At 73.0% G+C, this 56,005-nt stretch carries 53 protein-coding genes and 1 pseudogene (1 of these 54 cut by a window edge); 25 read left to right on the forward strand and 29 right to left on the reverse strand.

Translation table 11 applies throughout. The annotated features are described in order from the left end of the window. Positions 1-319 precede the first annotated feature (319 nt). Positions 320-1,330: an aldo/keto reductase gene (locus ACFYYN_RS05465; protein WP_500544751.1), complete on the forward strand. Its 1,011-nt coding sequence runs from the start codon at positions 320-322 to the stop codon at positions 1,328-1,330. A 24-nt stretch (positions 1,331-1,354) separates the two neighbouring features. On the opposite strand, the gene ACFYYN_RS05470 is transcribed toward ACFYYN_RS05465, so the two are convergent. After that, the gene (locus ACFYYN_RS05470) at positions 1,355-1,858 is read right to left on the reverse strand and encodes a GNAT family N-acetyltransferase (RefSeq protein ID WP_500326717.1); all 504 of its coding nucleotides are present in this window, start codon (positions 1,856-1,858) and stop codon (positions 1,355-1,357) included. Between the two features lie 53 nt (positions 1,859-1,911). Next, complete coding sequence (xylA, locus tag ACFYYN_RS05475) at positions 1,912-3,081, reverse strand: apurinic/apyrimidinic endonuclease family protein (RefSeq protein WP_499513646.1); 1,170 nt, start codon at positions 3,079-3,081, stop codon at positions 1,912-1,914. 73 nt (positions 3,082-3,154) lie between these two features. Here xylA and xylB point away from each other — a divergent pair, with 73 nt between their 5' ends. The 3 genes from xylB to ACFYYN_RS05490 all read left to right on the forward strand — a co-directional run bounded on the left by xylB (position 3,155) and on the right by ACFYYN_RS05490 (position 6,939). Then, positions 3,155-4,567, forward strand: a complete 1,413-nt coding sequence (gene xylB, locus ACFYYN_RS05480; RefSeq protein ID WP_500326714.1) for a xylulokinase — start codon at positions 3,155-3,157, stop codon at positions 4,565-4,567. 165 nt (positions 4,568-4,732) lie between these two features. Continuing rightward, on the forward strand, positions 4,733-5,884 hold the full coding sequence (locus ACFYYN_RS05485; RefSeq protein ID WP_500326837.1) for an ROK family protein: 1,152 nt from the start codon (positions 4,733-4,735) through the stop codon (positions 5,882-5,884). Between the two features lie 167 nt (positions 5,885-6,051). Further along, positions 6,052-6,939, forward strand: a complete 888-nt coding sequence (locus ACFYYN_RS05490) for a prohibitin family protein (protein ID WP_500544752.1) — start codon at positions 6,052-6,054, stop codon at positions 6,937-6,939. A 90-nt stretch (positions 6,940-7,029) separates the two neighbouring features. Here ACFYYN_RS05490 and ACFYYN_RS05495 read toward each other — a convergent pair whose 3' ends face one another. Both ACFYYN_RS05495 and ACFYYN_RS05500 read right to left on the reverse strand, forming a co-directional pair. Beyond that, positions 7,030-8,319 (reverse strand): L,D-transpeptidase, encoded by a 1,290-nt coding sequence (locus ACFYYN_RS05495; protein WP_500544753.1) that lies wholly within the window; start codon positions 8,317-8,319, stop codon positions 7,030-7,032. A 248-nt stretch (positions 8,320-8,567) separates the two neighbouring features. Beyond that, entirely contained in the window at positions 8,568-8,963 is a 396-nt protein-coding gene (locus ACFYYN_RS05500; protein WP_500544754.1) for a hypothetical protein, read from the reverse strand. A 189-nt stretch (positions 8,964-9,152) separates the two neighbouring features. Between ACFYYN_RS05500 and ACFYYN_RS05505 the strand changes: the two genes are divergently transcribed. Then, the gene (locus ACFYYN_RS05505; RefSeq protein ID WP_500544755.1) at positions 9,153-9,440 is read left to right on the forward strand and encodes a hypothetical protein; all 288 of its coding nucleotides are present in this window, start codon (positions 9,153-9,155) and stop codon (positions 9,438-9,440) included. Between the two features lie 67 nt (positions 9,441-9,507). On the opposite strand, the gene hutH is transcribed toward ACFYYN_RS05505, so the two are convergent. The 5 genes from hutH to ACFYYN_RS05530 form a co-directional block, all read right to left on the reverse strand. Then, positions 9,508-11,088 (reverse strand): histidine ammonia-lyase, encoded by a 1,581-nt coding sequence (hutH, locus tag ACFYYN_RS05510; RefSeq protein ID WP_500544864.1) that lies wholly within the window; start codon positions 11,086-11,088, stop codon positions 9,508-9,510. A 126-nt stretch (positions 11,089-11,214) separates the two neighbouring features. After that, positions 11,215-12,366: a GGDEF domain-containing protein gene (locus tag ACFYYN_RS05515; protein WP_500544756.1), complete on the reverse strand. Its 1,152-nt coding sequence runs from the start codon at positions 12,364-12,366 to the stop codon at positions 11,215-11,217. Positions 12,367-12,465: 99 nt separating this feature from the next. Next, positions 12,466-13,269, reverse strand: a complete 804-nt coding sequence (locus tag ACFYYN_RS05520) for an enoyl-CoA hydratase/isomerase family protein (RefSeq protein WP_500326702.1) — start codon at positions 13,267-13,269, stop codon at positions 12,466-12,468. A 69-nt stretch (positions 13,270-13,338) separates the two neighbouring features. After that, entirely contained in the window at positions 13,339-14,361 is a 1,023-nt protein-coding gene (locus ACFYYN_RS05525) for an adenylate/guanylate cyclase domain-containing protein (protein ID WP_500326834.1), read from the reverse strand. A 226-nt stretch (positions 14,362-14,587) separates the two neighbouring features. Then, positions 14,588-15,430 carry a biotin--[acetyl-CoA-carboxylase] ligase gene (locus ACFYYN_RS05530; RefSeq protein ID WP_500356849.1) on the reverse strand — a complete coding sequence of 281 codons (843 nt, stop codon included), beginning with the start codon at positions 15,428-15,430 and terminating at the stop codon, positions 14,588-14,590. 217 nt (positions 15,431-15,647) lie between these two features. On the opposite strand from ACFYYN_RS05530, the gene ACFYYN_RS05535 reads away from it, so the two are divergent. The 4 genes from ACFYYN_RS05535 to ACFYYN_RS05550 all read left to right on the forward strand — a co-directional run bounded on the left by ACFYYN_RS05535 (position 15,648) and on the right by ACFYYN_RS05550 (position 18,309). Next, positions 15,648-17,237 carry an acyl-CoA carboxylase subunit beta gene (locus ACFYYN_RS05535; RefSeq protein ID WP_499513636.1) on the forward strand — a complete coding sequence of 530 codons (1,590 nt, stop codon included), beginning with the start codon at positions 15,648-15,650 and terminating at the stop codon, positions 17,235-17,237. 15 nt (positions 17,238-17,252) lie between these two features. Then, on the forward strand, positions 17,253-17,459 hold the full coding sequence (locus ACFYYN_RS05540) for an acyl-CoA carboxylase subunit epsilon (RefSeq protein ID WP_500326696.1): 207 nt from the start codon (positions 17,253-17,255) through the stop codon (positions 17,457-17,459). Positions 17,460-17,551: 92 nt separating this feature from the next. Then, positions 17,552-17,683: a morphogenic membrane protein MmpB gene (mmpB, locus tag ACFYYN_RS05545; RefSeq protein ID WP_499513634.1), complete on the forward strand. Its 132-nt coding sequence runs from the start codon at positions 17,552-17,554 to the stop codon at positions 17,681-17,683. 14 nt (positions 17,684-17,697) lie between these two features. After that, positions 17,698-18,309 carry a Maf family protein gene (locus tag ACFYYN_RS05550; RefSeq protein WP_500326693.1) on the forward strand — a complete coding sequence of 204 codons (612 nt, stop codon included), beginning with the start codon at positions 17,698-17,700 and terminating at the stop codon, positions 18,307-18,309. Between the two features lie 18 nt (positions 18,310-18,327). Here the strand turns inward: ACFYYN_RS05550 and ACFYYN_RS05555 are convergent, their stop codons facing one another. Beyond that, a complete protein-coding gene (locus ACFYYN_RS05555) occupies positions 18,328-18,798 on the reverse strand; it encodes a hypothetical protein (protein WP_500356844.1) in 471 nt (156 codons plus the stop codon). Positions 18,799-19,192: 394 nt separating this feature from the next. Here ACFYYN_RS05555 and ACFYYN_RS05560 point away from each other — a divergent pair, with 394 nt between their 5' ends. After that, complete coding sequence (locus ACFYYN_RS05560) at positions 19,193-20,965, forward strand: acetyl/propionyl/methylcrotonyl-CoA carboxylase subunit alpha (RefSeq protein WP_499513631.1); 1,773 nt, start codon at positions 19,193-19,195, stop codon at positions 20,963-20,965. 29 nt (positions 20,966-20,994) lie between these two features. On the opposite strand, the pseudogene ACFYYN_RS05565 reads toward ACFYYN_RS05560, so the two are convergent. Further along, a pseudogene (locus ACFYYN_RS05565) lies at positions 20,995-21,975 on the reverse strand (DeoR/GlpR family DNA-binding transcription regulator); the annotation flags it as partial. Between the two features lie 180 nt (positions 21,976-22,155). Beyond that, positions 22,156-23,604 carry an NAD(P)H-quinone dehydrogenase gene (locus ACFYYN_RS05570; protein WP_500544757.1) on the reverse strand — a complete coding sequence of 483 codons (1,449 nt, stop codon included), beginning with the start codon at positions 23,602-23,604 and terminating at the stop codon, positions 22,156-22,158. A gap of 63 nt (positions 23,605-23,667) precedes the next feature. Between ACFYYN_RS05570 and ACFYYN_RS05575 the strand changes: the two genes are divergently transcribed. From ACFYYN_RS05575 to ACFYYN_RS05585, 3 genes are all read left to right on the forward strand, one after another. After that, a complete protein-coding gene (locus ACFYYN_RS05575) occupies positions 23,668-24,105 on the forward strand; it encodes a gamma-glutamylcyclotransferase family protein (protein ID WP_499513629.1) in 438 nt (145 codons plus the stop codon). 134 nt (positions 24,106-24,239) lie between these two features. Beyond that, the gene (locus ACFYYN_RS05580; protein WP_499513628.1) at positions 24,240-25,073 is read left to right on the forward strand and encodes a purine-nucleoside phosphorylase; all 834 of its coding nucleotides are present in this window, start codon (positions 24,240-24,242) and stop codon (positions 25,071-25,073) included. A 278-nt stretch (positions 25,074-25,351) separates the two neighbouring features. Continuing rightward, positions 25,352-27,082, forward strand: a complete 1,731-nt coding sequence (locus ACFYYN_RS05585; RefSeq protein ID WP_500544758.1) for a phospho-sugar mutase — start codon at positions 25,352-25,354, stop codon at positions 27,080-27,082. Positions 27,083-27,161: 79 nt separating this feature from the next. Here the strand turns inward: ACFYYN_RS05585 and ACFYYN_RS05590 are convergent, their stop codons facing one another. From ACFYYN_RS05590 to ACFYYN_RS05600, 3 genes are all read right to left on the reverse strand, one after another. Next, complete coding sequence (locus ACFYYN_RS05590) at positions 27,162-27,815, reverse strand: PH domain-containing protein (protein ID WP_500326686.1); 654 nt, start codon at positions 27,813-27,815, stop codon at positions 27,162-27,164. Positions 27,816-27,893: 78 nt separating this feature from the next. Then, positions 27,894-28,856, reverse strand: a complete 963-nt coding sequence (locus tag ACFYYN_RS05595; RefSeq protein ID WP_500544759.1) for a hypothetical protein — start codon at positions 28,854-28,856, stop codon at positions 27,894-27,896. Further along, positions 28,853-29,440, reverse strand: a complete 588-nt coding sequence (locus tag ACFYYN_RS05600) for a SigE family RNA polymerase sigma factor (protein ID WP_500326682.1) — start codon at positions 29,438-29,440, stop codon at positions 28,853-28,855. The genes ACFYYN_RS05595 and ACFYYN_RS05600 overlap by 4 nt, the downstream gene beginning before the upstream one ends. 130 nt (positions 29,441-29,570) lie before the next feature. On the opposite strand from ACFYYN_RS05600, the gene deoC reads away from it, so the two are divergent. The 3 genes from deoC to ACFYYN_RS05615 are packed head-to-tail and all read left to right on the forward strand — an operon-like array spanning position 29,571 to position 32,969. Then, complete coding sequence (gene deoC / locus ACFYYN_RS05605) at positions 29,571-30,566, forward strand: deoxyribose-phosphate aldolase (protein ID WP_500544865.1); 996 nt, start codon at positions 29,571-29,573, stop codon at positions 30,564-30,566. Positions 30,567-30,574: 8 nt separating this feature from the next. After that, a complete protein-coding gene (locus tag ACFYYN_RS05610) occupies positions 30,575-32,071 on the forward strand; it encodes an aldehyde dehydrogenase family protein (protein WP_500544760.1) in 1,497 nt (498 codons plus the stop codon). Beyond that, on the forward strand, positions 32,064-32,969 hold the full coding sequence (locus ACFYYN_RS05615; protein WP_500544761.1) for an aldehyde dehydrogenase family protein: 906 nt from the start codon (positions 32,064-32,066) through the stop codon (positions 32,967-32,969). The genes ACFYYN_RS05610 and ACFYYN_RS05615 overlap by 8 nt, the downstream gene beginning before the upstream one ends. A gap of 123 nt (positions 32,970-33,092) precedes the next feature. Here ACFYYN_RS05615 and ACFYYN_RS05620 read toward each other — a convergent pair whose 3' ends face one another. After that, entirely contained in the window at positions 33,093-33,443 is a 351-nt protein-coding gene (locus tag ACFYYN_RS05620; protein WP_499513621.1) for a hypothetical protein, read from the reverse strand. Between the two features lie 172 nt (positions 33,444-33,615). On the opposite strand from ACFYYN_RS05620, the gene ACFYYN_RS05625 reads away from it, so the two are divergent. Beyond that, positions 33,616-34,239 (forward strand): ATP-binding protein, encoded by a 624-nt coding sequence (locus ACFYYN_RS05625; RefSeq protein WP_500544762.1) that lies wholly within the window; start codon positions 33,616-33,618, stop codon positions 34,237-34,239. Positions 34,240-34,373: 134 nt separating this feature from the next. On the opposite strand, the gene ACFYYN_RS05630 is transcribed toward ACFYYN_RS05625, so the two are convergent. After that, positions 34,374-35,150 carry a SigE family RNA polymerase sigma factor gene (locus tag ACFYYN_RS05630; protein WP_500326674.1) on the reverse strand — a complete coding sequence of 259 codons (777 nt, stop codon included), beginning with the start codon at positions 35,148-35,150 and terminating at the stop codon, positions 34,374-34,376. A 187-nt stretch (positions 35,151-35,337) separates the two neighbouring features. On the opposite strand from ACFYYN_RS05630, the gene ACFYYN_RS05635 reads away from it, so the two are divergent. The 5 genes from ACFYYN_RS05635 (at position 35,338) to ACFYYN_RS05655 (ending at position 39,051) form a co-directional block, all read left to right on the forward strand. Further along, complete coding sequence (locus tag ACFYYN_RS05635; RefSeq protein ID WP_026251393.1) at positions 35,338-36,015, forward strand: response regulator; 678 nt, start codon at positions 35,338-35,340, stop codon at positions 36,013-36,015. After that, entirely contained in the window at positions 36,012-37,565 is a 1,554-nt protein-coding gene (locus ACFYYN_RS05640; protein WP_500326672.1) for an ATP-binding protein, read from the forward strand. Before ACFYYN_RS05635 ends, ACFYYN_RS05640 begins: the two co-directional genes overlap by 4 nt. Further along, a complete protein-coding gene (locus tag ACFYYN_RS05645; protein ID WP_500544763.1) occupies positions 37,562-38,224 on the forward strand; it encodes a hypothetical protein in 663 nt (220 codons plus the stop codon). The genes ACFYYN_RS05640 and ACFYYN_RS05645 overlap by 4 nt, the downstream gene beginning before the upstream one ends. Before the next feature lie 53 nt (positions 38,225-38,277). Then, entirely contained in the window at positions 38,278-38,766 is a 489-nt protein-coding gene (locus ACFYYN_RS05650) for a VanZ family protein (RefSeq protein ID WP_500326668.1), read from the forward strand. Positions 38,767-38,850: 84 nt separating this feature from the next. After that, entirely contained in the window at positions 38,851-39,051 is a 201-nt protein-coding gene (locus tag ACFYYN_RS05655) for a PspC domain-containing protein (protein WP_499513615.1), read from the forward strand. Positions 39,052-39,126: 75 nt separating this feature from the next. Here the strand turns inward: ACFYYN_RS05655 and ACFYYN_RS05660 are convergent, their stop codons facing one another. Together ACFYYN_RS05660 and ACFYYN_RS05665 are read right to left on the reverse strand one after the other, a co-directional pair. Further along, the gene (locus ACFYYN_RS05660) at positions 39,127-39,456 is read right to left on the reverse strand and encodes a hypothetical protein (RefSeq protein WP_500326666.1); all 330 of its coding nucleotides are present in this window, start codon (positions 39,454-39,456) and stop codon (positions 39,127-39,129) included. Positions 39,457-39,622: 166 nt separating this feature from the next. Continuing rightward, the gene (locus tag ACFYYN_RS05665; RefSeq protein ID WP_500544764.1) at positions 39,623-40,816 is read right to left on the reverse strand and encodes an adenosine deaminase; all 1,194 of its coding nucleotides are present in this window, start codon (positions 40,814-40,816) and stop codon (positions 39,623-39,625) included. Positions 40,817-40,917: 101 nt separating this feature from the next. On the opposite strand from ACFYYN_RS05665, the gene ACFYYN_RS05670 reads away from it, so the two are divergent. Next, a complete protein-coding gene (locus tag ACFYYN_RS05670) occupies positions 40,918-41,703 on the forward strand; it encodes an alpha/beta hydrolase (protein WP_500326662.1) in 786 nt (261 codons plus the stop codon). A gap of 23 nt (positions 41,704-41,726) precedes the next feature. Here ACFYYN_RS05670 and ACFYYN_RS05675 read toward each other — a convergent pair whose 3' ends face one another. Together ACFYYN_RS05675 and ACFYYN_RS05680 are read right to left on the reverse strand one after the other, a co-directional pair. Then, positions 41,727-42,563, reverse strand: a complete 837-nt coding sequence (locus ACFYYN_RS05675; protein ID WP_500544765.1) for an aminoglycoside phosphotransferase — start codon at positions 42,561-42,563, stop codon at positions 41,727-41,729. Positions 42,564-42,625: 62 nt separating this feature from the next. Then, a complete protein-coding gene (locus ACFYYN_RS05680) occupies positions 42,626-43,606 on the reverse strand; it encodes a LysR family transcriptional regulator (RefSeq protein WP_500544766.1) in 981 nt (326 codons plus the stop codon). 63 nt (positions 43,607-43,669) lie between these two features. Here ACFYYN_RS05680 and ACFYYN_RS05685 point away from each other — a divergent pair, with 63 nt between their 5' ends. Further along, on the forward strand, positions 43,670-44,956 hold the full coding sequence (locus tag ACFYYN_RS05685; RefSeq protein WP_500544767.1) for an MFS transporter: 1,287 nt from the start codon (positions 43,670-43,672) through the stop codon (positions 44,954-44,956). 70 nt (positions 44,957-45,026) lie between these two features. On the opposite strand, the gene ACFYYN_RS05690 is transcribed toward ACFYYN_RS05685, so the two are convergent. The 8 genes from ACFYYN_RS05690 to ACFYYN_RS05725 form a co-directional block, all read right to left on the reverse strand. Continuing rightward, positions 45,027-46,304: a thymidine phosphorylase gene (locus ACFYYN_RS05690; protein WP_500544768.1), complete on the reverse strand. Its 1,278-nt coding sequence runs from the start codon at positions 46,302-46,304 to the stop codon at positions 45,027-45,029. Between the two features lie 15 nt (positions 46,305-46,319). Continuing rightward, the gene (locus ACFYYN_RS05695) at positions 46,320-46,742 is read right to left on the reverse strand and encodes a cytidine deaminase (RefSeq protein WP_500544769.1); all 423 of its coding nucleotides are present in this window, start codon (positions 46,740-46,742) and stop codon (positions 46,320-46,322) included. Next, a complete protein-coding gene (locus ACFYYN_RS05700) occupies positions 46,739-48,028 on the reverse strand; it encodes an ABC transporter permease (protein ID WP_500326650.1) in 1,290 nt (429 codons plus the stop codon). The genes ACFYYN_RS05695 and ACFYYN_RS05700 overlap by 4 nt, the downstream gene beginning before the upstream one ends. Beyond that, on the reverse strand, positions 48,025-49,140 hold the full coding sequence (locus ACFYYN_RS05705) for an ABC transporter permease (RefSeq protein WP_499513605.1): 1,116 nt from the start codon (positions 49,138-49,140) through the stop codon (positions 48,025-48,027). Before ACFYYN_RS05705 ends, ACFYYN_RS05700 begins: the two co-directional genes overlap by 4 nt. Next, positions 49,137-50,687, reverse strand: a complete 1,551-nt coding sequence (locus ACFYYN_RS05710) for an ABC transporter ATP-binding protein (protein WP_500544771.1) — start codon at positions 50,685-50,687, stop codon at positions 49,137-49,139. Before ACFYYN_RS05710 ends, ACFYYN_RS05705 begins: the two co-directional genes overlap by 4 nt. 257 nt (positions 50,688-50,944) lie before the next feature. Continuing rightward, positions 50,945-51,994: a BMP family lipoprotein gene (locus ACFYYN_RS05715; protein ID WP_500326646.1), complete on the reverse strand. Its 1,050-nt coding sequence runs from the start codon at positions 51,992-51,994 to the stop codon at positions 50,945-50,947. Between the two features lie 154 nt (positions 51,995-52,148). Then, positions 52,149-53,351: a M20 family metallopeptidase gene (locus ACFYYN_RS05720; RefSeq protein WP_500326644.1), complete on the reverse strand. Its 1,203-nt coding sequence runs from the start codon at positions 53,349-53,351 to the stop codon at positions 52,149-52,151. A 565-nt stretch (positions 53,352-53,916) separates the two neighbouring features. Then, positions 53,917-55,488 (reverse strand): glycosyltransferase, encoded by a 1,572-nt coding sequence (locus ACFYYN_RS05725; RefSeq protein WP_500544772.1) that lies wholly within the window; start codon positions 55,486-55,488, stop codon positions 53,917-53,919. A gap of 206 nt (positions 55,489-55,694) precedes the next feature. Here ACFYYN_RS05725 and ACFYYN_RS05730 point away from each other — a divergent pair, with 206 nt between their 5' ends. Then, on the forward strand, positions 55,695-56,005 hold the 5' end (the start) of the coding sequence (locus ACFYYN_RS05730; RefSeq protein WP_500544773.1) for an AbeC-like domain-containing protein. It continues 1,558 nt past the right edge of the window; the window shows 311 of its 1,869 coding nt (coding positions 1-311); it begins with the start codon at positions 55,695-55,697; its stop codon lies off the right edge, out of view.

Below are 56,005 nucleotides of genomic sequence, written 5' to 3' on the forward strand. Positions count from 1 at the left end.
GAGGGGGGGGGGGTGGGGGGGGGGGTGGGGGGGGTGGGGGTGGGGGTGGGGGGGGTGGGGGGGGTGGGGGGGGGGGGGGGGGGGGGGGGGGGGGTGGGGGGGGGGGGGGGGTGGGGGGGGGGGGGGGGGGGGGCCGGCGGCGCCCCCCCCCCCCCCCCCCCCCCCCCCCCAACGCACCCGCACACAAACACCCGGGCAGCCCGGCGCAGCCGCCCGCAGGCGCAACGCACCCGCACACAAACACCGGCCGCAACCACAACCCCCCGCCTCGGGCACCGCACTTGCCGGGAGTCCACTCGAAGAGGTTCGCTGGTACCCCATGAGGTACACACAGCTCGGCCGCACCGGCCTCAAGGTCAGCCGCATCGTCCTGGGGACGATGAACTTCGGCGGGCAGACGGACGACGCCACCAGTCACACGATCATGGACGCCGCGCTGGACGCGGGGGTCAACTTCTTCGACACGGCGGACATCTACGGCACCGCCGAGGACAAGGGCCTGACGGAGAAGGTCATCGGCTCGTGGTTCGCGCGGGGCGGGGGCCGCCGCGACAAGGTGGTGCTGGCGACGAAGGTCTACGGGAACATGTCGTCGGACGGGAAGGCGTGGCACGAGCAGTCGTGGCCGAACCACGACCGGCTCAGCGCCCTCAACATCCGCAGGGCGGTCGAGGCCAGCCTGCGGCGGCTCGGCACGGACCACATCGACGTCTACCAGTTCCACCACGTCGACCGGCGCACCCCGTTCGAGGAGATCTGGCAGGCGGTGGACGTGCTGGTCCGCCAGGGCAAGATCCTCCACGCGGGGTCGTCGAACTTCCCCGGCTACAAGATCGCGCAGGCCAACGAGGCGGCCGCGAACCGCGGTTCGATGGGCCTGGTCAGCGAGCAGTGCCTGTACAACCTGGCGGAGCGCCGCGCCGAGCTGGACGTGATCCCGGCGGCGCAGGAGTACGGGCTCGGTGTGATCCCGTGGTCGCCGCTGCACCAGGGGCTGCTGGGAGGCGCGCTGCGCAAGGAGCGGGAGGACGGCGGGGCCCGCACCAAGGTGGGCCGGTCGGCGGCGGGGCTGGCCGACCCGGTGGTCCGGGCGCGGGTGCAGGCGTACGAGGACCTGCTCGGCAAGCACGGGCTGGAGCCCGGCGAGGTCGCGCTGGCCTGGCTGCTGACCCGGCCCGGGATCACCGGGCCGATCGTGGGGCCGCGCACGCCGGAGCAGTTCTCCTCGGCGTTGCGCGCGGTGGACCTGGAGCTGGACGAGGAGCTGCTGGCGGGTCTCGACGAGATCTTCCCCGGACCGGGCCCCGCCCCGGAGGCCTTCGCCTGGTGACCGGGTCCGGTGGCGCCGGCCCGATCAGGCCCGCGCCACCGCGAGCCGCTTGGTCAGCACGCGCTCGGGGCGCCCGTCCGGCATGACCCCGCCGGGGCCCCCGTCGTCCGCGAAGCCGTTGCGCACGTAGAGCGCCGTCGCCGCCGTGTTGCCCTCCGCGACCGCGAGGTGGAGCAGGGCGACGCCCGCGGTGCCCGCCGCCCACTCCTCGACGGCCCGGATCAGCAGGTCGGCGACGCCGCGGCCGCGGGCCTCGCCCGCCACCCACATCGAGATCAGCTCGGCGCTGTCGGGCAGCTCGCCGGGCACGCCGCTGGCCATGCCGCGGGGCCGGCCGTCCACGAGGGCGACCAGGTTGTACGAGCCGGGCAGGGCGAGCCGGTCGCGCCAGCGTTCCTCGCGGTCGCCGTCGCCCTGCCAGTCGGCGAGCCGGGCGCCGAAGGCGTGCGGCGCGTCGGCGAGCGCGGTGAGCCGCAGCTCCCGCCAGAGCGGCCAGTCGTCGGGGGTGAGCACGCGCAGTTCGATCACCCCCGCAGGGTGCCGCCGGGCCGGGCCCGGCGGCAACCCTGTTTCCGCGGGGCTCAGCGGGTGCCGAGCAGGTGGTCCATCGCGAGCTGGTCGAGCTGCTCGAAGGCGGACCCGCGGGTCGCGACGGCGTCGGCGTCGAACTCCTCGTAGGCACCGCGGTCGGCGAGCAGGTCGGCCAGGGACTCGCCCTCGCCGAGGGTCGGCTGCGCCAGCTGGTCCAGGCGGGCGGCCTTCAGCGCGTCCTGCACGGCCGGGTCGGCGCGGAACGCGGCGGCACGGTCCTTGAGGATGAGGTAGTTGCGCATGCCGCCGGCGGCGGACGCCCACACACCGTCCATGTCCTCGGTCCGCGGGGGCTTGAAGTCGAAGTGGCGCGGGCCCTCGTAGCCGGCCGACTCCAGCAGGTCGACCAGCCAGAACGCCGAGCGCAGGTCGCCGGCGCCGAAGCGCAGGTCCTGGTCGTACTTGATGCCGGTCTGGCCGTTGAGGTCGATGTGGAAGAGCTTGCCGTGCCACAGCGCCTGGGCGATGCCGTGCGGGAAGTTCAGCCCGGCCATCTGCTCGTGGCCGACCTCGGGGTTGAGGCCGACGAGCTCGGGGTGGGCCAGCTCGTTGATGAACGCCAGCGCGTGGCCGATGGTCGGCAGCAGGATGTCGCCGCGCGGCTCGTTCGGCTTGGGCTCGATGGCGAAGCGCAGGTCGTAGCCCTGCTCCAGGACGTACTCGCCGAGGAGGTCGAAGGCCTCCTTGAAGCGGTCGAGGGCGACCCGCACGTCCTTGGCGGCACCGGACTCGGCGCCCTCGCGGCCGCCCCAGGCGACGTAGACCTTGGCGCCCAGCTCGGCGGCGAGGTCGATGTTGCGGATGGTCTTGCGGAGCGCGAAGCGCCGGACCTCGCGGTCGTTGGCGGTGAAGCCGCCGTCCTTGAAGACCGGGTGCGTGAAGAGGTTGGTGGTGGCCATCGGCACCTTCAGGCCGGTGGCGTCCAGGGCCTGGCGGAACCGCTTGATGTGGCCCTCGCGGGCGGTGTCGTCCGAGCCGAAGGGGATCAGGTCGTCGTCGTGGAAGGTGACGCCGTACGCGCCGAGCTCGGCCAGCCGGTTGACGCTCTCGACGGGGTCGAGGGCGGGCCGGGTGGCGTCGCCGAAGGGATCGCGGCCCTGCCAGCCGACGGTCCAGAGACCGAAGGTGAACTTGTCCTCGGGGGTGGGGGTGAAACTCATCGCGGCGGCTCCTATTCGTAAGACCACTGAACAAATTAATATGCCATCGCCGCTTTGTGAAGGGAGCCGCAGGATGGGTAACGGACCGATCGCGCTGGGTGTGGACAGCTCCACCCAGTCGACCAAGGTGCTCGCAGTCGACGTGGAGACGGGCGAGGTGCTGGCCAGGGGACAGGCCCGGCACACGGTGAGTGAGGGCGCGGGCCGCGAGACCGACCCCGAGGTGTGGTGGCGTGCGCTCGGCGCCGCCCTCGCCCAGATCGGGCCGTACGCGGAGCGTGCCGACGCCATCTCGGTCGGCGGCCAGCAGCACGGCCTGGTCGTCCTCGACCCGGTCGGCCGGCCCCTGCGGCCCGCCCTGCTCTGGAACGACGTGCGGTCCGCCCCGCAGGCCGCCGCGCTGGTGGAGCGGCACGGCGCCGCGTACTGGGCGGAGCGCTTCGGCAGCGTGCCCGGCACGAGCTTCACCGTGACCAAGTGGGCCTGGCTCACCGAGCACGAGCCGGAGACCGCCAAGGCCGCCGCGGCCGTGCGCCTCCCGCACGACTTCCTCACCGAACGGCTCGGCGGCGCCGGCGTCACCGACCGGGGCGACGCCTCCGGCACCGGCTGGTGGGCCACCGACACCGAGACGTACGACGAGGCCCTGCTCGCCGAGATCGGCCTCGACCCGGCCCTGCTGCCCCGGGTCCTCGGCCCCGGCGAGGCCGCGGGGGTCACCCTGCCCGGGCTGCCGCTGCGCGAGGGCGTCCTGGTCGGCGCGGGCACCGGCGACAACGCCGCCGCGGCCCTCGGCCTCGGGCTCCTCCCCGGTCAGCCCGCGCTGAGCCTCGGCACCTCCGGCACGGTCTACACCCCCGCCGCCACCCGGCCCACCGACCCCACCGGCATCGTCGCCGGCTTCGCGGGCGGGCACGGCGACTGGCTGCCGCTGGCCTGCACCCTCAACTGCACCCTCGCCGTCGACAAGATCGCGGGGCTGCTCTCCCTGGACCGCGAGGCGGTCGAGCCGGGCGGCGGCACGGTCCTGCTGCCCTTCCTCGACGGCGAGCGCACCCCCAACCTGCCGTACGCCTCCGGGCTGCTCACCGGGCTGCGGCACGACACCACCCCCGGGCAGATCCTCCAGGCCGCGTACGACGGCGCGGCGTACGCCCTGCTCACCGCACTCGACCAGGTGCTCGCGGTCGACGGCACCACCTCCGACGAGCCCCTGCTGCTCATCGGCGGCGGCGCCCGTGGCACGGCGTGGCGGGAGACCGTACGCCGTCTGTCGGGACGGGCCGTCCGGATCCCCGTCGCGGACGAGCTGGTCGCGCTGGGCGCGGCCGCGCAGGCCGCCGGCCTGCTCACCGGGGAGTCCCCGCAGGCCGTCGCCCGCCGCTGGGACACCACGGCCGGCCCCTCCTACGACCCCGTCCCGCGCGACGACGCCGCGCTCGACCGCCTCGCGGCGGCGCTGGCCGACTCCTTCGACGTGCGGTGAGCCCGTCGCCCCGCCCGGGGTCCGGCCGCCGGGCGGGGCGTGCGAGGGTGGGGGCAGGACGACGTTGACCAGGACGGATGACGGACGAGAGCGGAAGGGGATCGGGGCGTGGCGGAAGGGCCGGGGTCGCAGGCGGGGTTGCGACGGCGGAATCTGGCGCTGGTGATGCGAGCCGTGGCGGAGCACGGCGAGGTCTCGCGCGCGGCCGTCGCCGCCGAGGTCGGGCTGACCCGGGCCACCGTGTCGACCCTTGTCGACGAGCTGCTCGCGGCCGGCCTGCTGGTGGAGCTGGGCACCCAGCGCCCCGGCACGGTCGGCCGCCCCGGCACCGCCCTGGCGCTGAACGACACCGGTCCGGCGGGCCTCGGCGCCGAGGTCGGGGTGGACCACCTCGCCGCCGTCGCGGTCGACCTGCGCGGCACCGTGCGCGCCCGGGCCCGCGTCGAGGCGGACAACCGCGGCCGTCCGGCGCCGGAGGTGCTGCGCGAACTCGCGGCGCTCGTCGGCGAGGTGCGGCAGGAGGCGCGGGCCGCAGGACTGAGCGCGGCCGGACTGACGCTCGCCGTGCCGGGCCTGGTCGGCCGGGACCGGCAGGTCGTGATGCGGGCGCCGAACCTCGGCTGGGAGGACGTCGACGCCGCGGGCTGGTTCGACCGGGCAGGGGCCGACGGCCTGGCCGGAGCCCGCATCCCGGTCACCGTCGAGAACGAGGCCAACCTCGGCGCCCTCGCCGAGCTCTGGCTGGGCGGCCACGAGGGCGTCACCGACTTCGTGCACGTCTCGGCGGAGATCGGCATCGGCGCGGCGCTGGTCGTCGACGGCCGGCTGTTCCGCGGCGCGCGCGGCTTCGCCGGGGAGCTCGGCCACGTGCCCGTGCACCCGACGGGCCCGCGCTGCTCCTGCGGGGCCCGCGGCTGCCTGGAGCAGTACGCGGGCGAGGAGGCCGTGCTGCGGGCCGCGGGCATCGCCCCGGAGCGGCCGGACGCGCTCAAGGCCCTCCAGGCGGCCGCCGTGGAGGGGGACCCGGCGGCGTTGAAGGCGCTCGCGGCCGCCGGGCAGGCCTTCGGGATCGCGCTGAGCGGCGCGGTCAACCTGCTGGACCCGCAGGCCGTCGTGCTGGGCGGCACCCTGGCCTCGCTGGCGCCGTGGCTGCGCTCGGCCGTCGAACGCGAGCTGGGCCGCCGCGTGACGGACCGTCAATGGCGCACGGACGCCGTGCGGGTGTCCCGGCTGGGCCGCGAGGGCGTGCTGCTCGGGGCGGCGTACAGCGTGGTGCGCTCCGTCCTGGACGACCCCCAGGCGCTGCGGACGCGGTAGCCCGCCGGCCGCCCCGCCAGGGCCTGCGTCCGGGCCCGGCGACAGCCTCGCAACGGCTCGTCACGGCTCGTCACACGACGTACGGAACCGTCACCTCGGGCCGTTACGATGCGCTGCGCGGCGCGGCCGGGGGGCGGCGCCGGTCCGTGTTCCGGAGGGGGATCCCTGTGTTCGTGCTGTCCATCCTGCTGCTCATGGCGGCGGTCGTGCTGTTCTTCGTCGCCCGGGGCCAGAGCTCCGTCGGCTGGAAGCTGGGAGCGGCGCTCAGCGCCCTGGCGGGCGTGCTGGCCGGCGTCTTCGCGTGCGTCCACGTCGTGAGCGCCTACGAGGTCGGCGTCCCGGTGACCTTCGGCAAGGTCGGCTCCCCGCTGACCTCCGGCATCCACTTCAGGTCACCGTTCACCGACGTCACGTCGTTCTCCACGCGCCCGGTCGACCTCGATCTGCACGACAAGGACGTGGTCGAGGTGCGCTCTTCGCAGGGCGGGGTGCTCTACGCCGACGTGACCATCAAGTGGGCCGTGGTGCCCGCCAAGGCCGTCGAGCTCTACCGGCTGGCGGGCAACGAGGAGGCCATCCAGTCGCGGCTGGTGATGCCGGACAGCCGCGAGATCATCCGCAACGTCTTCGCCAAGCACAGCAGCGAGGAGGGGTACGCCTCCGCCCGCGAGCGGATCGGGTCGGAGATCGACGCCCTGATCAAGCAGCGCCTCGCCCCGCGCGGCATCGACGTCACCGCGGTGAACCTGCGCAACGTGCGGCCCTCCGACCAGTTGCAGGAGCAGATCGACAAGAAGATCCAGCAGCAGCAGGCCACCGAGCGGGCCGTCGAGGCGTCCAGGACGGCCAAGGCCGAGGCGGAGCGCAAGCGGATCGAGGCGGAGGGCATCGCGAGCGCCAACCGGATCATCGCGCGGTCGCTGAGCGACAAGGTGCTCTACAACCAGTGCCTGGACGCCTACCGCGAGGCCGCGAAGTCCAATCCCGTGTACGCGGTGCCCTGCGGCACGGGCGCGAACGGCTCCCCGGTCATCGTGGACGGCACGAAGGACTGACGGCCCGCGCGAGGAGGGCGCGAAGGACGCCACAGGGGCCCGGAACCTCATGGTTCCGGGCCCCTGTCGCCGTCCGGGGCGGGAGCGGTCTCAGACCGCGCTGCCGGCCTTCCAGGCGCTCCAGTTCATGTTCCAGCCGTTGAGGCCGTTCGCCGGGTCGACGGTCTTGTCCTTGGAGTTCTTCACGATCACGACGTCGCCGACGATCGAGTTCGTGTAGAACCAGTAGGCGTCGGTGGAGGTGTCCTTGGCGCCCTTGGTGTCGTTCAGGCCCACGCAGCCGTGGCTGGTGTTGACGGCGCCGAACACCGAGTCGGCGCCCCAGTAGTTGCCGTGGATGAAGGTGCCGGACGTGGTCAGGCGGATGGCGTGCGGCACGTCCTTGATGTCGTACTCGCCCTTGCCGTCGTCGTCGGTGAAACCGACCGTGGCGCCGTTCATCCGGGTCTCGGTGAACTTCTCCGACATCACCATCTGGCCGTTGTAGGTGGTGTTCTCGTCCGAGCCGGCGGAGATCGGGATGTTGCGGATGACCTTGCCGTCGCGCACGACCTTCATCCGGTGGGTCGAGGCGTCGACCGTCGAGACCTGGCTGCGGCCGATCTTGAAGCTGACGGTCTTGTCCTGGACGCCGTAGATGCCGGAGGAGCCCTCGACGCCGTCGAGGTTCAGCTTGAGGGTGACGGTGGAGCCGGCCTGCCAGTAGGACTCGGGGCGGAAGTCGAGCCGGGTGGAGTTGAACCAGTGGCCGACGACCTCCTGGCCGCTGCTGGAGGTCACCGCGATCGCCGACTGGACGGCCTTCTTGTCCTCGATCGCCTTGGTGAAGTTGATCGAGACCGGCATGCCCACGCCGACGGTCTGGCCGTTCTCGGGCGTGTAGTAGCCGATGAAGCTGTGCGCGGAGGTGACCGTGGTGAAGGTGGAGTTCTCGGCGGCCTTGCGGCCCTTGCCGTCCTCCGCCTTGGCGGCGATCTTGTACTGGGTCTCCCGCTTCAGCGGGCCGTCGGGCGCCCAGCTCGAGCCGTCCGCGGAGATCGTGCCCTTGACGGCGGAGCCGTCGGCGACCGAGGTCATGGTGACACTGGTGAGCTCACCGTCGGTCACCTGCACCTTGGCGCCCGTGTTGATGCTGACGTCGCTGGCGCCGGTCTTCGGGGTGATCGATATTCGGGCGTCCGAGGAGTCCTTGGCCGCCTGCTCGTCGACCGAGGCTTGCGACTTGGCGTTGTTGTCGGAACCGGCCGTACCCGCCTTGTCCCCCCCGCAGGCGGTCAGCGTGATCGCCCCGACGGCGAGCAGCGCCAGAGCTGCCAGCCCGGCTCGCCGCTTGCGCGAGGGACTCGTGTCGGTGGCTGTGCCGGTCTCGGCGCGCTTCACACAGATCTCCAATGTCTTCCGGTACGCGTTTCCCCCGGCCCGCGTGCGTCGCGGGCCACGGCCCTCGATCGAGCCTCACTCGTACGTCCAGGAACTGCCAGGGTCTTTGGTCCGTTCCCCACCCCGGGAAGTGTGGGGAAGAACACGTGCGTGACGCACGTGACATGGGCGCGGTCACGCGGCCCGTGCGAAACCCCGGACCCGTGAGGGGCCCGGGGCGGGTGAGTCACGCACTGCCGAAGACGCGTTCAGCGTCCCTGCGGTTCCTCCTCCTCGATGTCGGCTTCGTCCGCCTCGTCGTCCACCTCGTCGTCGGCCTCGTCGTCGTAGAGGTCCCACTCGTCGGAGTCGGGGTCGTACTCGGTGTGGGCACAGGACCAGGACGCCTGCACCAGTTCGATCCCCGGCACGCTGGTGACCAGGTCGAACGGATCGACCAGGTAGGCCAGCGCCTCCGACTCGTCCTGCCGCACCGACGCCTCGGCGTGCTGCCGCTCGTCGTCCGGCATGTACTCGTCGCCGCCGATCTGGTCCAGCGCGGCGTCGGTCAGCTCGCCGGACCCGGTGATCTCCAGGACCAGCTCCACCTGGAGCCGCACGTAGCGCGGCCCGCTCTCCCCGGTGGGGATGTCAGTAGTGCTCATGTGACGGAGCGTATGCGGGGGAACGGCCCCCGTTGCGCAGGCAGTCCGCTTCCGGCGCGGAAGGATACCCGCGGCGGCCCTCCGCGAACCCGCGGAGGCTCCGGTTCCGGGGTCGAACTTCCCTCAGCGGCGGTTGTCTCACTACCATCGGCCTTCACGGTCAAGTCGCCGCAACCGCTGGGGGATCCGTTGACCTCGCACCGTCCACCCGCCTTCGTCGCCGTCACGGCTGCCGCCGTCCTCGGCGCCCTGTACTTCGTGCCCAACGCGTCCGCCAGTGCCGAGCACACGCCGAACACGAGCGCGCAGTCGTCCGTTTCCACCGCCACCACCGCGTCGGGCACCGACCCGGGACAGCACTTGGCGGACACCGGCAGCGTCGACACCACGCCGTACCTGGTCGGCGGGACCGCCTTCCTCGGCCTGGGCGCGGCGCTCGTGATCAACGCGAGCCGCCGCGCCCGCGAGATGTACTAGGCACTGCCGGCCCGGAACCCGCCCGCCCCGGCCGGAGGCCGGGGCGGTGTCGGTGTCGGGGTCGGAATCAGGCGAGCGGGCCGGTGACCGACTCGGCCGCCGCCACCAGACCGCCGCCGCGCACGAAGTCGTACGCCGCCTCCAGGTCCGGGGACAGGAAGCGGTCCGGACCGGGGCCGCCCACTCCGGCCTCGCGCGCCGCCTTCAGCACGGCCTGGGTCGCCGGGGCGGCCACCAGTACCTCGCTGCCCTGCACGCGCAGCTCGACGGCGCGCGACGCGGCCATCAGCTCGACCGCCACGATCCGGGCCAGGTTGTCCACCGCCTGCCGCAGCTTGCGCGCGGCCGACCAGCCCATCGACACGTGGTCCTCCTGCATCGCCGAGGACGGGATGGAGTCCACCGAGGCCGGGACCGCGAGCCGCTTGTTCTCGCTGACCAGCGCGGCCTGCGTGTACTGGGCGATCATCAGGCCGGAGTCCACGCCCGGGTCGTCGGCCAGGAAGGCGGGCAGGCCGTGCGAACGGCTCTTGTCCAGCAGCCGGTCGGTGCGCCGCTCCGCTATCGACCCGAGGTCGGCCGCCGCGATGGCCAGGAAGTCCAGCACGTAGGCGACGGGGGCGCCGTGGAAGTTGCCGTTGGACTCCACCCTCCCTCCCCCAGAGCCTTCGGCCTGGGAGGTACCCCCAGCGAAGACGACCGGGTTGTCGACGGCGGAGACCAGCTCGCGGTCGGCGACCGTCATGGCGTGCGTCACGGTGTCCCGGCCGGCGCCGGCCACCTGCGGGGCGCAGCGGATCGAGTACGCGTCCTGGACCCGCGGGGCGTCGTCCTGGTGGTGCCCGGTGAGCCCGGAGCCGGCGAGCACACGGCGCATGTTCTCGGCGCTGGCCGCCTGGCCGGGGTGCGGGCGGATCGCGTGCAGCTCGGGGGCGAGCACCTTGTCGGTGCCCAGCAGCGCCTCCATCGACAGCGCGGCGGTGACGTCGGCGGCGGTGAACAGCCGGCGCAGGTCGTCGATGGCCATGACGAGCATGCCGAGCATGCCGTCGGTGCCGTTGATGAGGGCCAGACCCTCCTTCTCGCGCAGCTCGACGGGCTCGATGCCGTGCTCGGCCAGCAGCTCCGCGGCGGGGCGCACGACTCCGTCGGGGCCCTCCGCCTCGCCCTCGCCCATCAGGACCAGCGCGCAGTGCGACAGCGGTGCCAGGTCGCCGGAGCAGCCCAGGGAACCGTACTCGTGGACGACGGGGGTGATGCCGGCGTTGAGCAGCGCGGCCATCGTCTCGGCGACGACCGGACGGACACCGGTACGGCCGGAGGCCAGCGTCTTCAGCCGCAGGAACATCAGCGCGCGCACCACCTCGCGCTCCACGTGCGGGCCCATGCCGGCGGCGTGCGAGCGGACCAGGCTGCGCTGCAGCTGCGCGCGCAGCTCGGGGCTGATGTGCCGCACCGCGAGCGCGCCGAAGCCCGTCGAGACGCCGTAGACCGGCTCCGGTTTCGCCGCCAGGGCCTCCACGACCTCGCGCGCCGCGGCGATCCCGGCCAGCGCCTCCGCCGACAGCTCGACCCGCGCACCACCGCGGGCCACCGCCAGCACGTCCTCCGCCGCGGCCCCGTGGGCCCCGATCACCACGTTATGCATACTCATATTCACGAACCCTACGGACTGAATCGCAACCTGTCACGTGCCCGACGAACCTCTTCCGCGCGGCCCCCGGCGCACCCGCCGGCCCGTCCCATGGTGCGCTCCCCGGGCCCCGGGCCGGCTTCAGTCCCGCCCCCGGAAACGGCGCCGCTCCACGTCATGGCCCGCGGGCTGGTCGGCGAGCCGGACCACCGGGTCCTCGGGCGCCCCGCGCCCGGCGACCACCGGCTCCACCGAGTGCAGGGCCTTCGCCCGGTACTGGGCCGCGTCCGCCAGCCGGAACAGCCGGCGCCCCGAGGTCACCACGCCGATCTCGGCGTCCGTGGACGCCACCCCGACCGCCACCCCGTCGCCCAGCCCCAGCCACTTGGTCCGCACGCACAGCTCCTCGGCGACCGCCACGACCTGCTCCGCGCGGTGCCCGACCGACAGCAGGCAGAACTCGTCGCCGCCCAGCCGCGCGACCAGGCTGCCCTCCAGTGCCGCCCCGCACAGCGACAGCACGGAGCCGAAGCCGACCAGCAGCCGGTCGCCGACCGCGTGCCCGAGCTGGTCGTTGACCCGTTTGAGCCCGTTGAGGTCGCAGACCATCAGGCTCACCGGGGTCCCGTCGGCCCGGTGCCGTTCCACCGCCTCCTCCAGCCGCTGGTCGACCGCCCGCCGGTTGGCCAGCCCGGTCAGCGGGTCGGTGAAGGCCAGCCGGCGCACCTCCGCCAGCCGCTCGGTCTGGGCGATCCCGGCCGCGGTGAGCGCCGCGAGCACGGTCGCGAACTCGGCGTCGTCCCGGTCGAAGACCGGCCGCCCGACGCCCCGGGCCACGTACAGCTCGCCCCAGGCGAGCCCGTGCAGCATGATCGGCGCGACGACGCAGGAGGTGCGGCCGCGCCGCCGCAGCGTGGCCACCCGCTGGTGGCAGTAGGCGCCGGTACGGCCCGCCGCCGGGCCCTCGGCCGTCTCGATCCAGGCGTGCGGCTCGCCGCCCTCGGTCCACTTGGCGTGCAGGAACTCCACGATCTCCGGGAAGTCCGCGACCGAGTACACCTCCTCGACGGGCTGCGGCTCCTCGCCGGGCGCCAGGTCCCCGTCGTTGACCAGCACCCGCAGCCGTCCCCGGTCGCGCTCCCAGCGGGAGATCGCCGCCATGGAACCGCCGAGGGCGATCCGCGCCGAGGACGCGGCGGCGACAGCCGCCTCCATGGGCGACTTCGCCGCCGCCACCGCCCGCGCGAGTTCGGCGACGGCGCGCAGTCGAGCGTCCCCGCCGGTGCCGTTCATGCGCCCGTCTCCTGTCACCCGCAGACTTTTTACCAGTTTGCGACGTTCGCACGGCCCCGCACGTTACGCGCCCGTCGGCGCGGTCGTTTTCCGCCTCAATCACTCACCCGGCCACACCGGGTCGCGCTTTTCGTTGAAGGCCGCGACACCCTCCGTGCGGTCCCCGGAGAAGGCGACCGTGCGCCACGCGGCGTCCTCGACGTCCAGCCCGGTCCGCAGGTCAGTGCCCTGGCCCAGCCGCAGCGCCCGCTTGGCCGCACGCAGGCCCACCGGCGAGTTCCCCGCGATCCGCGAGGCCAGGCCGAGCGCCTCCACGCGGTCCTGCCCCTGCTCAGCGAGCACGTCCACCAGACCCAGCGCCAGCGCCTCCGCCGCGGGCACCCGGCGCCCGGTGAAGATCAGCTGCGCCGCCCGGGCCGCGCCCACCCGGCGCGGCAGCAACTGCGTGCCGCCGCCACCGGGGATCACGCCCACCGTGACCTCCGGCAGCCCCACGACGGCCGTCGGGTCGGCGACGATCACGTCGCACGCCAGCGCCAGCTCGTACCCACCGCCGAGGGCGAAGCCGTGCACCGAGGCCACGGACGGCATCGGCAGTTCCAGCACGGCCGTGTAGGCGGCCCGCGTGTACGGGCGCTGCCGCGCGAGGTCGGCGTCGGTGAAGGAGTTGCGCTCCTTCAGGTCGGCGCCCACGCAGAACGCCCGCTCGTGGGTCGAGGTGAGCACGGCACAGCTGACCGACCGGTCGGCGGACAGCGCCGCGCACGCCTCGGTGACCGCCCGGGCCATGTCCGTCGAGATGGCGTTCATCGCCTTGGGCCGGTCCAGCACCAGTTCCGCCACCCGCCCGGCGTCACCGTGCCTGCGTACCGCCACCCACTCGCCAAACCGCTGCTCGGCCATCGCGCCGCCACCTCCGGGTCGCTGTTAACGATCGTGAACGTCGACCGCCAGCGTAGTGGGCGTGCCCGCTCAGCCGCCGCGGCGGTTCAGCAGCCAGGGCTCGACCACGCCGAGACCGCGCACCGGCCGCCGCCACATGGGCTGCAGCCCGAAGCGGTACTTCTCCTCCGACCCGGGCTCCAGCTCCGCCTCCGACTCGGGTGCCTCGCCCGCCGCGACGAGCGCCTGCGCCAGCTCGCCGTCGACGAGCACCGCGTCCCGTGGCGCTATCGAGGTCAGCCGGCTCGCCAGGTTCACCGTGGTGCCGAAGACGTCGCCCATGCGGGTCGTGACGGTGCCGAAGGCCATGCCGACGCGCAGCGCCGGCATCGTCTCGTCGCCGTTCATCGTCTCGATCAGCCGCATGCCGATCTCGGCGGCCGTGCCGGCGTCGTCCGCGACGAACAGCACTTCGTCACCGAGGGTCTTGATGAGCCGTCCGCCGTGCGCGGCCACCTGGTCGGCGGCCGTGGTCTCGAAGGCCTCGACCAGCTCGCCGAGTTCCTCCTCCTCCAGCCGCCGGGTGAGCCGGGTGAAGCCGACGAGGTCGGCGAAGCCGACCGCCAGCCGGCGGTCGACGGCCTCCTCGTCGTCCGAGCGGACGACCCGGCTGGTGGCGGCGGCCAGCTGGCGCCGCCACACGTAGGTGAGGAACTCCTCCAGCTCCGGCAGCAGCAGCTCGACCAGCGGATACGCCACCTCGCCCCGGGTCATGCCGGGTTCGGGCGGCTCGGTGAGTTCCTCCAGGAAGGAGTCGGTCTGCCACTCGGCCAGCCGGGCCGTGGTCTGGCCGGTGGAGCGGGCGACCTGGATCGCCGTGCTCTCGCTGATCAGCCCGGCCTCGACCAGACCGGCCAGGCGGCGCAGCGCCAGGACGTCGGCCTCGGTCAACGCGCGTGCCTGGCCGATGTCGGCGAAGCCCATCGCGCGCCAGAACCGGGCGGCGAGGTCCATCGAGACGCCGGCGCTGCGGGCCGCCTGAAAAGGTGTGTAGTGCCGTCCGGAGCCCAGGATCAGGTGCTCCAGGCGCAGTGCGATCGGGTCCTCTTCGATGGCGTGGGACCGGGTGGATCCGCCCCGTTCCTCGGGCTCCTCGCGCTCGTCGCGCTCCTCGTGTTCCGCCTGTTCGCGACGAGGCCCGCCCGGCTCCTCGTGCGGCGGGAGGTCGCTCGCGTCGTCCACGGTCACCGCCCGCCCCCTCCTGGGTCCCTGCGCACCGGCCCTTCCGATCACCGCGTCGGAGGCTGCCGCCTCAACAATACGGCAGGTGTGGCCTGGCTCACTGTCCCGCCGGCCGCACGTGGACGACGTCGCCCGCGGCGACCGCCCGCTCGCCCTCGCCGGTCGCGACGACCAGCCGCCCGTCGTCGTCGACGGCCACCGCCCGCCCGCCGACCTCGCCCCCGCCGGGGAGTTCGGCGCGCACGGTGCGGCCGAGCGTCACGCAGCCGGCGGCGTACGCCTGCTGCAGCCGGGAGCCGGCCGGATCGCCGTCGGCGCGCAGCCACTCGCCGTACCAGTCGGCCAGGGAACGCAGCACCGCGCGCAGCAGCGGGTCGCGGTCGGTGACCTTGGCCCCGGCGAGCATGAGCGAGCCCGCGGCCGGGACCGGCAGCTCCTCCTCGCGGAGGGTGACGTTGAGGCCGATGCCGATCACCACGGCGTCGTCGCCGACGCGCTCGGCGAGGATGCCGCCGGTCTTCCGTTCCTCGCCGTCGACGGTGACGAGCACGTCGTTGGGCCACTTCAGCCCGGTGTCCACGCCCGCCGTCCGCGCCACGGCGGTGGCCGTCGCCACACCGGCCAGCAGGGGCAGCCAGCCCCAGCGCCGGGGCGGGACGGAGGCCGGCCGCAACAGCACGGAGAAGAACAGCCCGGAGCGAGCGGGGGCCTGCCACTGGCGGTCCAGGCGGCCGCGCCCCGCGGACTGCTCCTCGGCGACCAGCACCGCGCCCTCGGCGGCGCCCTCCCGGGCCCGGGCGCCCAGGTCGCTGTTGGTGGAGCCGGTGGAGCCGACCACGTCCAGGTCGGTCCACAGGCTGTCGGGGGTGACGATCGCGCGGCGCAGGGCGGCCGCGTTGAGCGGCGGCCGCTCGAGGTCGGACCAGCGGTTCGAGGTCATACCTCCCAGCCTAGGGTCTGCCCTCCGGATCGCCGTGGACGCGCCCGCCAGGGCCCGGGACGACGCGGCGGCCAGGAAGGCGGACCCTGGGAGTGGAGTGTGGCCAACGCCGCACTGACCGGGCAGCATCCGCGCGGTTACGCTACGAAAACAGCATTACTCGCCAGTCACGTCACACCCTCAGAACGACCCGACGAGAGCAGGAGAGCCGCCTCCCATGGCCGAGCCGGAGATCGACATCCACACCACCGCGGGGAAGCTCGCGGACCTGCGCCGCCGCGTTGACGAGGCGACCCACGCCGGCTCGGCGCGCGCGGTGGAGAAGCAGCACGCCAAGGGCAAGCTGACCGCGCGTGAGCGCATCGAACTGCTGCTGGACGAGGGCTCCTTCGTCGAACTGGACGAGCTGGCCCGGCACCGCTCGACCAACTTCGGCCTGGAGAAGAACCGCCCCTACGGGGACGGCGTCGTCACCGGCTACGGCACGGTGGACGGCCGCCCGGTGGCGGTCTTCTCGCAGGACTTCACCGTGTTCGGCGGCGCGCTCGGCGAGGTCTACGGCGAGAAGATCGTCAAGGTCATGGACTGGGCGCTGAAGACCGGCTGCCCGGTCATCGGCATCAACGACTCCGGCGGCGCGCGCATCCAGGAGGGCGTCACCTCGCTCGGCCTGTACGGCGAGATCTTCCGCCGCAACACCCACGCGTCCGGCGTCATCCCGCAGATCTCGCTCATCCTGGGCCCCTGCGCGGGCGGCGCGGTCTACTCCCCCGCCATCACCGACTTCGTGGTGATGGTCGACCAGACCTCGCACATGTTCATCACCGGCCCGGACGTCATCAAGACCGTCACCGGTGAGGACGTCGGCTTCGAGGAACTGGGCGGCGCCCGTTCGCACAACACCGTCTCCGGCAACGCGCACCACATGGCCGGCGACGAGAAGGACGCCATCGAGTACGTCAAGGCGCTGCTGTCCTACCTGCCGTCCAACAACCTCCAGGAGGCCCCGGCCTTCCCGCAGGAGGCGGAGCCGGAGGTGTCGGCGGAGGACCTCGAGCTCGACACCCTGATCCCGGACTCGGCGAACCAGCCGTACGACATGCACCAGGTCATCGAGCACGTCCTGGACGACGGCGAGTTCCTGGAGACCCAGGCGCTGTTCGCGCCCAACATCGTGACCGGCTTCGGCCGGATCGAGGGCCACCCGGTCGGCGTCGTCGCCAACCAGCCGATGCAGTTCGCCGGGTGCCTGGACATCAACGCCAGCGAGAAGGCGGCGCGTTTCGTCCGCACCTGCGACAGCTTCAACGTCCCGGTCGTCACCTTCGTCGACGTGCCCGGCTTCCTGCCCGGCACCGACCAGGAGTGGAACGGCATCATCCGGCGCGGCGCCAAGCTGATCTACGCGTACGCCGAGGCCACCGTCCCGCTGATCACCGTCATCACGCGCAAGGCGTTCGGCGGCGCCTACGACGTCATGGGCTCCAAGCACCTCGGCGCCGACCTCAACCTGGCCTGGCCGACCGCCCAGATCGCCGTCATGGGCGCCCAGGGCGCCGTCAACATCCTGCACCGCCGCACCCTGGCCGAGGCGGGCTCCCCGGAGGAGGCGGAGGCGCTGCGCGCCCAGCTGATGCAGGAGTACGAGGACACCCTGCTCAACCCCTACGTCGCCGCGGAGCGCGGCTACGTCGACGGCGTGATCCTGCCCTCGGAGACCCGCACGCACCTGGTGAAGGCGCTGCGGACGCTGCGCAACAAGCGCGAGAGCCTGCCCCCCAAGAAGCACGGCAACATCCCCCTGTAAGGAGCGCGCCCAGCCATGGTGATCAAGGTCGAACGGGGCAACCCGACCCCCGAGGAGCTGGCGGCCGTCGTGGCCCTCGTCCAGGCCCGGGCCGCGGCGGCCGCGGGGCCCGCCGACGGCCCGCGGGCGTCCGACGAGTGGGCCTCCCCCGCGCGCAACGTCCCCGGGCGGATGCTGCGCCCGGCGCCGGCGGCCTGGCGCGCCACCTACTGGCCGCACTGAGCTCGGAGCGGACGGAAATGGTCCGCATGCCCGCCCGCGCCTGAGTATCCGTACTCAGGCGCGGGCGTCCGCCACGGCGCAACCTGGACGGCATGCTGTGGTCAGACCCGTCCGACGAACCGCCCGAGGAGATGCGGCAGGCGCAGGCGATGCTGCGCCGCGCGATGATCGTGATCGCCGTCGCCGTCCCCCTGATCACGGCCCTGGTGGCCTGGCGCGGCTGACTACGATGACGGGCATGACCGACAGCAGCCGCAGCCCCCGCCCGCTCGTCCTCGCCTCCGCCTCCCCCGCGCGCCTGGGACTGCTGAAGCAGGCCGGGCTCGACCCGCGGGTCGTCGTCAGCGGCGTCGACGAGGACGCGATCAGCGCGGACACCCCCGCCGAGCTGGCCCGGGTGCTGGCCGAGGCCAAGGCCTCGGTGGTCGCCGCCCAGCTCTCCGACGGCGAGGTGGTCGTCGGCTGCGACTCCGTCCTGGACCTGGACGGCCAGGCGCTGGGCAAGCCGGTCGACGCCGAGGACGCCACGGCCCGCTGGAAGTCCATGCGCGGCCGCTCCGGTGTGCTGCGGACCGGCCACTGCGTCATCGACCTCGCCACCGGCCGCCGGGTCTCGGCCACCGCCTCCACCACGGTGCGGTTCGGCACCCCGGACGACGACGAGATCGCCGCCTACGTCGCCTCGGGCGAGCCGCTGCACGTGGCCGGCGCCTTCACCCTCGACGGCCGTTCCGCGCCGTTCGTCGAGGGCATCGAGGGCGACCACGGCAACGTCATCGGCATCTCGCTCCCGCTGCTGCGCCGTCTGCTCGCCGAGCTGGACCTGCGCATCACCGACTTCTGGGTCTGACCGGGCCGGCCGGCCCGCTCAGACGGCGGCGGGGGCCACCGGCGGCGGGGGCGTGCTCCCGCCGGGCTCGTCGCCCGGACCGGAGGCCGGACCCGGGGCCGGACCGGAGGCCGGGGCCTCCTCCCCCGCGTAGAGCACCAGGGCGAGCACCACGAACCCCAGGATCACCATCATCCCCACGAACGCGGCCCAGCCGACCGGGGCCGCCAGGCCCGCGCCCAGGACCGCGTGGGTCACCGCGCACACGATGAGCACGATCCGGCCGAAGCGGCCCGGCGCCCGGTCGCGCTGCGCCATGCGGACGAGGACGACGGCGCAGCCGATGAGGAAGAGCGCCATCAGCACACCGGCCGCCCACGCGCCCACCGCCATGGCGTCCGGATCGAGCCCGGCCAGGGACATCTGCTGGTGGCGCACGGCTATGCCCATGATCCAGTTGACGAAGGCGAAGCCGAACGCCTCCAGGACCAACAACACAGCCGCCGTCACGGCGACACTTCTGCGCACTGCGCGCCCCCTGTCCCAGGACCCCATTACCGGCGGTATTTCGTGGGCCGAACGCTACTAACGGGTAGGAGTTGCGGCAAGAGTCCGCGCGGCGCCACCCGTATGGGGCGCCGGTCCGGCAAAGATTTCCCCGGGCCTTCGTGGAGTTCCCACAAAAAAAGCGCCACGTCGGTCACGGTGGAGGACGGTGACCCGGCCCACACCCCAGGGCCTCAAGCACCGGGATAAATGGGGCTTTACCGTAGGAAGCCAAGGCATCCGGGTCTCGATTGGGGGCCCGTATCACCCTCCGTGTGGGCAAGCTCACCCCCAGGGGTGCCTCGGCACGAAGTGTCGCCAGTACCTAAACTCTGCTTGTTTCAAGGAGGGAGCCATCGTGCGCAAGGTGCTCATCGCCAACCGCGGTGAAATCGCAGTCCGCGTCGCCCGTGCCTGCCGGGATGCCGGGATCGCCAGCGTGGCCGTCTACGCGGAGCCGGACCGGGACGCGCTGCATGTGCGCGTGGCCGACGAGGCGTACGCGCTGGGCGGTGACACCCCGGCCACCAGTTACCTGGACATCTCCAAGGTGCTGGCGGCCGCAGCCGAGTCCGGGGCCGACGCCGTCCACCCCGGCTACGGCTTCCTGTCGGAGAACGCCGACTTCGCCCAGGCCGTCCTGGACGCCGGGCTCACCTGGATCGGTCCCCCGCCGCAGGCCATCCGTGACCTCGGCGACAAGGTCGCCGCCCGCCACATCGCCCAGCGCGCCGGAGCGCCCCTGGTCGCCGGCACCCCCGACCCCGTGTCGGGCGCCGACGAGGTCGTGGCGTTCGCGCGCGAGCACGGCCTGCCGATCGCGATCAAGGCCGCCTTCGGCGGCGGCGGCCGCGGGCTGAAGGTCGCCCGAACCCTGGACGAGGTCCCCGAGCTGTACGAGTCGGCCGTCCGCGAGGCCGTCGCCGCCTTCGGCCGCGGCGAGTGCTTCGTCGAGCGCTACCTCGACAAGCCCCGGCACGTGGAGACCCAGTGCCTGGCCGACAGCCACGGCAACGTCGTGGTCGTCTCCACCCGGGACTGCTCCCTGCAGCGCCGCCACCAGAAGCTGGTGGAGGAGGCCCCCGCGCCCTTCCTGACCCCGGAGCAGAACGCCCAGCTGTACGCGGCGTCCAAGGCCATCCTCAAGGAGGCCGGCTACGTCGGTGCCGGCACCTGCGAGTTCCTGGTCGGCACGGACGGCACCATCTCCTTCCTGGAGGTGAACACCCGTCTGCAGGTCGAGCACCCGGTCACCGAGGAGGTCACCGGCATCGACCTGGTCCGCGAGATGTTCCGCGTCGCCGACGGCGAGGAGCTCGGCTACGACGACCCGCCGCTGCGCGGTCACTCGTTCGAGTTCCGCATCAACGGCGAGGACCCCGGCCGGGGCTTCCTCCCCGCCCCCGGCACCGTCACCCGTTTCGACGCGCCCACCGGCCCCGGTGTGCGTCTGGACGCGGGTGTCGAGGCCGGCAGCGTGATCGGCCCCGCCTGGGACTCCCTGCTGGCCAAGCTGGTCGTCACCGGCGCCACCCGGCAGCAGGCCCTGCAGCGCGCCGCGCGCGCCCTGGCCGAGTTCCAGGTCGAGGGCATGGCCACCGCCATCCCGTTCCACCGCGCGGTGGTCGCCGACCCCGCCTTCGCGCCCGAGGTCCACGGCAAGCCCGGTCCTTTCACCGTCCACACCCGGTGGATCGAGACCGAGTTCGTCAACGACATCAAGCCCTTCGCCGCCCCGGCCGACGCCGAGGAGGACGCCGAGCCCGGCCGCGAGACCGTGGTGGTCGAGGTCGGCGGCAAGCGGCTGGAGGTCTCCCTGCCCGCCTCGCTGGGCATGACCCTGGCCCGCACCGCCGCCGCCGGCGGTGCCCGCCCCAAGCGCCGCGCCACCAAGAAGGCCGGCTCCGCCGCCTCCGGTGACTCCCTGACCTCCCCGATGCAGGGCACGATCGTCAAGATCGCCGTCGAGGAGGGCCAGCACGTCAACGAGGGCGACCTCGTCGTGGTGCTGGAGGCGATGAAGATGGAGCAGCCCATCAACGCCCACCGCGCCGGCACCATCAAGGGCCTCACCGCGGACGTCGGCTCCTCCGTCTCCTCGGGTGCCCTCCTCTGCGAGATCAAGGACTGACGTCCCGTCCGCGGACGGCAGCACGAACGCCGCGGGGCCAGGTCGGCGATCCGGGCGGCCTGCTGCTCCCCGGCCAGTTGGGCGGTGCGCAGCGGGGACATGCCCGACACGCCGCCACCCGACTGGCCGGCGGCCCTGGCGCGCGGCTCACCGGGAGCCGTACCGCCCGGGTAGTTGCCGGAGGGGTGCTGATGGCGCCGGGGTCCCGGCACGGGCGGCATCTCCCGTCGCTGCCGCCCGTGGGGCATCCCGTTGTCCGCCCCGTCGTTCGGCGCGACGGCGACCTGGACACCGCGGTCGGCCAGGGCCTGGAGCTCCGTCGCGGCGCGGTCGTCGCCCGCCGGCGGTTCGTCCGTGACCAGATGCGTGATCAGGTCCGTGGGCACGGTCTGGAACATGGTGTCCGTGCCCAGCTTGGTGTGGTCGGCCAGGACCACGACCTCCGCCGCCGCCTGGACCAGGGCCCGGTCGACGCTGGCGGAGAGCATGTTGGACGTGGACAGCCCGCGTTCCGCGCTCAGTCCCGCCCCGGACAGGAAGGCCCGCGACACCCGCAGCCCCTGCAGGGACTGTTCGGCGCCGCTGCCGACCAGCGCGTAGTTGGAGCCGCGGAGCGTGCCACCGGTCATGACGACCTCGACCCGGTTCGCATGCGCCAGTGCCTGCGCCACCAGCAGGGAGTTGGTGACGACGGTCAGCCCCGGCACCCGGGCGAGCCGGCGTGCCAGCTCCTGGGTGGTCGTGCCGGCGCCGACGACGATGGCCTCGCCCTCCTCGACGAGACCTGCCGCGAGATCGGCGATCGCCGTCTTCTCCGCGGTCGATAGATGGGATTTCTGCGGGAAGCCGGACTCCCTGGTGAAGCCCCCCGGCAGCACCGCACCGCCGTGCCGGCGGTCGAGCAGTCCTTCTGCCTCCAGCGCCCGCACGTCACGCCGTACGGTCACTTCCGAGGTCTGGACGACGCGGGCGAGCTCACGGAGGGAAACCGCTCCGTTGGCGCGCACCATTTCGAGGATCAGTTGGCGACGTTCTGCTGCGAACACGAAACTGACAGTAACGCCAATGACCGTCTGCTATCAGCAGTTTGCACCGATTAACAGAAGTTGTTCGCAGTGCCGGACGTCCCGTGCTATAGAGACGAGGACATTCGCCCGGGTGGCGACCGGCACCGCCTCCGGAGGCGGGCGTCAGAGCTCCCCGGCCGCCTTGCGGGTCGCCAACTGCCGTGCGGCTTCGGCGATCGAGCCCGAGAGCGACGGGTAGACCGTGTAGGTGTTCGCCATCTGTTCGACGGTCAGGTTGTTGTCGACCGCGATCGAGATGGGGTGGATGAGTTCGCTCGCGCGCGGCGAGACGACCACACCGCCGACGATGATGCCGGTGCCCGGACGGCAGAACAGCTTCACGAAGCCGTCCCGGATGCCCTGCATCTTGGCGCGCGGGTTGCGCAGCAGCGGGAGCTTGACGACCCGTGCGTCGATGACGCCCGCGTCGACGTCGGCCTGGGTGTAGCCGACGGTCGCGATCTCGGGGTCGGTGAAGACGTTCGAGGAGACCGTCTTGAGGTTGAGCGGGCCGACCGTCTCGCCCAGGAAGTGGTACATCGCGATCCGGCCCTGCATGGCCGCGACCGAGGCGAGCGCGAAGACGCCCGTGACGTCACCGGCCGCGTACACGCCGGGGGCCGAGGTACGGGAGACCTTGTCGGTCCAGATGTGGCCGGAGTCCTTGAGCTTGACGCCCGCGCCCTCCAGGCCCATGGCGGCGGTGTTCGGTATCGCGCCGACCGCCATGAGGCAGTGGCTGCCGGTGATGACCCGGCCGTCGGAGAGGGTGACCTCGACGCGGTCGCCGACCCGCTTGACGGACTCGGCACGGGAGCGGGCCATGACGTTCATGCCGCGGCGGCGGAAGACGTCCTCCAGGACGGCGGCCGCGTCCGGGTCCTCGCCGGGCAGGACGCGGTCGCGGGAGGAGACGAGCGTCACCTTGGAGCCCAGGGCCTGGTACGCGCCGGCGAACTCGGCGCCGGTCACACCGGAGCCGACCACGATGAGCTCCTCGGGGAGCTCGTCCAGGTCGTACACCTGCGTCCAGTTGAGGATCCGCTCGCCGTCCGGCTTCGCATCAGGCAGCTCGCGGGGGCGGCCGCCGGTGGCGATCAGGACGGCGTCGGCGGTGAGGGTCTCGGAACTGCCGTCGGCCGCCTCGACGATGACCGTGCGGGAGCCGTCGATCGCCTGCATGCCCTCCAGCCGGCCGCGGCCGCGCATCACCCGGGCACCCGCACGGGTGACGGAGGCGGTGATGTCGTGGGACTGGGCGAGCGCGAGGCGCTTCACCCGCCGGTTGACCTTGCCGAGGTCCACGCCGACGACCCGGGCGGCCTGCTCGACGTGCGGTGTGTCGTCCGCCACGATGATGCCCAGTTCCTCGTACGACGAGTCGAAGGTGGTCATCACCTCGGCCGTCGCGATCAGGGTCTTGGACGGCACGCAGTCGGTGAGCACCGAAGCCCCGCCCAGACCGTCGCAGTCGACGACGGTCACCTCCGCGCCCAGCTGGCTGGCCACGAGGGCCGCTTCGTATCCGCCGGGTCCGCCACCAATGATCACGATCCGAGTCACGTACCCCATTGTCCCGCACGCGCCAAGTGATCACTTACGGGGGCGGTGCCCCGCTGTCGTACTCTCATGACCATGTCGCTCTACGCCGCCTACGCCGGCAACCTCGACGCCCGGCTGATGACGCGCCGCGCCCCGCACTCGCCCCTGCGCGGCACCGGCTGGCTCAGCGGCTGGCGCCTCACCTTCGGCGGCGAGCAGATGGGCTGGGAGGGCGCGCTCGCCACCCTGGTGGAGGACCCGCTGCACCAGGTCTTCGTCGGGCTGTACGACATCGCCCCGGTCGACGAGGAGCCGATGGACCGCTGGGAGGGCGTCCCGCTGGGCATCTACCGGCGCCACATGGCGCGGGTGCACACCCTCGACGGCGACGTGCCCGCGTGGCTCTACGTCCTCAACGACTACGAGGGCGGCCTGCCGTCCGCGCGCTACCTCGGCGAGATCGCCGACGCGGCGGAGTCCGCGGGCGCCCCGCACGACTACGTCATGGAACTGCGCAAGCGTCCCTGCTGACCCGCCGGCAACGACGGCCGCAGGACGTCCGGGAGGTCCCGCAGGGCCCGTCAATCGGCGGATCCTCCGAAATTTCGCAGACCGTGACCTGGGACGTCTACGCGCGTAGGAGAGAACCGGCTACTCTCATCCGCGTGAACTCTTCCGCAACTCCCCACGCCGCCCGAACCCCGCTGGGCGACCCGTACGCCGCCGCCACGGCCGCCGCCGCCCGGCTGCGCGAGCTGACCGGCGGCGAGACCCACGACGTCGCCCTGGTGATGGGCTCCGGCTGGGTGCCGGCCGCCGACGCCCTCGGCGAGGCCGAGTACGAGTTCGACGTGACCGAGTTGCCGGGCTTCCCGCCGCCCGCCGTGGCCGGGCACTCCGGCAAGGTGCGCTCGGTGCGGATCGGCGACAAGCGGGCGCTGGTCTTCCTGGGCCGCAACCACTTCTACGAGGGCCACGGCGTCGCCACCGTCGCGCACGGCGTGCGCACCGCCGTGGCTGCCGGCTGCAAGACCGTCGTCCTGACCAACGGCTGCGGCGGGCTGCGCCCCACCTACCGTCCCGGCCAGGCCGTGCTGATCAGCGACCACATCAACATGACGGCCGCCTCGCCGATCGTCGGCGCCAACTTCGTCGACCTCACCGACCTGTACTCGCCGCGGCTGCGCGCCCTGTGCAAGGAGGTCGACCCCTCCCTGGAGGAGGGCGTCTACGTCCAGCTCCCCGGCCCGCACTACGAGACCCCGGCCGAGATCAAGATGGTCCGGGTCATCGGCGGCGACCTCGTCGGCATGTCCACCACGCTGGAGGCCATCGCGGCCCGCGAGGCGGGCGCCGAGGTGCTCGGCATCTCCCTGGTGACCAACCTCGCCGCCGGCATGACGGGCGAGCCGCTGAACCACGAGGAGGTCCTGGAGGCCGGCCGCGACTCCGCCGCGCGGATGGGCAGCCTGCTCGCCCAGGTGCTCGAGCGCATCTGACCGCCCCGCACCCCCCGGTGGGGCGGGCCGGCGCACCCGTACGGGCACGCCGCGCGCGATCCCGGGGGTGCCCGCACCCTGGTTAGGGAAGGCGCGCCACGGGGAGGTAACCGGGCGGCGCCCGTCGCGGCAGCCCGCTCCACCGCCGCCCGGCCGGACGGGATCCCGCCGCGCGGCCTCCCGCTGTGGCAACGGCCGCGGGCAGGACGGGCCGGAGGCCCCAGGCCGACCTGCGCGGGGCGCGGGCGGCACCGAAGACGACATCGCAGGAGCATCACGTGGCAAGCGCAAGCGAGAAGGCGGAGCTGATCCCTCAGGCGCGCACCTGGCTGGCCGAGGACCCGGACCCCGGCACCCGGGCCGAGTTGGAGGCGCTGCTCACGGCCGTCGAGTCGGGCGACCCGGCGGCGGCCGAGGACCTCGCGGCCCGGTTCTCCGGCACCTTGCAGTTCGGTACGGCGGGGCTGCGCGGGGAGGTCGGCGCGGGCCCGATGCGCATGAACCGCTCCGTGGTCATCCGGGCCGCCGCCGGTCTCGCCGCGTACCTCAAGGCGCAGGGCCAGGGCGACGGGCTGGTCGTCGTGGGTCACGACGCCCGCCACAAGTCGGTGGACTTCGCCCGTGACACCGCCGCCGTCATGGTCGGCGCGGGCCTGCGGGCGGCCGTGCTGCCCGGGCCGCTGCCCACGCCGGTGCTGGCCTTCGCGATCCGTCACCTGGGCGCCGTCGCGGGCATCGCCGTAACCGCGAGCCACAACCCGCCCCGTGACAACGGCTACAAGGTCTACCTGGGCGACGGCTCGCAGATCGTCCCGCCCGCCGACGCCGGGATCGCCGACGAGATCGCCGCGATCGGCCCGCTGACCGGTGTCCCGCTGGCGGACGAGGGCTGGCAGCTCCTCGGTGAGGAGGTCGCCGAGGCCTACCTGGACCGCGCCGCCGCGGTCGTGGACCGGCACACCCCGCGCGACATCTCGGTCGTCTACACCCCCCTGCACGGTGTCGGCCGCGACGTGCTGACCGCCGCCTTCGAGCGGGCCGGGTTCGCCGCCCCGCACGTCGTCGCCGAGCAGGGCGAGCCCGACCCGGACTTCCCGACCGTCGCCTTCCCCAACCCGGAGGAACCGGGGGCGATGGACCTGGCCTTCGCCGCGGCCCGGGCCCTCGGCCCCGACGTCGACATCGTCATCGCCAACGATCCCGACGCCGACCGCTGCGCCGTGGCCGTGCCGGACCGCACCGCCGCGGACGGCTGGCGCATGCTGCGCGGCGACGAGGTCGGCGCGCTGCTCGCCACCCACCTGGTGCACCGCCGGGCCAGCGGAACCTTCGCGGCGAGCATCGTCTCCTCCTCCCTGCTCTCGCGCATCGCGGCCCGCGCGGGGCTGCGTTACGCCGACACCCTGACCGGCTTCAAGTGGATCTCCCGGGTGGAGGGCCTGCGGTTCGGCTACGAGGAGGCCCTGGGCTACTGCGTGGACCCCGTGGGCGTGCGGGACAAGGACGGCGTCACCGCCGCCCTGGCCGTCGCGGAACTGACCGCCGAGCTCAAGGCCAAGGGCCGTACGCTCTCCGACCTGCTGGACGACATCGCCCTGGAGTACGGGCTGCACGCCACCGACCAGCTCTCGGTGCGGGTCGCCGACCTGTCGGTCATCGACGACGCGATGAGCCGGCTGCGGGAGCGGCCGCCCAGCTCGCTGGCCGGTCTCGCCGTCGTCACCGCCGAGGACCTCTCCAAGGGCAGCGCGGAGCTGCCGCCGACCGACGGCCTGCGCTACCGGCTGGCCGGCTCCCCGGGAGCCGGTGTGGAGTCGGCACGCGTGATCGTGCGGCCGAGCGGCACCGAGCCCAAGCTGAAGTGCTACCTGGAGGTCGTGCTGCCCGTGCCGGGCGCCGACCGGCTGGCCGCCGTCCGCGCCCAGGCCGCCGACGTCCTCGCGGCCGTCAAGGCCGACCTCGCGACCGCCGCCGGACTCCCCCGGGACGAGGCCGCGGCGAAGGCCTGACGCTCCGACAACGCCGACGCCCCGGTCCTGCCCGCTCGGGCACGACCGGGGCGTCGGGGTGTGCGCCCGGTTCGGCGGCTCAGCCGATGGCGAGCAGGACGATCAGCACGACCGCCCCTGCCACCGCCGGGGCGATCACCTCGTACGCCCAGCGGACCGTGACCTCGCCCTGCGCGCCCTCGCGGCCGCCGTGCCGCTCCGCGAGCTCGCGCAGTTCGTCCACAACCCGGTCGGACCAGGCCCGGGTCGACTCCGTGGCACCGGGACGGGACCCCAGCGTCGCGCCCGGGTCGCCCGCCGCGGCGGCGCGCGTCTTGGCCCGCGCGGCCCGCTTGCGGGCGCGCATCGACACGGGGACGGCCCACAACTGGTACTTCCTGCCCTCCGCGAACAGCTCCGTCGAGTACCCCGAGCGCAGCCCCTCCACGGCGCTCCAGGGCGCGGTGACGGTACGGAACGGGTTGCGCACCAGGAGCCGGTCGTCACCGGCCAGGACGACCGGACGCAGGGTGAACGCGACGACCAGCGGCACGATCAGCAGCAGCAGTGCGAGGGCCACCCAGGGCGTGTCGCCCGTACCGCGCACGATCGCGTCGATGCCGAGCCACAGCGTGATGGCGAGCATGAGCACGCCGCCAACGACGCCGGCCGTCGAGCGGTAGGAGCGCTCGGCGTACTTCGGCTGCCCGGGGTCGGGCTGCGGTTCGGGGGCGGGGTTCTCGGAACTCGTCATGAGATCAGATTGTGCCTGACCCCGGCCCTGCGCCCCGCGGGACGGAGGTTGCGTTAGTGCATCGGCGTCAGCGGCCGCCTACTGGTACCCCTTGTCCTCCCTGGAGTCGTAGACGCGCTTGCCCGCCGCGTCGTAGCCCTGGATGTGCGGCAGGGAATCCTCCGGCGCGGCGAGGACCCCGGTCGCGACGAAGTAGCCGTGGTCGAGCACCGCCTGCCGGGTGACGCCGCCCCAGGAGACGGTGACCTTGGCGACCCCGGGTTCGACCGTGCCGATGCTGCCCCAGCGGAAGGGGAAGTGGTACGGCAGCCCCGGGCCGGTGGTGCCGTCCTGCTTGTAGAGCCGGTAGGCGTTCTCGTCCGGCACGACGGGCCCGCGGCCCGGGGCGCCGTCCGCTCCGACGCTGCTGTTGATGCCGCCCGCCTTCCCGTCCTTGTCCGTGCAGATCAGGCGGGCGGGGGCGCCGTCCACGGTGCCGACCGCCACCACACGGATGCCGTCGCCCGGGGAGTTTTCGTCGCCGGTGGCGTTCAGCGCGAGGATCACGCGGTAGTCCTCGGCCTTCCCGTAGTCGCCGGCGAAGGCGGACGCCTTGGGCTGGTGTTGCCCGCCGTACGCCAGGCACCTCTCCAGCACCTCGCCCGCCCGCTCCATCGTGATCCCGTCCGCCAGCTGCCCCGGCGTCGCGGGACCTTCGGGCCCGCTCGCCCGCGCCGGGGCGGAGGTGCGCGGCTGGACGGCGCTCGCCGTCACCGACGGCCGGGCGTCGTGGGCCGGCAGCGCGGTCGTGCCGGCACCGCCGGGCTGGTAGTGCATCGCTACGGCCGTGCCCGGCACCGCGACCAGCGCCGCCAGCCCTGCCCCGGCGGCGAACACGCGGCGTCTGCGGCTCGTCCTGCCCTGGCGCACGATCGTGGCGTAGGGCGCCTCGCCGGTGCGCAGCCCGTCCGTCTGTTCCTCGAGGAGCTCGCGCAGCTGCGCCTCGAACTCCGTGTCGCCGTCCGCGGGGCCGAACCCCGCCGTGTCTGCCTTGTCCCTCATCGGACCCCTCCTTCGACCCTCGTGTCCTTCGCCGGGCCCCATGGCCCCGTCCTCGTCCCTGCGGCCGCCCCGACGGCGACGGGCTCCGCGGCCGCCACGGCCGTGCCCAGCCGGGCCCGCAGCTTGGCCAGGCCCCTGGCCGCCTGGCTCTTGACCGTCCCGGCCGAGCAGCCCAGCGCATGGGCCACCTCGGTCTCCGACAGGTCGTCCCAGTACCGCAGCACGACCACGGCCCGCTGCCGTGCGGGCAGCTCGCCGAGCGCCGCCAGCAGCTCCTCCCGCAGCGCCACCCGTGCCGTGGGATCGGCTCCGGCGCCCTCGGGCGGTACGTCCGTGAGCCGTTCGGCCACGCGTTTCTTGCGGAACCGGTCCTTGTTGCAGCTGATCAGGATCCGTCGCACGTAGGCGTCCGGATTGTCGCTGCGCTGCACCCGCCGCCAGGACCGGTAGGCCTTGGCCAGCGCGGTCTGCGCCAGGTCCTCGGCGTGATGCCGGTCACCCGTGAGCAGATAGGCGGTCCTGACCAGATGGGTCCATCTGGCACGGACGTAGCCTTGGAACTCCGCCTCGTCGTCTGGATTCATCGATGACCCCCTTCACCCACCAGACCACCGGTTCCGCCGATTCGGTTGCCGGGCCCCCCGTACGGGGACAGTCGGGCCCGTTCCGACCGGTGACATTCGCTACGCGCGTAGATATGCTGGTGTGGTGACCATGCCCACCACTGTTCCCGCTCACGGCCCCGACGCCGCGGCCCGGCTGGCGTCCATGGCCGACGTCACGGCCTCCGACGCCGCGCTGCGCCGCTTCCTGCACGGGCTGCCCGGCGTCGACGCGGTCGGCCTCGAAGGCCGCGCCGCAAGCCTCGGCACCCGTTCGATCAAGACCACGGCGAAGGCGTACGCCATCGACCTGGCGATCTCGATGATCGACCTGACCACGCTCGAAGGCGCGGACACCCCCGGCAAGGTCCGGGCGCTGTCCGCCAAGGGCGTCAGCCCGGACCCGACCGACCGCTCGACCCCCCGGGTCGCCGCGATCTGCGTCTACCCGGACATGGTCGCGACCGCCAAGGAGGCCCTCGGCGACTCCGGCGTGCGCGTCGCGTCCGTCGCCACCGCCTTCCCGGCCGGCCGCGCCGCGCTGCCGGTGAAGCTCGCCGACACCGCCGACGCGGTGGCCGCGGGCGCCGACGAAGTGGACATGGTCATCGACCGCGGCGCCTTCCTCGCCGGCCACTACCTGAAGGTCTTCGAGGAGATCAAGGCGGTCAAGGAGGCCTGCCGCCGTCCCGACGGCAGCTCCGCCCACCTCAAGGTCATCTTCGAGACCGGCGAGCTGGCCACGTACGACAACATCCGCCGCGCCTCCTGGCTCGGCATGCTCGCCGGCGCCGACTTCATCAAGACCTCCACCGGCAAGGTGGCGGTCAACGCCACCCCCGCCAACACCCTGCTGATGCTCGAGGCCGTGCGCGACTTCCGCGCCGCCACCGGCGTCCAGGTCGGCGTGAAGCCCGCCGGTGGCATCCGCACCTCCAAGGACGCCATCAAGTTCCTGGTCCTCGTCAACGAGACCGTGGGCGACGAGTGGCTGAGCAACGAGTGGTTCCGTTTCGGCGCGTCCAGCCTGCTGAACGATCTGCTCATGCAGCGCCAGAAGCTGAGCACCGGCCGCTACTCCGGTCCCGACTACGTGACGGTGGACTGAGAACCCCGATGACACAGACCAAGAAGAACCAGCAGCCCCAGCGGACCCAGCCGGCCGGACAGCCGGAGCCGGGCTCCGCCTTCGCGTACGCGCCGGCGCCCGAGTCCCGCTCCGTCGTCGACATCGCCCCCTCCTACGGCCTGTTCATCGACGGCGAGTTCACCGACGCCGCCGACGGCCGGGTCTTCAAGACCGTGAGCCCGTCCAGCGAGGAGGTCCTCTCCGAGGTCGCCCGGGCCGGCGAGGCGGACGTGGACCGGGCCGTCGGGGCCGCCCGCAAGGCCTTCGCGTCGTGGTCGGCGCTGCCGGGCTCCGAGCGCGCCAAGTACCTGTTCCGCATCGCCCGGATCGTCCAGGAGCGCTCGCGCGAGCTGGCCGTCCTGGAGTCGCTGGACAACGGCAAGCCGATCAAGGAGACCCGCGACGCCGACCTCCCGCTGGTCGCCGCGCACTTCTTCTACTACGCCGGCTGGGCCGACAAGCTCGCGCACGCCGGCTTCGGCCCGGCCCCCCGTCCGCTGGGCGTGGCGGGCCAGGTCATCCCGTGGAACTTCCCGCTGCTGATGCTGGCGTGGAAGATCGCCCCGGCGCTGGCCACCGGCAACACGGTCGTCCTCAAGCCGGCCGAGACCACCCCGCTGTCGGCGCTGTTCTTCGCCGACATCTGCCGCCAGGCGGGCCTGCCCAAGGGCGTCGTCAACATCCTCCCCGGCTACGGGGACGCCGGTGCCGCGCTGGTCGCGCACGAGGGCGTCGACAAGGTCGCCTTCACCGGTTCCACCGCCGTCGGCAAGCAGATCGCCCGCACGGTCGCCGGTACGAAGAAGAAGGTCACCCTGGAGCTGGGTGGCAAGGGCGCCAACATCGTCTTCGACGACGCGCCGATCGACCAGGCCGTCGAGGGCATCGTCAACGGCATCTTCTTCAACCAGGGCCAGGTCTGCTGCGCGGGCTCCCGTCTGCTGGTCCAGGAGTCCGTCGCGGACGAGGTGCTGGACGCGCTCAAGCGCCGGCTGTCGACGCTGCGCGTCGGCGACCCGCTGGACAAGAACACCGACATCGGCGCCATCAACTCCGCCGAGCAGCTGGCCCGGATCACCGCGCTCGCCGAGGCCGGCGAGGCCGAGGGCGCCGAGCGCTGGTCCCCGGCGTGCGAACTGCCCTCCGCGGGCTACTGGTTCGCGCCGACGCTCTTCACCGGGGTCACCCAGGCGCACCGGGTCGCCCGCGAGGAGATCTTCGGCCCGGTCCTGTCGGTGCTGACCTTCCGCACCCCGGCTGAGGCCGTGGAGAAGGCCAACAACACCCCGTACGGCCTGTCCGCCGGCATCTGGACGGAGAAGGGCTCGCGCATCCTCTCGGTCGCGAACCAGCTCCGGGCCGGCGTGGTGTGGGCCAACACGTTCAACAAGTTCGACCCGACCTCGCCCTTCGGCGGCTACAAGGAGTCGGGCTTCGGTCGCGAGGGCGGCCGCCACGGCCTGGAGGCGTACCTCGATGTCTGAGAAGTCCGAGACGGTGCGGCTGTCCGTCTTCAAGACCTACAAGCTGTTCGTCGGGGGCAAGTTCCCCCGCAGCGAGAGCGGGCGGGTGTACGAGGTGACCGACGCCAAGGGCAAGTGGCTCGCCAACGCCCCGCAGTCCTCCCGCAAGGACGCCCGCGACGCGGTGTCCGCCGCCCGCAAGGCCTTCGCGGGCTGGTCGGGCGCGACCGCGTACAACCGGGGGCAGATCCTCTACCGCATCGCGGAGATGCTGGAGGGCCGCCGGGAGCAGTTCGTCCGCGAGGTCGGTGAGGCCGAGGGGCTGTCGAAGTCCAAGGCGGCGGCCGTGGTGGACGCCGCGATCGACCGCTGGGTCTGGTACGCCGGCTGGACCGACAAGATCGCCCAGGTCGTGGGCGGCGCCAACCCGGTGGCGGGACCGTACTTCAACCTGTCGAGCCCCGAGCCGACCGGGGTCGTCGCGGTCGTCGCGCCGCAGGAGTCGTCCTTCCTCGGCCTGGTCTCGGTGGTCGCCCCGGTGATCGCCACCGGCAACACCGCGGTCGTGGTGGCCGGCGAGCGGGCCCCGCTGCCCGCGCTGTCGCTGGGCGAGGTGCTGGCCACCTCCGACCTGCCGGGCGGGGTCGTCAACATCCTGTCCGGCCGCACGTCCGAGGTCGCGCCGACGCTCGCCGCGCACATGGACGTCAACGCGCTCGACCTGGCGGGGACGGTGGACGACGCCGCGCTGGCGAAGGAGCTGGAGGTCGCCGCCGCGGACAACCTCAAGCGCGTGCTCCGTCCACAGGCTGTGGACTGGGCCGCCGAGCCCGGCACGGACCGCCTGACGGCCTTCCTGGAGACCAAGACCGTCTGGCACCCCGCGGGTGCCGGCGCGGCCTCGGGCTCCGCTTACTGACCCGGTCCCCCCGGCGGCCCGTCCCGTCGCCGGGGGGCCGGCACCGCCCGCACGGCCCGGCGGCGGGCCCCCGCGACCGATGCGTCCCCGCGGGGGCCCGCCGCCGTACGCGTTCGCGCGCCGTCAGCCGCCCTGCAGGGTCCTGACGGTGTCGCCGATCAGCGGGAGGTCGGCGACCGAGCGGCTGTCGGCGACCGGCTTGGTGACGTCCGCGGTGGAGACCGGCTTGAAGTCGGCGACCTGCGAACCCACGGCGTTGTCCAGGGGGTTGACGCTGGTCTGCGCGAACGGGTTCACCGGCAGGTGGTTCACCGTGCCGATCAGGGCCGACGTCGCCGCCCGGCCGGCCTTGGCGGCCGTGGCCGCTCCTTCGCTCCGGGCGTCCGCGTGCGCCGCCCCGGCCGAGGCGACGGCCGCGACGGACGACACCGCGAGGACGGTGGCGCGGAGAAGGGTGCGGGAGAACTGCGGCATGAGGATCCACCTGCCTGGTCCCCGGCCCGCGTACGGACCGGTCCCGGGACGGCGCGGCGGCCGTCCCCGTACGCGACAATGACGTCACTCACGGTAGTTGGTTGAACGTCACGCATCCAAAGCATGTCCCGGCGGGTCACCCCAAAGGCTGAATGCGTCACACTGGTGTCCCGTGAGCTCTCGCCCTCCCGCCGCCCGCGTGATCCTGCTGACCGGCCCCTCCGGGTCCGGCAAGTCCTCCCTCGCCGCCAGGACCGGCCTGCCGGTCCTGCGTCTGGACGACTTCTACAAGGAGGGTGACGACCCGTCCCTCCCGATGCTGCCGAGCGGCATCGGCGCCGACTGGGACTCCCCGCTCTCCTGGAACGCCGACGCGGCCGTCGCCGCCGTCGCGGAGCTGTGCGCCACGGGCCGGACCGCCGTCCCGGTGTACGAGCTCTCCTCCAGCTCCATCACCGGAGGGGCGGAGGTCGGCCTCGACGGGGCGCCGCTCTTCATAGCCGAGGGCATCTTCGCCGCCGACATCGTCGCGCGCTGCGCCGAACTCGGCGTGCTCGCCGACGCGCTGTGCCTGAGCCGCGGCGCGGTCACCACCGCCCGCCGCCGCTTCGTCCGGGACCTGCGCGAGGGCCGGAAGTCGCTGTCCTTCCTGCTGCGCCGCGGCTGGAACCTGATGCGCGCCGAGCGGGGCATCGTCGCCCGGCACGCGGCGCTCGGGGCGCACGTGTGCGACCGGGACGAGGCACTGGAACGGATCGGTCGCGCATCTTTTCCACCGGTCGCCGTTCGGGTTTGAACGAAACGGCGCGCGGGTCCGTATGGACATGCGTGAGGGAGCGGTGCGCACAGACCCCCCGCTGTGCGCGACCGCTCCCTCTTGCTTCCCCCGATTCCCCCGTGGACCCCCCCGGTTCCCCGTTCCCCCCGGCGTCAGGCGACCAGCTCGCCGAACGCCGCCTCCTCGTCGACGCCCGCGCTGAGCGTCGCGTCCTCGCGCAGCCGGCGCAGGGAGCGCCAGATGCTGCTCTTCACCGTGCCGACGCTGATGCCGAGGATCTCGGCGATCTCGGGGTCGGTGCGGCCCTCGTAGTAACGGAGCACCAGCATCGTGCGCTGCGGCTCCGGGAGCTTGGCCAGCGCCTGCCACAGCACGGCCCGCAGCTCGGTGCCGCGCATCGCGTCCGTCTCGCCCGCCGTCTCCGGCAGCTCCTCGGTCGGGTACTCGTTGAGCTTGCGGCGCCGCCAGGCGCTGATGTGCAGGTTGGTCATGGTCCGGCGCAGGTAACCGCCGACCGCGGCCTTGTCGCTGATCCGGTCCCAGGCCCGGTAGGTGGAGAACAGCGCGCTCTGCAGCAGGTCCTCCGCCTCGAAGCGGTCGCCCGTCAGGTGGTAGGCGGTCGCGTACAGGGAGGCCCGGCGCTCCTGGACGTAGGCGGTGAAGTCCGCGTCCGCCGTGAAGCACCGCTCCCCCGGGATCTCCCGGGCCCCCGTGGCCTCCCCGTGGACGACGCCCCCGTGCCCCCCGTCTCCCCCGTGACCGCCCTCGATCGCCGTGATGTACGGCGGCCGGGTGCGGACCACCTGACGCCCGGTGCCACGAGCGCACCCCCGCCCGCCCGTGGCACCGGACTTCTCGACGCCCCGGCCCGCGGTGTGCAGGCGCGGCTGAAGGACTGCGGTGGTCGTCGTGCTGTGCAGTGCGTTCATTTCGCGCCCCCCGTGGGTGGAGCCGGCCTGGTCTTCGTACCCGTCCGGCGGGGGCCGCCCGGTAGGCGTCCCCGTCGATGACCAATAGCTTCCCGCGCCAGTTTCATGGCGTTGTCCGCCGAGTGTCACAGCCCCGTCACAGACGACGGCGGTACCTTCCACGGTCCACTTGGGAGAGAATGCGGGCGTGCCTTTCCTGTTGCTGATCGAGGACGACGACGCCATCCGAGCGAGCCTCGAACTCGCCCTGTCGCGCCAAGGCCACCGTGTGGTGGCCGCGGCCACGGGCGAGGACGGGCTGAAGCTGCTGCGCGAGCAGCGACCGGACCTGATCGTGCTGGACGTCATGCTCCCGGGCATCGACGGTTTCGAGGTGTGCCGGCGCATCCGGCGCACCGACCAGCTGCCGATCATCCTGCTGACCGCGCGCAGCGACGACATCGACGTCGTGGTGGGTCTGGAGTCCGGAGCCGACGACTACGTCGTCAAGCCCATCCAGCCGCGCGTGCTGGACGCCCGCATCCGCGCCGTGCTGCGCCGCGGCGAGCGGGACAGCACCGACGCCGCCGCCTTCGGCAGCATCGTCATCGACCGCTCGGCGATGACCGTGACGAAGAACGGCGAGGACCTGCAGCTCACCCCGACCGAGCTGCGGCTGCTGCTGGAGCTGAGCCGCCGCCCGGGGCAGGCCCTGTCCCGGCAGCAGTTGCTGCGCCTGGTGTGGGAGCACGACTACCTCGGCGACTCGCGCCTGGTGGACGCCTGTGTGCAGCGGCTGCGGGCCAAGATCGAGGACGTGCCCTCGTCGCCGACCCTGATCCGTACCGTCCGGGGTGTCGGGTACCGCCTGGACGCGCCGGCGTGAGTCAACCGCACCACGAGGACACCACCGGTGACACCACGACGGATCAGCGGCTGAGCGGCTGGAGATCACGGCTGCTGCGGCTCACCAGCCTGCGGCTGCGCCTGGTCGCCGTCTTCGCCGCCGTGGCGCTGGCGGCCGCCGTGTCCGCCTCCGGAATCGCCTACTGGCTCAACCGCGACGCCGTGCTGACCCGCGCCCAGAACGCCGCGCTCAACGACTTCCGCGCCTCGATGACCCGCAACGCGGGCTCGCTGCCGCGGCACCCGTCCTGCGACAAACTGGCGGACGCCGCGCGCAGCATCGGCACCAGCACGCAGACCTACCAGGTGCTGCTGATCGGCACCGGCCCGGACGGCGAGCGCTGCGCGACCAAGTCGCAGAGCGACGGCTTCTCGCTGGACGCCGTCCCCGCGACGCTGCGCAAGGCCGTCAGCAAGCGCAACCCCAAGGAGGGCGACCCCGCCGAGTACCACCTGTACTGGCAGCGGGTCACCCGCAACGGACAGCCGTACCTGGTGGGCGGGGCCAAGGTGATCGGCGGCGGGCCCACCGGCTACATGTTCAAGTCGCTGGAGGCCGAGCGGAAGGACCTCAACTCGCTGGCCTGGTCGCTCGGCATCGCCACCGCCCTCGCGCTGATCGGTGCGGCGCTGCTGGCCCAGGCCGCGGCCTCCACCGTGCTGCGGCCCGTGGCACGCCTCGGCGACGCCGCCAGGAGGCTCGGCGAGGGCAAGCTCGACACCCGGTTGCGGGTCACCGGCACCGACGAACTCGCCGAGTTGTCACGGACGTTCAACCGCACCGCGGAGCGGCTGGAGCGACGCGTCGACGAGCTCAGCCAGCGCGAGGCGGCCAGCCGCCGCTTCGTCGCCGACATGTCGCACGAGCTGCGCACCCCGCTGACGGCGATCACCGCCGTGACCGAGGTGCTGGAGGACGAGGCGGACTCCCTCGACCCGATGATCGCCCCCGCGGTGCGGCTGGTGGTGAGCGAGACCAAGCGGCTGGGCGAGCTGGTGGAGAACCTGATGGAGGTCACCCGCTTCGACGCCGGCACCGCACGCCTGGTCATGGACGACGTCGACGTCGCCGACCTGGTCACCGCCTGCATCGACGCCCGTGCCTGGCTCGACGCTGTGGAGCTGGACGCACCGCGCGGCATCATCGCGCTGCTCGACCCGCGCCGCATCGACGTGATCCTGGCCAACCTGATCGGCAACGCCCTCAAGCACGGCGGCTCGCCGGTCCGCGTCAAGGTGCGGCAGGACGGGGACGAGCTCGTCGTCGAGGTCGCCGACAACGGCCCCGGCATCCCGGAGGAGGTGCTGCCGCACGTCTTCGACCGGTTCTTCAAGGCGGACGCCTCCCGGGCCCGTTCCGAGGGGAGCGGCCTGGGCCTGTCCATCGCCCTGGAGAACGCGCACATCCACGGCGGAGAGATCGCCGCGGCCAACAACCCCGGTGGCGGCGCGGTGTTCACGCTGCGCCTGCCGATGCGCACCGGGGCCGGCCAGGCGGCGGAGACCGAGGAAGGGAACGAGAGCAAGTGACGCAGCCGTCCCGGGGCGCCGCCCCGGACGCCCCGGGTCTCCCGTCCGCGGGTGCCGCCCGCCGTCGCCGGCGCGCCCCGCTCCTCATCCTGCTCGGCGTGGTCCTGCTGGCCGGCTGCGGCATCCGCACCACCTCGGTGCCGGTGGACGCCGGGCCCGCGCCCTCCCGTGTCTCCTGCGCGGTGCCGGACGAGGAGGCGAGCCCCACGGCGACGACCTCCGCGTCGCCGCAGGGCCCGGCCGCCCGGGTGTTCCTGGTGTGCAGCGCCCAGGTGGCCGCGGTGAACCGCTCGGTGCGGACCGGGGGCCTGGACCAGCTGGGCATGGCCGTGCTGCTCCTGCGCGAGCTGCAGCGCAAGCCGCGCGGCGGCGAGTCGGCGGCCGGCTTCACCACGGCCGTGCAGGGCGACCTGGCCGTGGAGGGACCGCGCCGCGACGACCCGCGCGGATCGCTCCGGCTCAGCGCCCCGCTGGGCGACCTGCCGCCGTTCGCGCTCGCCCAGGTGGTGTGCACGTACGCCGGTACGGCCGCGGGCTCCGGCAGCGGCGGGGTGCTCCTGGGCGGCTCCGACGACACCCCGGTGCGCCGCTTCACCTGCACCGGGGACCTGCGCACCGACCCCGAGGCGGCGGAAACCGCTGGAACCGCCGTGAAGTGACAGACGTCCTTCCAGGCGTGCGGCGCGACGGCTCTCTCCCGAAAGTGCGCGCGGTGGGCCTGGTACTCGCCGCGGTTCATCTGGCTCTGGTGGGGTGGCTGATGCTGCGTCCGCAGTACGTGCCCTGGGTGGACGCCCCCAACCTCCGTCCGTTCGCCTCCATCCGCTCCGACCTCGCCATGGGGCCCGCGGAGGCGGCCCGCCGGATCGGCGCGGGGCTGGCGCTGCTGGCCCCGCTGGGCGTGCTGCTGCCGATGGCCGGCGGCCGGGTGCGGGTGTCGGCGCCGGGCTCGTTCGCCCGCACGGTCTTCGCGGGGCTGATGATCTCGCTGGCCCTGGAGTTCGTGCAGACCGGGGTGCCGGGCCAGATCTTCGACGTGGACGCCCTGCTCCTCAACACGGCGGGCGTCGCGCTGGCCCACCTCGCCGTGGTGCCCGCGGCCCGCGCCTGGGTGCACCGGCGCAGCGTCCGCCGGGAGGACCGGCTGACCGGTGCTCAGGGGCGGACCCCGAGGATTCCCAGGGTCGGGATCGCACCGTAGAGCGACGATTCACGACGGTATGCGCTCGTACGGTGATGTCATCGGCCGGAGAGACCGGCCTGGACTCCCGAAGGAGCACCCGCCATGTCCGCACTGGTCCGCCCCCGTCACGGCCGGATGATCGCCGGGGTCTGCGCCGGACTCGCAGACCGGTTCGGCACCTCCGCCACCACGATGCGCGTGATCTTCCTGCTGTCGTGCCTGCTGCCCGGGCCGCAGTTCCTGCTCTACCTCGCGCTGTGGCTGCTGCTGCCGGACGAGGGGCACGCGAAGACCGCCGTGTGACGCCACGGGCCCCGGAACACCTGCGGGCCGCTCCCCGAGGGGGCGCGGCCCGTCCGGCGTTCGTCCGGGTGGTGCTCAGCCGCCGATCGGCAGGCCCTGCAGCGGCAGCTGGCCCAGCGGCAACTGGCCGCCGACGGGGAGGCCGCCGAGCAGGGTGCTCAGGCCCGTGGGGGCGTTCTGCACGCCGGGGACGATGTTGGCGGTCTTCGGCAGGCCGCTGGTGACGGCGCCGACCGGGACCGACTTCGCCACGTCGGCGACCGGCACGGAGGCCGGCAGGGCCGAGGCGTTCGGCAGGCCCAGGTTGGTGTCCGTCGGAGCGGCGGAGGCGACGCCCGCGGCGGCCCCGACGAAGGCCACGCCCAGCGCGGCGGCACCGAGAGTCTTGACGGTTCCGGTCTTCATGGTTGCGATCCTCGTGATGGGGGATGGTGCGTCCGCCGCGGCACACACGGAACGTGTTCGCGGGATTTCGGAACGTATCGACGGGACGCGGGGCGGTGCAAGCGGCCGCGCGCGGCCGCACGCGGCCTGGGCCGGCCCGCCGCCGCACGGCGGGACGGCCCGGGTCTCATCCCTCTTCCGGCGAGGAGTCGCTGGCCACGGCGGTGGCGGCGGCCGTCTGGCGGAACAGCCACTCGGCCTTCAGCTCCGAGTATCCGGGCTTGATCACGTCATTGATCATCGCGAGACGTTCATCGAAAGGGATGAAGGCGGACTTCATCGCGTTGACCGTGAACCACTGCATGTCGTCGAGCGTGTAGCCGAAGGCGGCCACCAGTTCGGCGAACTCGCGGCTCATGCTCGTGCCGCTCATCAGGCGGTTGTCGGTGTTGACCGTGACCCGGAAGTGCAGTCGGCGCAGCAGCCCGATGGGATGTTCCGCGTACGAGGCGGCCGCGCCGGTCTGCAGGTTGGAGGTGGGGCACATCTCCAGGGGGATGCGCTTGTCGCGCACGTAGTTGGCGAGCCGCCCGAGGGAGACCGTGCCGTCGTCCGCGACCTCGATGTCGTCGATGATGCGCACGCCGTGCCCGAGCCGGTCGGCGCCGCACCACTGCAGGGCCTGCCAGATCGAGGGCAGGCCGAAGGCCTCGCCGGCGTGGATGGTGAAGTGGAAGTTCTCCCGCTGGAGGTACTCGAAGGCGTCGAGGTGGCGGGTGGGCGGGAAGCCGGCCTCGGCCCCCGCGATGTCGAAGCCGACGACGCCCCGGTCGCGGTAGCGGATGGCGAGTTCGGCAATCTCCTGCGAGCGGGCGGCGTGCCGCATCGCGGTGAGCAGGGCGCCCACCCGGATCCGGCCGCCCGCCTCGCGGGCCCGCCGTTCGCCTTCCCGGAAGCCCTCGTTGACGGCCTCCACGACCTCGTCGAGGGAGAGCCCGCGTTCGACGTGGAGCTCGGGGGCGTAGCGCACCTCGGCGTAGACGACGCCGTCCGCGGCGAGGTCCTCGGCGCACTCGGCGGCGACCCGGGTGAGCGCCTCGCGGCTCTGCATGACGCCGACCGTGTGCGAGAACGTCTCCAGGTATCGCTCCAGCGAGCCGGAGTCGGCGGCCTCGCGGAACCAGGTGCCGAGCTTGTCCGGATCGGTCTCCGGCAGGCCGTCGTAGCCCGAAGCGCGTGCGAGGTCGACGACGGTCCCGGGGCGGACGCCGCCGTCGAGGTGGTCGTGGAGCAGCACCTTGGGCGCGCGGCGGATCTGCTCGGGCGTGGGGGTGGCCCCCGCAGCGCCCGCGGGGAAGGGGAGCGTGCTTGAGCTCGTCATTTCCGAAACATACCCCCTACGCGCGTAGAGCTCTTGGATGATGCCGAATATTGACCTCCCGGCCAGGTCGTGCACACCTTCCCGTCTGCCATGGTTACGCCATGGCTTCGCAAGCTTTACCGGTGCGTGGTGCGCGGTTGGGGAAGAGAGTGACACCGGGTCTGAACCCGGCGGCACGGCGGGATACGGACGACGAGGCGGTCCGTGCCGCCGTGCTGCTGCTGCCCGGCGGCAGTGCGCTGAGCACCCGTCGGCGCTCCCCCGTGGCCGCCGCGGCGATGGTGCCGCTGGCCCGCCGTCTGGTGCGGGCCGCGGGCCGCGGTGAGGGCCTGGCCGTGCACGTCGTGCACTACCGCTTCCGCGGCTGGAACGGCGGTCACGCCCACCCGGCCGAGGACGCGCGGTGGGCGGTCGACGAGGTCGTCCGCCGCTACGGTGACGTACCGGTGTCGCTGGTCGGCATGGACATGGGCGGCCGCGCCGCGCTGCACGCGGCGGGCCACCCGGCCGTCAACTCGGCGGTCGCCATAGCCCCGTGGCTGCCCGACGCCCCGGAGCCCGATCCGGTGAAGCAGCTGATAGGCCGCCACATCCTGATCGTGCACGGCACGAACGACGACTCCACGCACCCCGACCTCTCCTACCGGCTGGCCGAACGCCTGAAGAAGGTCAACCGGGACGTGTGCCGGTTCGAGGTGCACACCGACGGCCATCTGCTCCACGACCACCGGGCCGAAGTCGCCTCCCTGACCGCCGACTTCGTCCTCGGCACGCTGCTGGGGCGGTCCTTCGCCCGCCCGGTCGCCGACGCGCTGGCCGCCCCTCCCCCGCTCGGCCTGCGCATGCCCCTGGCCTCGGGTTTCGGACGGTCGCCCCAACTGCGCTGAGCGCGGGGCGCCGGACACCGGGGTCAGCCCTGCCCGCGGACCCTCCGTTCGACGAGGTCGGCCACCCGGGTGAACCCGGCCATCTCGTCCTCGGGCAGGGCGCCGCCGGGACCGGCCGGCAGGGCCGGCGCACCCAGGCGGAAGAGCAGGGCACGCAGGAGCATCTGCGCGCCCTCGGCACCGGGGACCGCCGAGTCCACCAGGCGGTGCCCGGCACGGTGGTGGAGCAGGCCGTCGACCACCACGATCGCGTCGGCGTACGCGACGGGCCGCCAGTAGGGCGAGAAGTCGATGACCGCGGGGGCCCGGCCGGGCGCGAAGAGGACGTTCCCCGTCAGGTCGCCGTGGATGAGCTGGGCCCGCGCGTCGACCGGTTCGCGGAGCCGTTCCATCCTGGTGACCAGCCGCCGGATCTCCGCAGGCGGCTGCGCTGTCGACTCGCCCCAGGCGAAGCGGTCGGCCACCGCCCACGGATGCCGGTGCGCGTCCAGGTGGCCGGGTCGCGGCACGTCGCGCAGCGCCTCGTGGAAGGCCCTGCCCGCGGCCAGCAGGGCGTCCCATCTGCCGGCGGGGCCGGGCTCTCCCGCCAGGAACTCGGTCGCCGCCCATCCTTCGACGACGTGACCACCACCCGCGGAGCGCAGGAATCGCGGTACCCGGAAGTCCCGGCGCCCCTGCAGACGTTCCATCAGCCCCGCGGCCCAGGCGGTCTGCCCGGCGTCGGCGCCCGGCTTCAGCACCGCGCCCGCCACCCGGACGCTGTGCCCCTGGCCTCCTGCCAGCGGCTCGGGCCGGCCGGAGAGCCCGAAGGCCTCCACGACATGCGGGGGCGGCAGGGCCGGGTCGGTCGCACGGGTCATGCCCCGCATCCTCCGGGACGGGCGGCTCCGGGCGCATCCGCGTTCCGGGCCGGCCGGCGGCGTCAGCCGGGGAGGAGCTGACCGCGCCTGCCGAGCAGGAACTTCTTGAAGGCGGCGACGGGTGCCGTGTCGGGGTGGCCGCCGAGCCAGGCCACGCCGATCTCCCGGACCGCGCGCGGGGCGGTGACGGTGAGCTCCACGACTCCGGGACGCGGGACGAGCGGCGGCGGCAGCAGGGCCACCCCGAGTCCGGCGGCGACCAGACCGCGCAGGGTCTCGGCCTCCTCCCCCTCGAAGGCCACCCGCGGGGTGAAGCCCGCCTCCGCGCAGAGGGCGTCGGTGATGCGCCGCAGCCCGTAACCGGCTTCCAGGCTCACGAACAGCTCCCCTGACGCCTCCGCCAGGCGCACCCTGCGGCGGGAGGCGAGCCGGTGGTCGGCGGGGACGACCAGCCGCAGCCGCTGCTCGTCGAGGCGCCGGACGACCAGGTCGGGCGCGTCCGGCACCGGCGAGGTCAGGCAGAGGTCCAGATCGCCCGCGCGCAGCCCGGCGAGCATCGCCTCGCCGTAGTTCTGCACGAGTTGGAAGCGGATCCGCGGATGGTCGGCGCGGAAGGCCCGCAGCAGGGCCGGTACGGTCTCCGGGCCGAGCGTGTGGAGGAAACCGAAGGCGACCCGTCCCGACTGCGGGTCGGCGTCGGCGCGTACGGACTCGGCCGAGCGCTCCACCTCGCCCAGCGCCCGCTCCACCGAGGCGAGGAAGCCGCGGCCCGCGGGCGTGAGCGAGACCGTACGGCCCTGACGGGCGAAGAGCGTGACGCCCAGGTCGAGTTCGAGCCGGACCATGGCCCGGCTGAGCGTGGACTGGGGCACCCCCAGCTCGCGCGCCGCGCGGGTGACGTGCTCGTGCCGCGCCACCGCGGCGAACTGGGCGAGCCGGGGGGCCAGCACCGCCGCCCAGGAGGCACTGTCCAGCTCCGCTCGCGTGTCTGTTGCGTCACGGGACGGTGACAGCGACCGGGCTGACCTCGCTTCATGCGCCATGGGAACGATTATCGCCACTCCGTGCATTGGACGCATGAAACCGGCCCGGCCTAGCGTGAAGGCATGTCTCCCGCCGATACAGGGGCGTCCACCGTGATGCGGCCGGGCGCCGCCGCCTCCGCCCCCTCAGCCGCCACACTGCGACCGGGTGAACCCGGCTACCGGCGCGCCATCCTGGCCCTTTTCGCCGCGGGACTCGCCACCTTCGCCCTCCTTTACTCCACGCAGGCCCTGCTACCGGCGCTCTCCACGGGGCTGTCCCTCAGCCCCGCCCAGGCGAGCCTCACGGTCTCGGCCACCACCGCCGCCCTGGCGCTGGCCCTGCTGCCGGTGAGCGCGCTGAGCGAGAAGTACGGCCGCACGGCCGTGATGACGGCGTCGGTCTTCAGCGCCTCGGCACTGGCCCTGGTCATCCCCTTCGCGCCGGACCTCACCACCCTGGTCGTCCTGCGCGCCGTGCAGGGCGTGGCCCTCGCCGGGCTCCCGGCGACCGCGATGGCGTACCTCGGCGAGGAGATCCACCCCAAGGCGGTCGCCTCCGCGATCGGCCTCTACGTCGCGGGCAACAGCATCGGCGGCATGAGCTCCCGGGTCCTCACCGGCGCGGTGGCCCAGGCCTTCGGCTGGCGCACCGCACTGTTCGCCGCCGGCGCCATGGCGGTGCTGTGCGCCGTCGCCTTCCGGCTGCTGATCCCCACCGCCCGCAACTTCCGTCCCGGCCCGGTCAGTCCCGCCGCCCTCTGGCGCACGGTGATCGGCCACCTGGGCACCCCGCTGCTGCGCCGGCTCTACCTGATCGGGCTGCTCTTCATGGCGGTCTTCGGCGCCGTCTACAACGTGCTGGGCTACCGGCTCGCCGCCGAGCCCTTCGGCCTGTCGCAGACGGCGATCGGCCTCATCTTCCTGGTCTACCTGGTCGGCACCGGCGCCTCCGCGGCCTCCGGCGTCCTGCACGCCCGCCTCGGGCGGCGCGGCGCCCTGTACGTCGCCGTGGTGCTGGCCGCGGGCGGGCTGCTGCTCACCCTCGCGGGCTCCCTCATCGCCGTGCTGACCGGGCTGGTCCTCATCACGGCCGGCTTCTTCACCGGCCACTCCATCGCCTCCGGCGCGGTCAGCCGCACCGCCACCACCGGCCGCGCCCAGGCCTCCGCGCTCTACCTGACCGCGTACTACGTCGGCAACAGCCTCGGCGGCACCCTGGGCGCCTCCGCCTTCCACACCGCCGGCTGGGGCGGCACCGTCGCCCTGTGCCTGGCCGCCGTCCTGGGCGTCGCGGGGATCACCGTGTACGCGACCCGGCGCGCGGTCGCGGACCGGCGGCTCGCCGTCCCGGCGGGACGCACGGCCTGACGGCCGTACGACGAAGGACGGGACCGGTGGAAGTCCACCGGTCCCGTTCCGTGTCGCGGGGCGGCCCCGCTCAGGCGATGCGGTCCAGCACGATCGGGGCCGGCGTGAACGCGGTGCCCGTAGGGGAGATCTCGACGCCGCCGGCGAGGGCCGCCAGCGCGTAGTCGAACTTCTCCGGGGTGTCGGTGTGCAGGGTCAGCAGCGGCTGGCCCTGCGTGACCGTGGCACCCGGCTTGGCGTGCAGCTCGACGCCCGCGCCGGCCTGCACCGGGTCCTCCTTGCGCGCCCGGCCGGCGCCCAGGCGCCAGGCGGCGACGCCCACGGCGTAGGCGTCCAGGCCGGTGAGGACACCGGACCGCTCGGCCGTGACGACGTGCTGCTCGCGCGCGACGGGCAGCGCCGCGTCCGGGTCGCCGCCCTGCGCGGCGACCATGCGGCGCCACACGTCCATGGCGGAGCCGTCGGCGAGCGCCTTGGCGGGGTCGGCGTCCTTCAGCCCCGCAGCGTCGAGCATCTCGCGCGCCAGGGCGACGGTCAGCTCCACCACGTCGGCCGGGCCCCCGCCCGCCAGCACCTCGACGGACTCGCGGACCTCCAGCGCGTTGCCCGCGGTCAGGCCGAGCGGGGTGGACATGTCGGTGAGCAGCGCCACGGTCTTCACGCCGTGGTCGGTGCCCAGCCCCACCATCGTGGAGGCCAGCTCGCGGGCCTGCTCCAGGTTCTTCATGAAGGCGCCGGAGCCGACCTTGACGTCCAGGACGAGCGAGCCCGTCCCCTCGGCGATCTTCTTGGACATGATCGACGAGGCGATCAGCGGGATCGCCTCGACGGTGCCGGTGACGTCGCGCAGCGCGTACAGCTTCTTGTCGGCCGGGGCGAGGCCGTCGCCCGCGGCGCAGATGACGGCGCCGGTGTCGCCCAGGACCCGCAGCATCTCCTCGTTGGACAGCAGCGCCCGCCAGCCCGGGATGGACTCCAGCTTGTCCAGGGTGCCGCCGGTGTGGCCGAGACCTCGGCCGGACAACTGGGGGACGGCCGCACCGCAGGCCGCGACCAGGGGTGCGAGCGGCAGCGTGATCTTGTCGCCGACGCCACCGGTGGAGTGCTTGTCGGCGGTCGGGCGGGGCAGCGAGGAGAAGTCCATGCGCTCGCCGCTGGCGATCATCGCAGCCGTCCAGCGCGCGATCTCGGACCGGTCCATGCCGTTGAGCAGGATCGCCATCGCGAGCGCGGACATCTGCTCGTCGGCGACCTCACCCTTGGTGTAGGCGTCGATGACCCAGTCGATCTGGTCGTCGCCGAGGCGGCCGCCGTCGCGCTTGGTGCGGATGACGGAAATGGCGTCCATGGTTCACGTACCTTCTTAGCGGTTGGTCAGGTCGTCCGGGCCGAACGCGTCGGGGAGGACGTCGCGCATCGTGCGGATGCCGTCGGACATCTCCACCATCAGTTCGGGGCCGCCGTGCTCCCACAGCAGCTGACGGCAGCGGCCGCACGGCATCAGCTGGTCGCCCTTGCGGTCGACGCAGGTGAAGGCGACGAGCCGACCGCCCCCGGTGGCGTGCAGGGTCGACACCAGCCCGCACTCGGCGCACAGGCCGAGTCCGTAGCTGGCGTTCTCCACGTTGCACGCCGAGATGACCCGCCCGTCGTCCACCAGTGCGGCCGCGCCGACGGGGAAGTGCGAGTAGGGGACGTAGGCCCGGGACATGGCGTCCCGGGCCTGCGTCCGCAGGCCTTCCCAGTCGACGTCGTCGACGCCGACCGGGCCCGCGGTGTCGCTCACTTGCCCTGACCCTTCCGGTACCTCATACCGTCAGCCTTGGGCATCCTCAGACGTTGTGCCGACAGGGAGAGCACCAGCAGGGTGACGACGTACGGGGTCGCTCCCACGAACTCGCCGGGCACCTCGTCGGTGAACAGGTACCAGCCCAGCACCGCCGCGCCGACGACCAGGCTGACGCCGCCCTGCCAGAAGCTGCGCTTCCACAGCTTCCAGGCCGCCAGCAGCACCAGCAGGACCACCAGGAGCAGCAGCAGCGCGTGCACCGTCGGGCCGCCGTTGCGCAGCTGGAGCGCGTCGGAGTAGCCGAACAGTCCGGCGCCGGTGGCGAGGCCGCCGACGCGCCAGTTGCCGAAGATCATCGCGGCGAGGCCGATGTAGCCGCGGCCGCCGGTCTGGCCCTCGAGGTAGATGTGCGCGGGGACCATCGCCAGGAAGGCGCCGCCGAGGCCGGCGAGACCGCCGGAGGTGATCACGGCGACGTACTTGTAGAGGTACACGTTGACGCCGAGCGACTCGGCCGCGACCGGGTTCTCACCGCAGGACCGCAGCCGCAGACCGAACGGGCTGCGCCACAGCAGGAAGAAGCTGCCGACGAAGAGCAGCACCGCGACGACCGTCAGCGCGGAGACGTCGGTGACCAGGCCGCCGAGCACGCCGGCGAGGTCGGAGACGAAGAACCAGCCGTGCTTCTCGATGCTCGCCAGCCCGTCGGACAGCCCGGGGATGTCGAACGACGGCAGGGCGTCGACCGGTGGGGACTGCTTGGGGTTGCCGCCCTTGGTGGCCGCGTCGCCGGTGGAGAACCACAGCTTGGCGAGGTACTGGGTGGCACCGAGCGCCAGGATGTTGATGGCCACGCCCGAGATGATGTGGTCGACGCCGAAGGTGACGGTGGCGACCGCGTGGATCAGACCGCCGAGCGCACCGCCGACGACACCGGCGAGGACGCCCAGCCACGGGTTGGTCTGCCAGCCGGCCCAGGCACCGAAGAAGGTGCCGAGGATCATCATGCCCTCGAGGCCGATGTTGACCACACCGGAGCGCTCGGACCACAGACCGGCCAGACCGGCCAGGCCGATCGGCACGGCGAGGCCGAGCGCCGCGGTGATCTGGCCCTGGGCGGTGAGCTGGTCCTGACCGGTGATGATCCGCACCACCGACACCAGCGCGAGCGCGGCGGCGATGATCAGCAGGATCATCGGGAAGGAGAGGCGGCCCTTGCGGCCCTTGGCCCCTGCGGCCTTGGGAGCCGCGGGCGGCGGGGTCTGGGTCATCGTGGCGGTCACGCCGTCACCTCCTTCTTGGTGCGGGCCTGGGCGGCGAGTTCCTCGCCGACCTTCTGCTGCTGGCGCTTGAGGCCGTAACGCCGAACGACCTCGTAGGCGATGACGACGCTCAGGACGATGACGCCCTGCATGACGCCGACGATCTCCTTGTCGTAGCCGTCGAACTCCAGGCGGCCCGAGCCACGCTCCAGGAAGCCCCACAGCAGCGCGGCCAGCGCGACGCCGACCGGGTTGTTGCGGCCCAGCAGGGCCACCGAGATGCCGGTGAAGCCGATGCCGGCCGGGAAGAGGTCGGAGCCGTAGGCGTGGGCGTCGTTCAGCAGCAGCGGCATGCCGGTGAGACCGGCCAGACCGCCGGAGATCAGCATGCTGGTGATCACCATGCGCTTGACGCTGACGCCGCTCGCGGTGGCGGCGCTCTCGGACATGCCGACGCTGCGCAGGTCGAAGCCGAAGCGGGTACGGCCCAGCACGAACCAGTAGCCGATGCCGATGACCACGGCGAGCACGACGAAGCCGTAGATCTGGCCGATGTCCTCGCCCATGTCGAAGTTGAACAGGTGGCCTGAGGAGGGCAGCGGCGTGGTCGACACCGAGGTCTGCGCCTTGTCCAGGTGGCCGAGCCGGCCGTCCTTGAGCAGGTAGCCGACGATGTAGGTGGCGATCGAGTTCAGCATGATCGTCGCGATGACCTCGCTGACCCCGCGCGAGGTCTTCAGCAGGCCCGCGATGCCGGCCCACATCGCGCCGACGATCATGGCGACCACGATGATCAGCGGGACCTGCAGGAAGCCCGGCAGCGTCACCGCGCCGCCGACGGCCGCGGCGAAGAAGGCGCCCAGGCGGTACTGGCCCTCGACACCGATGTTGAACAGGTTCATGCGGAAGCCGACGGCCACCGCGATGCCCGCGATGTAGTACGTGGTCGCCTTGTTGATGATCTCGACCTGGCTGTCGCTCTTGAAGCCGTAGTCGAACATCGTCCCGAAGGCGCCGAACGGCTCCTTGCCCGTGGCGAGCAGCACCAGCGCCGTGATCACGAACGCGGCCACGAGCGCCAGCACGGGGGCGGCGACGGCGAGGAGCACCCGCTCCTTGTCGATCTTCTTCATCGTTCCTCTCCCCCGTGGTCGGCGTCGCCGTCCTCGTGCTCCAGATGGCCGGCGGCCGCGCCGGTCATCGCGGAGCCCAGCTCCTCCGGGGTGATGGTGGCGGGGTCGGCGTCGGCGACCAGACGGCCGCGGTACATGACGCGCAGGGTGTCGGACAGGCCGATCAGCTCGTCCAGGTCGGCGGAGATCAGCAGGACGGCCAGGCCCTCGCGCCGGGCCTCGCGGATCTGGTCCCAGATCTGCGCCTGGGCGCCGACGTCCACACCGCGGGTGGGGTGCGCGGCGATCAGCAGCTTGGGCCGGTGGCTCATCTCGCGGCCGACGATCAGCTTCTGCTGGTTGCCGCCGGACAGGGACGCGGCGGTCACCTCGATGCCGGGGGTGCGGACGTCGTACTCGCGCACGATCCGCTCGGTGTCGCGGCGGGCCGCGGCCGGGTCGAGGAAACCGCCCTTGCTGTTGGGGCGCTCGGTGACGTGGCCCAGGATGCGGTTCTCCCAGAGCGGGGCCTCCAGCAGCAGGCCGTGCCGGTGCCGGTCCTCGGGGATGTAGCCGATGCCGTCCTCGCGGCGCTTGCGCGTCGGGCGGTGGGTGATCTCGTCGCCGTCGAGGCCGATCCGGCCCGCGTCGGGCGGCAGGATGCCCATGATCGCCTCGACGAGCTCCGCCTGGCCGTTGCCCTCGACACCCGCGATGCCGAGGACCTCGCCCTTGTGGATGGTGAAGGAGATCTGGTCCAGGACGACGCGCTCGATGCCCTCCAGGTCGGTCTCCGACAGGTGCAGACCGTCGATGGTCAGCATCGGGACGTCGGTGACCGTGGACTCCCGGGTCTCGGGGGACGGCAGCTCGCTGCCGACCATCAGCTCCGCGAGCTGCTTCGGGGTCGTGGTCCGCGGGTCGGCGGAGCCGACCGTGGTGCCCCGGCGGATGACGGTGATCTCGTCGGCGACGGAGAGCACCTCGCCCAGCTTGTGGGAGATGAAGATGACGGTCAGGCCCTCGGCCTTGAGCTCGCGCAGGTTGTCGAAGAGCGCGTCGACCTCCTGCGGGACGAGGACCGCGGTCGGCTCGTCGAGGATCAGCGTACGGGCGCCGCGGAAGAGGACCTTCAGGATCTCGACGCGCTGACGGTCGGCGACACCGAGGTCCTCCACCAGGACGTCCGGGCGCACCCCGAGGCCGTAGGCGTCGGAGATCTCCTTGATCTTGGCCCGGGCCTTGCCGCCGATGCCGTACAGCTTCTCGCTGCCGAGGACGACGTTCTCGAGGACGGTGAGGTTGTCGGCGAGCATGAAGTGCTGGTGCACCATGCCGATGCCGCGGGCGATGGCGTCGCCCGGGTCGTGGAAGGTGACCCGCTCGCCGTCGATGGTGATGGTGCCCTCGTCCGGCTTCTGCATGCCGTAGAGGATCTTCATCAGGGTCGACTTGCCGGCGCCGTTCTCGCCCACGAGGGCGTGCACCGTGCCACGGCGAACCGTGATGTCGATGTCGTGGTTGGCCACGACACCTGGGAATCGCTTGGTGATGCCGCGGAGCTCCACGGCATTCTGGCTGGGGGGGCTGGACGCGTTGATGGCGCACTCTCCTCGCGGAAAAGAGCGGGGCGGGCGGGGTGTGGCGAACGTATCGCGAGAAGGGGCCTCTACGCGCGTAGCGTTGCCAGATCCATAAAGGGAAGAGTCACAACGGACACCGCGTGCGCGACACCCGGCTGAACACAGGCGCGAGGCCCGGGAAGGGGGGAGCCTGGGCTGTCCCCTCCCGAGCCTCGCGACCGGCGCTCACGAGAGACCGGGCGTCACTTGACGGTCGTCTTGACCTTGATGTCGCCGTTCACGATCTTCTTCTTGGCCTCGTCCAGCTGGGACTTGATGTCGTCGATGAAGCCACCGCTGGTGGACAGGCCGACACCGTCCTTGGCCAGGTCGTAGGCGTGGGTGCCGGTCAGCGGGGAGCCGCTCTTGACCGACTCGACGACCTCGTAGACCGCGACGTTCACGTTCTTCAGCGCGGAGGTCAGGATCGAGTCCTTGTACTTGGCCAGACCCGGCTGCTCGTGCTGGTCGGAGTCGACACCGATCGCCCAGGCGCCGGACTTGCCGGCGACGGCCTCGATGGCGCCGTTGCCGGAGGAGCCCGCGGCGGCGTAGATCACGTCGATGCCGTTGTCCAGCATGCCCTGCGCGGCGGCCTTGCCCTTGGCGGGGTCGGAGAAGCCGGAGAGGTCCGAGCCGCTGGTCAGGTACTGGGTGGTGACCTTGACCTTCGAGTTGGTGTCCTCGACGCCCTGGCGGAAGCCGGCCTCGAACTTGTTGATCAGCGGGATGTCCACGCCACCGATGAAGCCGACCTTGTTGTCCTTGGTCTTCAGGGCGGCGGCGACACCGGCGAGGTAGGAGCTCTGCTCCTCGGTGAAGACGATGCTGTCGACGTTCTTGGCGTCGACGACCGAGTCGACGATCGCGAAGGTCGTCTTGGGGTACTTCTTGGCCGCGGCCGTGATGGACTCGCCGTAGGCGAAGCCGACACCGATGACCGGGTTGTAACCCGCGTCGGCCAGGTCCTCCAGGCGCTGCTCGCGGTCGGCCTCGGTGTCGGAGGTCTTGGCGGTCAGCTCCTTGACGTCGACGCCGAAGTCCTCCTTCGCCTTGTCCAGGCCCTGGGCGGCGGAGTCGTTGAACGAGTGGTCACCACGGCCACCCACGTCGTAGGCGACGCCGACCTTCAGCTTGCCGCTGCTGCTGCTGTCACCGTCGCTGTCCTTGGAGCTGCTGCCGCAAGCGGTCGCGGTGAGCGCGAGAGCCGCGGAGGCTATACCCGCGGCGGCGATCTTGGTTACCCGGCGCAAGAGGGTACCCCTTCAACTCTGAGCGCCCCGTCCGGCGCTGGCTTAACCGGAGCTTAACGCGCGTAGATGTCAGGTAAAGGGGGGTTGGCCGCCCGTTATCGGATCGTCGCATTTCGGCCAGGTGACCCGGCCGTGTCGACCGGGTCACCCACCGTCATGCCAGCAGCGCAGCGGAGGTGAACAGCTCCACGCCGACCTTGATCGCGCCCTCGTCGACGTCGAAGTCACCTTGATGCAGATCACGCTTTGACGTGTCCCCAACGGGCCGTACGCCCAACCTCGCCAGCGCGCCCGGAACCTTCTCCAGGTACCAGGAGAAGTCCTCGCCGCCCAGGCTCTGCTCCGTGTCCTCGACGGTGTGCGCGCCGTAGCGGGCCGTCATGGCGTCGCGCAGCAACTCGGTCGAGTCCGCCTCGTTGACCACCGGCGGCACCCCGCGGTGGTACGTCAGCTCCCACTTCGCCCGGTACATGGCGGCCACCTGGTCGATCACCTCGTGGACCAGGTCGGGGGCCTCGTGCCAGGCGTTCAGGTCCAGGCAGCGGACCGTGCCCTCCAGCTCGGCGTGCTGCGGGATGACGTTGGCCGCGTGACCGGCCTCGATGCGGCCCCACACGATGCTCATCCCGGAACGGGGGTCGATCCGGCGGGCCAGCACGGCCGGCAGCTCGGTGGCCATCTTGGCGGTGGCCATCACCAGGTCGGTGGTCAGGTGGGGGCGGGCCGTGTGGCCGCCCGCGCCGTCCAGGGAGAGCTCCAGCCGGTCCACGGCGGAGGTGATCGATCCCTGACGCAGCCCGATCCGCCCGACCTCGACCTTCGGGTCGCAGTGCAGGGCCAGGATCCGGCCCACGCCGTCCAGCGCGTCCGCCTTGATGGCGTCCAGCGCACCGCCCGGCATGACCTCCTCGGCCGGCTGGAACACCAGCCGTACCGGACGCCTCAGCTTGCCCTCGCGCTCCAGCTCCGCCAGGACCAGGCCGGCGCCGAGCACCACCGTGGTGTGCACGTCGTGGCCGCAGGCGTGCGCCCGGCCGGGGACGGTGGAGCGGTACTCCACACGCTTGGTGTCCGGGATCGGGAGCGCGTCGAGGTCCGCGCGCAGCGCCAGCCGCGGACGCTCCGGGTCGGTGGCGCCGATGTCGCACAGCAGGCCGGTGCCGCCGGGCATCACACGTGGCTTGAGGCCGGCCTGCTCCAGGCGGGCCTTCACCGCGGCGGTGGTACGGAACTCCTGCCGACCCAGCTCGGGGTTCATGTGCAGGTCCCGCCGGAACGCCACGAGTTCGGCCCTGAGCCGCTCGGGCACGACGCCCAACAGCGCACCTTCGGGTGCGGCGGGAACTGTGGGCGCCACTGGCACGGGGTTTTCGGAGGGTTCGGAGGCTGAGTCGTTCACCTCCGACAGGCTAGACCGCATCTGTGCTCCTGATCGCTACATCGCCGTAAATTCATGCCGCGCGAGGAAGAAAAACTCCCCCGTTCGGCGCGTACCCCGCGCTGTACAGGGGTATGAACCTGGTTTATCCCTAGCCACTCCATAGTGGCCCAACGATCGCCCTGCCGCGAGGCAACGCCCTGTGACCGGCCCCGGGCGGCTCAGGCGAAGGCGGCGGGAGCCCCGGATCCGGACGGCTCGGGGGAGCGGCGGCGCGGGCCCAGGAGCGTCCTCCCACGTCGGCCGGACCGGCATGCGGACGGCGCGGTCCACCACCACCGATGGCCCGGCGCGGGACCACTCCCCGCGGGTGACCCGGCACGGGCCGGGCGAGGGCCCGGATCCCCCTGGCTCAGGGACCGGCGGGCAGCCCGGCGGCCTCCGCGAGGTCGGCCGAGTCGGCACGCGGACCCGGCCGGCACGGACGGCCGGCCGTCCGCGAGGCAACGCCCTGTGACCGGCCCCGGGCGGCTCAGGCTGCGGCTCAGGCGAAGGCGGCGGGAGCCCCGGATCCGGACGGCTCGGGGGAGGGGCGGCGCGGGCCCAGGAGCCGGGCGTAGAGGTCGACGAGCGGCTCGGACTGCTTCTGCCAGGACCACTCGCGCAGCACGTCCGCACGCTCGTAGGCCTTGCGGTAGCGGCGCGGGTTGGTCAGCACGGCGCCGACGGCACGGACGAAGTCGGCGGTGTCCCCCGAGCGGAAGACCTCGCCGTTGCCGATCTCCAGGGTCGGCCGGGCCAGCACGCGGACGTCGCTGACCACCACGGGCAGCCGGGCGTGCGCGTACTCGAAGTAGCGGGCCGGGAGCGCGACCTGCCGGTCGGGGAGCCGGTGCACCGGGAGCACCCCGATGTCGGCCGAGGACAGGAAGCGCGGGATCTCGGCGGGCGGCACGTAGGGCAGCACGTGCAGCCGGCGGGCCACGCCCAGCTCGGCGGCGCGGCCGGTGAGGGTGCGGATCCAGGGGTCGTCGAGGTCGGGGACGACCAGCGCGGCGTGCAGGTCGTACAGCTTGGGCAGCGCATCGACGACCGTGAGCAGGCCGCGGGCGGGACCGGCGGAGCCGCTGTGGACCAGCAGCGGGACCTCCGGGGCGAGGTGGCAGCGGTCGCGGACGCCGGGCGGCGGCGGGGAGGGCAGCGGCTCGTGCGGCGGGGTGTTGCGCGCCACCGCGGGGCGGGCGGGCAGCCCGTGGCGCTCGCGGAGGCGGTCGGCGTAGGTGTCGGCGACGGTGACGACGCCGTCCGTCAGCGGCACGTAGCTGCGCTCGTGGGCGTCGCGGGCGACGGCGGCACGGCGGGTGGGCTCGGTCTTGGCGGTGGTGTCCCAGACCACCTCCACCCTGTGGCCGGTGCCCTCGGCGCGCATCGCGGCCCGCACGGCAGTGCCCAGTGTCCGGTGGCCCAGGGCGTGCACGAGGTGCGGGCGCAGTTCGTCGAGGACCGGGCCGTAGGCGATCTCCAGGTCGAGCAGGAGCGGGTCGAGCCGGCGCCAGCAGCGCTTGCCGAGCAGCAGCCGGGTCGCGGTGGCGGCGGCGCCTTCGAGGGGTCCGCCGGGGGTGGCGCGGCGGCGGACGGCGGCGCGGTACTGCGCCGAGCGCAGCGCCGTCCAGGCACGGCGCAGCACGTGCCGGAACCTGCCGCCCGCGTGGGCCAGACGCGCGGCGGCCTTCACCGGTAAAGGGCGGTGGATCACGTCCAGCTCGGCCCCGCGGGAGGCCAGCAGGGCCGTGTGGGCGGCGAGCAGCGCGGTGCGGTAGGCGTGCGACTCGGAGCTGCGGTAGGCGAGGGCGTGCCGCAGGCCCGGACGGGGGCGCTGCAGCCGACGCCGGTGGAGCGTCTCGGCGACGGTGACGCGGATGAGCCGCACTCCCCCGGGCGCGGTGCCGGCGCCGCGCCCGGAGGCGTGCGGCCCTTCCGGGGCGCGGCCGATGAGCGTGACCTCGTACCCTGCCGCGGCCGCGGCCGCCGCCACACGGTGCGCCCGGGAGTCACCGTCGAGCGCACTGTCCGCGAGGACCGCGATGCGCGGCGCGGACCTCGGTGCCGTTGCCATGGATCAAGACAACCGGGTACGGGTGACCGCTCGGTGAAGTGGATCTTGCGGAGAGTGGAACGACACCGGCCGCCGACCCGCGCGCCCTTGCGCGCCCCCGCACTTCAACACGCCCCGGCGCGACCGGTTTTCCCTCTTGCCGCGCCTTTCGGGAGCTCGCCGGCGGCCACCAGACTGGTGTGACGAGGGGAAAAGGGGTGGGGCGTGTGACATCGCGATACCCGGGCGCCGGGAGCACGGGGGCCACCGGGGACACGGAGGCGTACGGCGCGGACGGCGGAGGTGCAGGCGGCGGAGGTGCGGGCGGCGGCACGGCCGCGGTGCCGCCGCCCCGCCCCGGGCACGCGCCGCGGACGCCGCAGGGGGCGTCCTCGGCTCCCTACGGCGCAGAGGAGGACTGGAGCGCGTCCACCCGCTACATGTGCGCGGGGGCGCGTCTGGACGAGGGCTTCGCGCGCCGGGTGGTGCACGAGCTGCGGCACGAGCGGTACCGCGCTTGCGCGCCCTCCTACGGCGT

Source organism: Streptomyces sp. NPDC001902 (genome assembly GCF_042891295.1).
In the GTDB taxonomy this organism is placed as follows: Bacteria; Actinomycetota; Actinomycetes; order Streptomycetales; family Streptomycetaceae; genus Actinacidiphila.

Coding starts and splice junctions, on each gene's coding strand:
- ACFYYN_RS05465 (WP_500544751.1), top strand. CDS start 320: ATGAGGTACACACAGCTCGGCCGCACCGGCCTCAAGGTCAGCCGCATC.
- xylA (WP_499513646.1), bottom strand. CDS start 3,081: ATGAGTTTCACCCCCACCCCCGAGGACAAGTTCACCTTCGGTCTCTGG.
- xylB (WP_500326714.1), top strand. CDS start 3,155: ATGGGTAACGGACCGATCGCGCTGGGTGTGGACAGCTCCACCCAGTCG.
- ACFYYN_RS05485 (WP_500326837.1), top strand. CDS start 4,733: ATGCGAGCCGTGGCGGAGCACGGCGAGGTCTCGCGCGCGGCCGTCGCC.
- ACFYYN_RS05500 (WP_500544754.1), bottom strand. CDS start 8,963: ATGAGCACTACTGACATCCCCACCGGGGAGAGCGGGCCGCGCTACGTG.
- hutH (WP_500544864.1), bottom strand. CDS start 11,088: ATGCATAACGTGGTGATCGGGGCCCACGGGGCCGCGGCGGAGGACGTG.
- ACFYYN_RS05515 (WP_500544756.1), bottom strand. CDS start 12,366: ATGAACGGCACCGGCGGGGACGCTCGACTGCGCGCCGTCGCCGAACTC.
- ACFYYN_RS05520 (WP_500326702.1), bottom strand. CDS start 13,269: ATGGCCGAGCAGCGGTTTGGCGAGTGGGTGGCGGTACGCAGGCACGGT.
- ACFYYN_RS05530 (WP_500356849.1), bottom strand. CDS start 15,430: ATGACCTCGAACCGCTGGTCCGACCTCGAGCGGCCGCCGCTCAACGCG.
- ACFYYN_RS05535 (WP_499513636.1), top strand. CDS start 15,648: ATGGCCGAGCCGGAGATCGACATCCACACCACCGCGGGGAAGCTCGCG.
- ACFYYN_RS05540 (WP_500326696.1), top strand. CDS start 17,253: ATGGTGATCAAGGTCGAACGGGGCAACCCGACCCCCGAGGAGCTGGCG.
- mmpB (WP_499513634.1), top strand. CDS start 17,552: ATGCTGTGGTCAGACCCGTCCGACGAACCGCCCGAGGAGATGCGGCAG.
- ACFYYN_RS05550 (WP_500326693.1), top strand. CDS start 17,698: ATGACCGACAGCAGCCGCAGCCCCCGCCCGCTCGTCCTCGCCTCCGCC.
- ACFYYN_RS05570 (WP_500544757.1), bottom strand. CDS start 23,604: ATGGGGTACGTGACTCGGATCGTGATCATTGGTGGCGGACCCGGCGGA.
- ACFYYN_RS05575 (WP_499513629.1), top strand. CDS start 23,668: ATGTCGCTCTACGCCGCCTACGCCGGCAACCTCGACGCCCGGCTGATG.
- ACFYYN_RS05590 (WP_500326686.1), bottom strand. CDS start 27,815: ATGACGAGTTCCGAGAACCCCGCCCCCGAACCGCAGCCCGACCCCGGG.
- ACFYYN_RS05595 (WP_500544759.1), bottom strand. CDS start 28,856: ATGAGGGACAAGGCAGACACGGCGGGGTTCGGCCCCGCGGACGGCGAC.
- ACFYYN_RS05600 (WP_500326682.1), bottom strand. CDS start 29,440: ATGAATCCAGACGACGAGGCGGAGTTCCAAGGCTACGTCCGTGCCAGA.
- deoC (WP_500544865.1), top strand. CDS start 29,571: ATGCCCACCACTGTTCCCGCTCACGGCCCCGACGCCGCGGCCCGGCTG.
- ACFYYN_RS05610 (WP_500544760.1), top strand. CDS start 30,575: ATGACACAGACCAAGAAGAACCAGCAGCCCCAGCGGACCCAGCCGGCC.
- ACFYYN_RS05615 (WP_500544761.1), top strand. CDS start 32,064: ATGTCTGAGAAGTCCGAGACGGTGCGGCTGTCCGTCTTCAAGACCTAC.
- ACFYYN_RS05620 (WP_499513621.1), bottom strand. CDS start 33,443: ATGCCGCAGTTCTCCCGCACCCTTCTCCGCGCCACCGTCCTCGCGGTG.
- ACFYYN_RS05630 (WP_500326674.1), bottom strand. CDS start 35,150: ATGAACGCACTGCACAGCACGACGACCACCGCAGTCCTTCAGCCGCGC.
- ACFYYN_RS05655 (WP_499513615.1), top strand. CDS start 38,851: ATGTCCGCACTGGTCCGCCCCCGTCACGGCCGGATGATCGCCGGGGTC.
- ACFYYN_RS05660 (WP_500326666.1), bottom strand. CDS start 39,456: ATGAAGACCGGAACCGTCAAGACTCTCGGTGCCGCCGCGCTGGGCGTG.
- ACFYYN_RS05665 (WP_500544764.1), bottom strand. CDS start 40,816: ATGACGAGCTCAAGCACGCTCCCCTTCCCCGCGGGCGCTGCGGGGGCC.
- ACFYYN_RS05670 (WP_500326662.1), top strand. CDS start 40,918: ATGGCTTCGCAAGCTTTACCGGTGCGTGGTGCGCGGTTGGGGAAGAGA.
- ACFYYN_RS05675 (WP_500544765.1), bottom strand. CDS start 42,563: ATGACCCGTGCGACCGACCCGGCCCTGCCGCCCCCGCATGTCGTGGAG.
- ACFYYN_RS05680 (WP_500544766.1), bottom strand. CDS start 43,606: ATGGCGCATGAAGCGAGGTCAGCCCGGTCGCTGTCACCGTCCCGTGAC.
- ACFYYN_RS05685 (WP_500544767.1), top strand. CDS start 43,670: ATGTCTCCCGCCGATACAGGGGCGTCCACCGTGATGCGGCCGGGCGCC.
- ACFYYN_RS05690 (WP_500544768.1), bottom strand. CDS start 46,304: ATGGACGCCATTTCCGTCATCCGCACCAAGCGCGACGGCGGCCGCCTC.
- ACFYYN_RS05705 (WP_499513605.1), bottom strand. CDS start 49,140: ATGAAGAAGATCGACAAGGAGCGGGTGCTCCTCGCCGTCGCCGCCCCC.
- ACFYYN_RS05725 (WP_500544772.1), bottom strand. CDS start 55,488: ATGGCAACGGCACCGAGGTCCGCGCCGCGCATCGCGGTCCTCGCGGAC.